Origin of the sequence: Martelella alba, from assembly GCF_005217455.1 — a bacterium.
Classification (GTDB): Bacteria; Pseudomonadota; Gammaproteobacteria; order Enterobacterales; family Enterobacteriaceae; genus Acerihabitans.
In genome coordinates, this window is record NZ_SZPQ01000040.1 from 1 (window position 1) to 41,070 (window position 41,070).

Sequence of the window (41,070 nt, forward strand, 5' to 3'; positions counted from 1 at the left end):
CGAGCCCAGCCAACCATCTAAAATCGTCGTTGTTTGTCGTAATAGCAGTGCATGACTCGGCCGGGTCCTAGACCCGGCCACCTGAAACGATTGTCACTCAATATTCAAGGAAGGCGGCATGCTCGGCGAATTGCCGCTTTTGCCAGCAAAAAGAGTGGAAGAATACCTTAGCCGCACCAAGCGATAAAACTCACGCTGCGGCTGCGACCCACAAAGGCGGGCGAAAATAAGTCGTTTAAATGTGTAATGGGAATTCTCACACGTATTGCTTTTTGAAGAATTCATTCCGACCCCGACGAATAAGCATTAAGAAAAAATCAAGAGCATGGACTCCCATGCATATATCCGCTAAATTCTTTCATCAAGTCAGAGAAAACCACTTTACCCCTTGTTACCAATAAAAAAATCAAGCGTCAACACTTTTGTTGAATTTTCAGCAACAAGATCGCGCGCTTTTTTTTCGTCATACTTCGAGTTGCCCCTTGTTGGCTGCGCCCGCTCGCCCCAGTCACATCATCGCCTTAGTTCCTGAGGGCCCCGCTCGCTTGCCGCCGAAAAAACAACCGCGATAGCGGGACCCTTCACTCGCCGCCGCCGGTGCTCCATTTCGGTTAATAATAGCTTTGCCGCGATTTCATTGCACCCATTTGGTGCATCACCCCTATGGCCTTCCCACCTGGCCTTGCCACGAGTTTCCATAAAGCGGCCGCTGGCGCGCTTTATGCATGGAGCTGATATCCGTTCAGCTAAGTCAGCAAAGGTATGCCGATGATAAGAATCAATCTTGCCGGGTCGCCGTTTTTTGATGAAATGCTTAAGGCTGACGGAACGCACCGCAGCCATTACAACGCTTATTGGCAATGGCTACAGCAGGCCGATCAGCAGGCCATTCAGCAAAAAAAGGAAGAAGCCGAATTATTGTTCCACCGGGTGGGCATCACGTTCAATGTCTATGGCGAGGAAGGCGGTACCGAACGGCTGATTCCGTTTGACAGCGTACCGAGGATCATTCCAGCCAAGGAATGGCAGTGGATGGATCGAGGTATCCGTCAGCGGGTCAAGGCGCTGAACGCGTTTCTTTACGATATTTACCACGACCAGCATATTCTCAAAGCGGGGATCGTGCCCACTGAGCAGGTGCTGGCTAATGATCAATATCAGCCCTGTATGCAGGGGGTGGATCTTTACAACGATATTTATGCCCATATCGTGGGTACCGATATGGTCCGCAATAGCGATGGCCACTATTACGTACTGGAGGACAATCTACGCACGCCGTCCGGCGTCTCCTATATGCTGGAGAACCGTAAAATGATGATGCGGCTTTATCCGGATTTATTCGCTAGCCAACATATCGCGCCTGTTGAACGCTATCCCTTCTATTTATTGCAAATTCTGCGGGAAAGTTCGCCGGAGGAAGATCCCACCGTAGTGGTCATGACGCCGGGCCGTTTTAATAGCGCCTATTTCGAGCACAGCTTCCTGGCGCAGCAAATGGGTGTCGAACTGGTTGAAGCCGCGGATCTGTTTGTCAAACAGGGGGCGGTTTATATGCGTACCACCGAAGGTCCTTGCAAGGTGGATGTCATCTATCGCCGCATTGACGACGCGTTTATCGATCCGCTAGCATTTCGCGCCGACTCCACCCTGGGCGTCCCTGGCCTGCTTTCGGTATACCGCGCCGGTGGCGTGATCCTGGCCAATGCCATAGGCACCGGCGTGGCGGACGATAAATCCATTTATCCCTATGTGCCGGAGATGATCCGCTTTTACCTGTCGGAAGACCCCATCCTGGGCAACATTCCCACCTGGCAATGCCGCGATCCGAAAGCATTGTCTTATGTGTTGGCCAATCTGGAGAAGTTGGTGGTCAAGGAAGTCCATGGCGCGGGCGGATACGGCATGCTGGTGGGGCCTAAAGCGTCTAAGGCGCAACTGGCGGATTTCCGCCAACGGCTGATCGCCATGCCGCACAACTACATCGCCCAGGAAACGCTGGCGCTGTCAACCTGTCCGACGTTTGTGGAAGAAGGACTGGCGCCCCGCCACATCGATTTACGCCCCTTCGCCCTGACCGGCGAGGAAATACGGCTTGTGCCGGGCGGATTGACCCGCGTGGCGCTTAACGCCGGCTCGCTGGTGGTGAACTCCTCTCAGGGCGGCGGCACCAAGGATACCTGGATAATGGAGGATGACGAATGCTAAGCAGAACCGCCAGCGAATTGTATTGGATGTCCCGTTATCTGGAACGGGCTGAAAGCATCGCCCGCGTGCTGGATGTGACCTATAAATTGTCGCTGATGCCCATTCGCAGCCAGCAGAACGATGATTTGACCTTGCCTTTAAACCTCACCGGAACCCATAGGCTGTTTGAGGAACATTATCCCCGCCTGGGCATGTCCGGTTTGCTCAATTTTTTTTCACTCGACGACCGTAATCCCAGCAGCATCTACAGTTGTTTTCAGATGGCCTGGAATAATGCCCATTCGGTACGCGGCAGTCTGTCATCGGAGGTGTGGGAAAGCATCAATGCCTCCTGGATTGAAATGAAAATGATGCGCAGTAAAGGCGTGGCGAAAATCGGCACCGACGCGTTCTTCGATTGGGCCAAAGAACGGGCGCATCTGTTCCGGGGCGCGATGTTCGGTACATTGTTGCGTAATGACGCCCTGTGTTTCATTCGCCTTGGCACCTTGATCGAACGGGCATACGCCACAGCGCAATTGCTGGTGCTTAAAGACCAGCAATTGGACGGCGATCCCGACCCGGTACGGGAATATTACCGGCTGGACACGTTGCTACGCGCCGTGAGCGCCCGCGAGGCTTACCACAGCCTTTACCAGAATCCCATCAGCCGCGAAACGGTGGCCGAATTGCTGGTGCTGCGCAACGATATGCCCCGCTCGCTGCGTGCCTGTGTCGGCGACGTCGTGCAACAGCTTGAGCGGATAGGCGGTCAACGGGCCAACATTCCGCGCCGGCTGGCGCACACCCTGAACGTCGAGCTGCGATTCAGTACGCTGGAAGAAGTCCTTGAACAGGGCCTGCAAAATTACATGATGCAGTTTCAGGGAAAAATCAATGCCCTGGCGGACAGTATCAACCACACCTATCTGGAGGCGCTATGAAATTGGCCGTCGATCACCTGACCCATTACCGCTATGATCATGAAGTCAAGTTCAGTACGCAATACTTGCGCCTGACGCCACAGAGCACGACGCGCCAGCGAATTGTCGAGTGGACGCTAAGCCTGCCGGAACAGTCGACCGAAGGCACCGATGCGTTTGGTAATATCCTGCATGTGCTGACCCTCGACCGCCCGCATGAAATGATCGCCATTCGCGCCAGGGGGCTGGCGGAAATCGCCGATGACGGCGAAAATATCAACGAGGAGTGCGGTCCGCTGTCGCCTCTGGTATTCTTACGCTTCACCGCGCTGACCCAGCCCGATGAAGCCATACGGACATTTGCGGCCCGGATTTACCGCGAGCAGGCCGCGCTTGAGAGCCTGCAGGAACTGATGGCGGAAGTCCGGTTGCGGATGCCTTATACGCCGGGAGCCACCGGGGTGCAGGATACCGCCGCTAAAGTGTTCGCCGACCGGCACGGGGTCTGCCAGGATCATACCCATGTTTTCCTGGCGTGTTGCCGTAGTCTGCATATCCCCGCGCGCTATGTCAGCGGGTATATTTACAGCAGTGATACCCGGCACGTGGCGATGCATGCCTGGGCGGAAGTGTGGTTGAGCGAGCGGTGGCGAAGTTTCGACATCACCAACAATACCTGCAATCCTGGCCAGCACTTGAAACTGGCGGTGGGTTTCGATTACCTGGACGCCTGTCCGGTGCGGGGTTCGCGCATCGGCGGCGGTTATGAAGAAATGTACTCCGAAGCCATCGTGGAGCAACCCGAGGGACGGCAGGCCGTTAGCCAGCAGCAACAATGATTTTTTTAAGGATGTTTAGATGACTTACTGTGTGGCGATGCGCCTGTCGGGCGGACTGGTTTTCGCTTCCGACTCCCGTACCAACGCCGGGGTGGATCACATTTCCACTTTTCGCAAGCTGCATGTTTTGCATCAGGACAGTGAGCGGACGCTGGTGCTGCAAAGCGCCGGCAATCTGGCGACCACCCAGAGCATTTTGAATCTGTTGCGTTACCGGGCCCGGGATCCGGAGCGGGCTAATTTGTTGAACGCGGCGTCGATGTACGATGCCGCCTGCCTGGTGGGCGAAACAGTTCGCGAAGTGATTCATCGCGACAGCACCGCCCAGCAGAACGGCAGTACGACCGATTTCCGCTGCAATATACTGCTGGGTGGTCAGATAACCGGCGAGCCGCCGCGGTTGTTCCATATCTATCCCGAGGGCAACTTTATCGAAGCCACCGAGGATACGCCTTATTTTCAGATCGGCGAAAGCAAATACGGCAAACCCATCATTGATCGGGTACTGACCTATGAGACATCGCTTGAACAAGCCATGTGCTGTGCCCTGATCTCCATCGACTCCACGCTACGCAGCAACCTGTCGGTGGGCCTGCCGCTGGACGTGATGATTTACCGGCGCGACAGTTTCGCCAGCGATGAACAATACCGCATCACCGAGCAAAACCCCTACTTCGCGACTATCCGCAAAGCCTGGGCCGAAGGGCTGTTGAACACGTTCCTGGGCATGCCGCCGCTGGACCTGGCGGAAGCGGAAGAATAGTCCCGCCCCGGCGCCGACGGCCAATGAGCGCAAAAGCCGACAGACACCGTATATGCCGGTCTTGCATCAAGTTGCCTTTTTGTCGGCTGCCCCCGCCCGCCCCTGTTCTGTCATTGCCAGCCGTAACGGCGCACATACCAGCCTTTCATTCCTTGCACCAGCAGCATATATGAGGCCAGGATCGCCGTCAGCCATAGGAAATAGGCCGGCGGCAGCGCCTGCAGATGCAGAAATCCCGCCACGGGCGTGAAGGTCATGCCAACGGTCAGCACGATAACCACCAATGCCGTCAGGCCCAGCGGCCAGGACGGCCGGCTCTGCAGGAACGGGATTTTACGTGTTCTGAGCATATGCACGATCAGGGTTTGCGAAAGCACGCCCACCACAAACCAGCCGGTCTGAAACAGAGTCTGTTTTTCCGGCGTATCAGCTTTAAAGACAAACCACATCAGGCAAAACGTCAGGATATCGAATATCGAGCTTATCGGCCCGAAATAGACCATAAAGCGCCCGAGGTCTTCCGTGCGCCAGCGCTGGGGGCGGCATAATTGATCCTCATCGACCCGGTCGAACGGCACGGCGATTTGCGAGACGTCGTAGATCAGGTTTTGCACCAACAGATGCAACGGCAGCATTGGCAGAAACGGCAAAAATGCGCTGGCCACCAGCACGCTGAACACATTGCCGAAATTTGAACTGGCGGTCAGCCGAATATATTTCAGCATGTTCACGAAGGTACGGCGGCCTTCCACCACTCCTCGCTCCAACACCATCAGGCTCTTCTCCAACAGGATGATGTCCGCCGCTTCCTTGGCGATATCCACCGCCGTATCCACCGAGATGCCAATATCGGACGCCCGCAGCGCCGGCGCATCGTTAATGCCGTCGCCCATAAAACCGACGACATGGCCCTCGTCGCGCAGGATGCCCACTACCCGCGCTTTTTGCAGCGGCGTCAGTTTGGCGAATACGGTGGTTTGCCGGGCCGCCGTCGCCAGGGTCCGATCATCCATTTGTTCGATATCGCCGCCGGTCAGCACGCGATTAACGTCCAGCCCCACATCCCGGCACACTTTGGCGGCCACGCGCTCATTGTCGCCAGTCAGGATTTTCACGGCCACCCCATGGTTTCTCAGCGCGTCCAACGCCGGACCGGTGCTTTCTTTCGGCGGATCGAGAAACGCGATATAGCCTTCCAGGATCAGGTCCGATTCGTCCGCCCGGCCGAACTCGCTGCGTTGCGCGGGCATTTCGCGGCTGGCCACCGCCACCACCCTGAGGCCCTGACGGGTCAAATCGCCGGTGACCTCATGGATATCCCGCAACAGCGGCGCGGTCAACGGCACGATTTCCTCCTCATGGCGGACACGGCCGCACACGCCGAGCATTTCCTCCAGCGCGCCCTTGCAAATCAGGTGGGGAATACCGTCATCGCCGGCCACGACCACCGACATGCGGCGGCGGGCGAAATCAAAGGGAACTTCGTCAATCTTGCGCCAGCGTGCCGACGCCAAATCGGGATAATCGGCCGCTACGCTGTCCAGCACCGCGGTATCCAGCAAATTTTTCAGTCCGGTTTGATGATAGCTGTTGAGCCAGGCGTTTTGCAGCACCCGATCGCTGCGCCGACCAAACACATCGGTATGGCATTCCAGCACAATTTTATCTTGGGTCAGCGTGCCGGTTTTATCGGTGCAAAGAATATCCATGGCCCCAAAATTCTGAATGGCGTCCAGCCTTTTGACGATGACTTTCTGGCGGGATAACTGTACCGCGCCTTTGGCCAACGAGGACGTCACAATCATCGGCAACATTTCCGGCGTCAGACCCACCGCCACCGACAGGGAAAACAGAGCCGCTTCCCACCAATCTCCTTTGGTGAAACCATTAACCAGCAGCACGACCGGCGTCATCGCCATCATAAACCGGATCAACAACCAGCTCACCCGACTGATGCCCGCCTGAAAAGCGTTGGGCGGCGCCGACTGGCGGGTGGCATGGCCGGCAAGCTGGCCGAACCAGGTGTTGTCGCCGGTACTCATCACCAGCGCCAGCGCGGTGCCACTGACCACATTGGTGCCCATAAAACACAGATTGGCGCATTCGAGCGGGTTATTGCCCGCCTCGGCCTGGACATAGGCGCTTTTTTCCACCGGCAGGGATTCCCCGGTCAGCGAAGCCTGGCCGATAAACAGGTCTTTCGCCTGCAAAATTCTCAGATCCGCCGGTATCATGTCGCCGGCCGCCAATTTGACGATATCCCCCGGCACCAATTGATCCAGGGGGATTTCCCGATAACGGCTTTCACCGCTGCGATCATCGGCGCGCAATACCGTGGCGGTATTGCTCACTAACGCTTTGAGGGTATCGGCGGCTTTGTTGGAACGCGATTCCTGCACGAAATACAGTAAGGTGGCGATGGCCACCATCAGGGCGATGACCGCCGCGCCGGTGCCATCATCGGTACCGTATGAGACGATGCCCAACACCGTCAGCAGCAGATTAAACGGGTTGCGATAGCATTGCCAGAGATGGCGCCACCAGGGCAGCGGCTGTTCGCCGGCGATGCGGTTATCGCCATGCCGTTGGCGGGCCGTATCGGCTTCGCGGTCGGTCAATCCCTCCGGATGGCTGGCGAACCGCTGATAAAGCCGCGGTTCATCTTGCCCCGCGCATTCCAGGCACAACCGGGTCAATGCCGCGGGTATGGCGCGGCTCTGGTTTTTCGGCAGTCCTTCCAGCATAACGTCCCGCTGGAACAGACGACGGGGTAAACGACGGAAGAGCTGAGTGAACAGCCGCCGGGTGACGTGTAATACCATGCTGTCTTCCTCGCCCGCGTGACGTCGACCACGATCGGGCAATGCAAGTTTTCAGCAGAAAGCGACGCTTCTGCCTACCGTTAATCACCCGGTAAGGCAGTCGCGAAAAGGCGGGGATATACCTTACCGGATGGGCGAATGATCTTCAGATTTAGGTGCGGGGTCCATAAAGGTTGAACACCTCCGGTAAAGGGAAAATATCTGTGATAACAACATATACTCGTGATGCTTCACGTCGCCGCTGGTTGGCCGCGATGCAACGTGCATTTTTCCGAGTACAGAATCTGTTAGGGGGACGACGGCGTCATCCGATGGGCACGCTCTCGGCAACCGTGTAGCCGGCATGATCGTTAAGCGAGCCTACTATTAAGCGCTGCGCAGTATACAGGATAAATGTTAAATAAAACATAAACGATTCGCCGTTTATCGCACAAAGTTCATTGCATGCTATTTCGGCCCACGAAAATTGCGCTGGCCCGGAGCGTCTATCACGCGCATACTGCCGGCGTTAAAAAACGGGAGCGCCGGGCCGGGCAGCCTCCATATCCTGTCATTACGCTGAAAAATCGAGCTGGTTAACTCTTCGGCCGGAGGTCGGTTTTTTTGAGCGAAGTCAAGTTTCCTGCCGACACTCTGGACCATACTCTATATCTAGTGTCAGACGTACTATTATTAAACTAGATATTGTGGTCATTCTTCCGCCCCCAGGTTTTAGTCTCCGGCCGCATCCCGCCGGAACACCGCCGGCGCCGGGATGGCCCTTACCCCATTCTGGCGTACAAGGAGTCGCATCGTGAAACCGGTAGTGATCAAACGGGACGGTTGTCAGGTCAATTTCGACCAAACACGTATTTGTCAGGCGGTCATGCATGCCGCGCAGGCCGCCGGCGTAAAAGATGACGATTATTGCGCAACCATCGCCGCGCTGGTGGCTCAGCAAATGAACGGCCGATCCCACGTGGATATTCGCGATATCCAGGATGCCGTGGAAAATCAATTAATGGCCGGCCCCTACAAGCAACTGGCTCGTTTGTATATTGAATACCGCCATGATCGCGATGTGGCCCGCGAAAAACGCGGCCGGTTGAATCAGGAAATCCGCGGACTGGTGGAACAGAGCAATGTGGCCCTGCTCAATGAAAATGCCAATAAGGACAGCAAGGTCATTCCCACCCAGCGGGATCTGTTGGCCGGTATCGTGGCCAAACACTACGCGCGGCAGCACATCCTACCGCGCGATGTGGTCCTGGCCCATGAACGGGGGGAAATTCACTATCACGACCTGGATTATTCACCGTTCTTCCCGATGTTCAATTGTATGCTTATCGATCTGGAAGGTATGCTGACCAAGGGCTTTAAAATGGGCAACGCGGAGATCGAGCCGCCCCGCTCGATTTCAACGGCCACCGCCGTAACGGCGCAGATTATCGCCCAAGTGGCCAGCCACATCTACGGCGGCACCACCATCAACCGTATTGACGAAATACTGGCGCCCTATGTCGCCGCCAGCTACGACAAGCACCGCAACACCGCCGCGCAATGGAAAATAGCCGATGCGGAAGATTACGCCCTGGCCCGTACCGAAAAAGAGTGTTACGACGCTTTCCAGTCGCTGGAATATGAAGTCAATACCCTGCATACCGCCAACGGCCAGACGCCATTCGTCACCTTCGGCTTTGGTCTGGGCACCAGCCGCGAATCACGGATGATACAGCAGTCTATCCTGCGCAATCGTATCGCCGGTCTGGGTAAGAATCGTAAAACCGCCGTGTTCCCCAAGTTGGTGTTTGCCATCCGCGACGGCGTAAACCACAAATTCAGCGATCCGAATTACGATATCAAACAGTTGGCGCTGGAATGCGCCAGCAAACGGATGTATCCGGATATTCTCAATTACGATCAGGTGGTGAAAGTCACCGGGTCGTTTAAAACCCCCATGGGATGCCGCAGTTTCCTCGGCGTCTATGAAGAAAACGGCAAGCAAATTCACGACGGGCGTAACAATCTGGGAGTAATAAGCCTGAATTTGCCGCGTATCGCCCTTGAGGCCAAACGGGATGAATCCCGCTTCTGGGCGTTGCTGGACGAGCGTCTGGCGCTGGCCAAGAAAGCCTTGATGACCCGCATTGCCCGCCTTGACGGCGTCAAGGCGCGCGTGGCGCCAATCCTGTATATGGAAGGCGCCTGCGGCGTGCGTCTGAAGGCCGACGATGACATCGCTGATATTTTCAAGAATGGCCGCGCTTCGATTTCGCTGGGTTATATCGGCGTTCATGAAACCATCAACGCGCTGTACGGTACCGAGACCCATGTGTTCGACAACGCCCAGTTGCGCGGCAAGGCGGTGGCGATCGTCGCCCGCCTGCGCGCCGCCACCGACCAATGGAAAAAGGAAACCGGCTATGGCTTCAGCCTGTATAGCACGCCGAGCGAAAATCTTTGCGATCGCTTCTGCCGCCTTGATACCGCCGAGTTCGGCATCGTTGAAGGCGTAACCGATAAGGGGTATTACACCAACAGTTTTCATCTGGATGTGGAAAAACAGGTCAATCCCTACGATAAACTGGACTTCGAAGCGCCCTATCCGCCCTTGTCCAACGGCGGTTTTATCTGCTATGGCGAATACCCCAATTTGCAACACAATCTGAAGGCGCTGGAAGATGTCTGGGATTATAGCTATACCCGCATTCCTTACTATGGCACCAATACGCCTATCGATGAGTGTTACGAATGCGGCTATACCGGCGAGTTTTCCTGTACCAGCAAAGGCTTTACCTGTCCGAAATGCGGTAACCATGATCCGGCCAAGGTCTCGGTAACACGGCGGGTTTGCGGCTATCTCGGCAGCCCGGACGCCCGGCCGTTTAACGCCGGGAAACAAGAAGAGGTCAAGCGGCGGGTGAAACATATGCCAAGTGGGCCGTTGGGCTAAACGCCATGAATTACCATCAATACTATCCGGTGGATGTCGTCAACGGTCCCGGTACCCGCTGTACGCTGTTCGTGGCCGGCTGCGAACATCAATGTCCGGGCTGTTACAATAAAAGTACCTGGCGGCTCGATTCCGGCGTGCCGTTCACCGAGGCCATGGAAAATCATATCATTCAGGATTTACGGGACAGCCGGATCCCGCGGCAGGGCCTGTCGCTTTCCGGCGGCGATCCTTTGCATCCGCGTAATGTTCCGGCGGTGCTGCATTTGGTACGGCGGGTGCGCGACGAATGCCCTGGCAAGGATATCTGGGTCTGGACCGGTTATACCCTGGCTAGTCTCAACGAGGCTCAAAAGCAGGTGGCGGATGAGATAAACGTCCTGGTGGATGGCAAGTTCGTACAGGAACTGCGCGATCCGGCCCTGCTCTGGCGAGGAAGCGCCAATCAAGTCATCCATTATTTGCGCTAAAGGGGATGTTTGCCGGCGCCGGGGGCTATCCCTCCGCGCGCCGTTTTTGCGTGCCCGAAACAGGTTGAGTGATCGAGATATTTTCCTCTTTGTCAATTAACGCAAATTCTATGGACATCCCGTCGGTGTCGCTTGAATAATTGATGCATATCAATAACACCTAAGCGCTTTTCGCGTTCACTACGGCCATTGACAGCAGTATACAGCCGGCGGCATTACCCGTCGTGGCGGTTGCCAACCGTCTGCAACACCGGTACCGGCCAGTTTCAAAAGGAAATCATGTCGTATTCCGCATCAGTCACAAAATTCATGGACAAGTTCCGCTGTCGTCGGCGGCGGGTTTTTGCCCTGATTTTGCTGGCCTTTTGGCTGTTGTTGAATTCGCAATTGGCGCTGGCGGGCCATCAATGCTCCATGCCCGTTACCGCCCTGCCGGCCACGCTGGAACATACCGAGCGGATGCTGCATGACGATGCCCCTGACCAACAGGCCGGTCAGCCGGGATTACTTTGCGACAAACACTGTGTGCCGGATTGCGTCCATAAAGATAACCAACACGCGCCTTTCTCCGTTTTGCCCAGTCCTACCGAGTTACGGCTAGCCGACTGGCGGGAAACACCCCAAACCCTTAGCGCCGACTGGCTAACGCCACCCATTGCGGGGCCGCCGGCAGAAATTCGTTTCTGCCGGTTCAGAGAATAAACCCGGACATAACGCCGATGGTTGTCCGCGCCCCCGTGTCGCGGACGGTATTTGACTTATGTTTAGGATTCCTCCATGAAACCCGTATTGATGTGTATTTTAACGACGTTAACGTTTGTCGCCGCCCCGGCGTTCGCCGATGATATGGCCGGCATGGACATGCATACTATGCCCGGCATGGGCCAGGGGACATCCGTCGCGGATATGTCCGCCGATACCGCTACCGATTACCATTCCCAGGGTACCATCCTTCGCTTGGGCGACGGCAAAATCGCCATCGCCCATTCGGCGATCCCGGCGCTGAACTGGCCGGCCATGACCATGACATTCGCCATCCCCGCCCAACTTGCCCAGTTGGGATTAACACCAGGCGACCAGGTGGAATTCAGTTTCCGCCAGACTGAACAGGGTTATCAACTGACCCGCATCCAGCCCATGCAACCTTAAGCGAGGACCATCATGCAATCACCATGCTCTCATCGGGCGTGGTTGGTCCTCATGCTGCTCACTTCCGCGTCGACGTTTGGCGCGGAACTGAACCTGGATGAGGCGCTAACCCGCGCCGAGCAGTATTCATCGGCACTGTCCGCCAATCGCCACGAACGGCAGGCTCTGACCAACGAAGCCGATTCCGCCGCGCAGTTACCTGATCCGAAGCTGGAGTTCGGTGTGGAAAACCTGCCGTTGGGCGGCGACAATGCCCATCGATTGACCCGCGAAGATATGACCATGCAGCGTATCGGGATTCAGCAACGTTACGTCAGTCGTACCAAACGGCAGCGTAAAGCCGAAACTTTCCAGGCGCAGGCCGCCGTTTCGGCGGCCGACTTCCAGACATTGCGCGCCCGGTTACAGCGGGATACCGCCCAGGCGTGGCTGGATTTAACCCTGGCCCGTCAAGGCGCCGATCAAGCACGGGGGCTGTTGGCGGAAAGCGAACGGCAAATCGCGGTGCAACAGGCGGCGGTGGCGGGCGGAGGCAGCCCCGCATCGGTTCTGGACGGTCGTCTGGTGCTGATCGATATGCGTAATGCGGTATCCGATGCCGATCGGGACGTCACCGTGGCGCAGGCGAGACTGATGCGGCTGACCGGCGATGCCCAGGTCGATACAACCGGCGCAATGCCGCGTTTTGAACGACTGCCCGCCGAGCCGCAGGTACTGATGCAAGGCGTCGAACAGCATCCGGAGGTTTTGCAGGCCCGCCGCGAATCGGAAATGGCTCAGGCCCGTTCCGCCCAGTCGGCGGTGGCGGCCATACCCGATGTCGGAGTGGAAGTGTATTACGGGAAACGCGCCGACCGGCTTGATGATATGGCCGGCATTATGTTTACCGTGGATCTGCCGCTATTCCAGTCCCAACGTCAGGATAAAGATCATGCCGCCGACCAGGCGCGGGTCTTCGCCGCCAACGACCAACTGGCATCGACCGTGCGGGATCACACAGAACAGCTCAATGTGCTCATTGCGCAATATCAGGCCGCCCAGTCGCGCTGGCAACGGCAGGGAAACGACGTACTGCCGCTACAACAGCAGCGTTTACGATTGACCCAGGCGCAGTACCGCGCCGGCAGCGCCACCTTGGCCGAGATGCTCGGCGCCCGGCGCGCCCTGCTGGAAAGCGGGCTGGAAGAAAATCGCGCCGCTCGTGATCTGGCGCGGAACTGGGCCGCCATTCGTTACCTTATCCCGCAGGAGACCAGGCCATGAGCGCTTTTCGTATGAGCCGTTTCACGCAATGGATATTGAGCCTGGCGGTTCTCTTGACCGCATTCGGCGCGGGCTACCTATTACGCCAGACGCGGCCGTTGGCCGCCGCTTCGGCCCAGCCGCCGACCCTGGCCGCCGGCGCGGGCGGAGAGAGAAAAATACTTTACTGGTACGATCCGATGTCGCCGGGGCAACGGTTCGACAAACCGGGGAAATCGCCGTTTATGGATATGCCTTTGAAACCACGCTATGCCGATGAGGCCGCGGAGGAAGGGGGCGTCACGGTCAGCGCCCGGCAGCAGCAGAACCTGGGAGTTCGGCTGGCGAAAGCCGAACAGCGGACGGTGCGCACACCGCTGGATGCCTTCGGTACGGTCAGCATTGATGATCGCGGCATACAAATCATCCCCGCCAGAGCCGATGGGCTAGTGGAAAAACTTTATGTCAACGCCGAACAGCAGCAGGTGGTTAAAGGCCAGCCGCTGGCCCGGTTATGGATCCCGACGTGGAGCGCCGCGCAGCAGGAATATCTGGCGGTACGCCGGTTAGGCGATCCGGAATTGACCCGCGCGGCGCGTCAGCGTCTGCAATTGCTGTTTATGCCGGACGATATTATCCGTTCCGTTGAGAAAACCGGGCTACCGCAAACCCGTATCGATATCCGCGCGCCGCAACAGGGTTTCATCAGTAAACTGGATGTGCGGGAAGGCAGCCAGGTCACCACGTCGCAGGCTATGTTTGAACTGTCCTCGTTGGACCCGGTCTGGGTGGTGGCGGATTATCCCGAATCGCAGGCCGGCGCCATCACGCCGGGCAGCGATATCGTCGCTGTGACGGCCCGCTGGCCGGGTAGTACGTTTCACGGCCGCGTCAGTGAAGTTCTGCCGGTAGTGGATAACGCCACACGCACTTACCGGGCGCGTATTGCCGTCGAAAACCGGGATAACCGGCTTCAGCCCGGTATGTATCTGAATGTTCGCCTGGCGCGCGACGCCGGCGGCGAGAGTGTGGTGGCCATACCTCAGGATGCGCTGATCCAGACCGGTAGCCGTAATACGGTATTGCTGGCGGAAGGCGACGGCCATTTCCGGCCGGTGAACGTGGTCGCCGGACGTGAGTTCGACGATTGGGTGGAAATACGCCAGGGTTTGCATGCCGGCGAACAGGTCGTGGTTTCCGGTCAGTTCCTGATCGATTCCGAAGCCAGCCTGCGCAGCGCGTTACCACAAATGGCGGGAAATCCCTCTTCTCCAGCGAAAAGCCCGTCGCCGAAAACCGGCGATGCCATGGCCGATATGCCGGGCATGGCGCCGATGCCTGAATTCAATGACGCCCCGGCGTCGGCCAAGTCCCGGACGGCCCAGCCCCAGGGGCGGGAATATGCCACCGAAGGCGTGATTGATGCCATCAGCGGCCATTTAGTGACGATGTCCCATCATGCCGTGCCGGACTTGGGCTGGCCACCGATGACCATGGACTTTGCCTTGCCCGCCTCCGGTTTGCCCAGCGGCCTCGCAGTGGGAAGCAACGTGACGTTTCGTTTTGTTCTTGACGATGGCGGCGCCCGCATTACTCAACTGGCGCCGGTGAGGAGCGAACAATGATTGCGTTTATTATTCGTTGGTCGCTACGTAACCGGTTGCTGATATTGATGGGCGCGCTGCTGCTCACGGCCTGGGGGATTTGGGCATTGCAACGGATGCCGGTGGACGCGCTGCCGGATCTTTCCGATGTGCAGGTGATAATTCGCGTGAATTACCCAGGTAAAGCGCCGCAGGTGGTGGAGGACCAGGTGACTTACCCGCTGACCACCACCATGTTGTCGGTGCCGGGCGCCACAACGGTTCGCGGCTTTTCCATGTTCGGCGATGCCTACGTCTATATTTTGTTCGAGGAAGGTACCGACCCTTATTGGGCGCGCTCGCGGGTGTTGGAATATTTGAGTCAGGCGCAATCCAGCCTGCCGCCTGAAGCCAGGGCCAGCCTGGGCCCGGATGCCACCGGCGTCGGCTGGGTGTATGAATATGCCTTGGTGGACAAAACCGGGCGCCGCAGTCTGGCCGATTTGCGCGCATTGCAGGACTGGGTCTTGCGGTTCGAACTGAAAACCGTCCCCAATGTCTCGGAAGTGGCCAGCGTCGGCGGCATGGTGCGTCAGTACCAGATCGTATTAAAGCCCGACCGTATGCGCGCGCTGAACGTCACCCACCAACAAGTCATCGATGCCGTCAGACAGGCTAACCAGGAAGGCGGCGGGTCGGTGCTGGAAATGAATGAAGCCGAGTATATGGTCCGAACCTCCGGTTACCTGAGATCCGCGCAGGATTTCGAGCATATCGTCATTACCTCCCGCGGCGGCGTGCCGATACTGCTGTCCGATGTGGCCGATTTGCGCCTGGGGCCGGAGATGCGGCGCGGCGTGGCGGAACTGAACGGCCAGGGAGAGGTGGCTGGCGGCATTATCGTGATGCGCTATGGCAAAAATGCCCTGGACACCATTAACGGCGTCAAAAGCAAGCTTAATGAAATCCGTCGCAGCCTGCCGCAGGGTGTGGAGATCGTGCCGGTTTACGACCGTTCCACCTTGATTAAACAGGCTATCGAAACGCTTTCCCACAAACTGGTGGAAGAGTTTATCGTGGTCACGCTGGTCTGCAGCTTGTTTCTATTCCACTTCCGATCGGCGCTGGTGGCGATTATCACTTTGCCGCTGGGCATACTTGGCGCGTTTATCGTCATGCATTACCAGGGAGTCAACGCCAATATCATGTCGCTGGGCGGGATTGCCATCGCTATCGGCGCGATGGTGGATGCGGCGATCGTGATGATCGAAAACATGCACAAGGTACTGGAAAAGTGGCGGCACGGGCACCCGGGGCAAACCCCGGCTGGCGCGGACTATTGGCGGATATCCGCCCGCGCGTCGACCGAGGTCGGGCCGGCGCTGTTTTGCAGCCTGCTTATTATCACCTTGTCATTTATCCCGGTGTTTTCGCTGGAAGCGCAGGAAGGCAGGATGTTCGGCCCCCTGGCGTTTACCAAAACCTATGCCATGGCGATCTCCGCCGGATTGGGCATCACACTGGTACCGGTATTGATGGGGTATTTCATCCGCGGCCGTATTCCGGACGAAAACGCCAATCCCATCAACCGGGGGCTCATCGGTTTGTATCGGCCGTTGCTGGAAAAAGTGCTGCAATACCCCAAATCGACGCTGGGATTGTCGCTGGCGCTGCTACTGGCGACCACTTATCCCTTAAGCCGTCTCGGTACCGAGTTTATGCCGTCCCTCGACGAGGGCGATCTGTTGTATATGCCGTCGACGCTACCCGGCATCTCGGCCAACGAAGCCGCCCGTCTGTTGCAGCAAACCGATCGACTTATCAAGACGGTGCCGGAAGTGGCGACGGTGTTCGGTAAGGCGGGACGCGCCGAAACCGCCACGGATCCGGCCACGCTGACCATGTTTGAAACCGCGATTCATTTTAAGCCGAAAGATCAATGGCGTCCGGGCATGACCACCGACAAACTCATTCAGGAGTTGGATCGGACCGTGTCTTTGCCCGGTGTCGCCAATGTCTGGGTACCGCCTATACGTAACCGGCTGGATATGCTGGCCACCGGCATCAAAAGCCCGGTGGGCATCAAAGTCAACGGTAACAATATCAATGACATCGAAACAGCCGCCCAGCAAATAGAACGGGTGGTCAAGTCCGTCCCCGGCGTGACGTCGGCGCTGGCGGAAAGGTTGAATGGCGGGCGCTATATCGATGTGGACATCGACAGGGTAAAAGCCGCCCGTTATGGCGTATCGGTGGCGGAACTGCAATCCATCGTGGCATCCGTGGTCGGCGGCGACAATATCGGCGAAACCATTGAGGGCCGGGAACGCTACCCCATCAATGTGCGCTATCCCCGTGAAGTCAGGGATTCAGTACAAAAGCTCAGGGATCTGCCGGTCATCACCGCCGGCGGCGCCCAGGTGGCGTTATCCGATTTGGCGAATATCCGGGTATCGGATGGCCCGCCGATGCTCAAGAGCGAAAACGCCCGTCTGTCCGATTGGATTTACGTGGACCTGCGCGGGCGCGACCTGAAATCGGCCGTGGATGCCATGCAGAGGGCGGTGGCGCGGCAAGTCACATTACCGGACGGTGTTTCCGTCAGTTGGTCGGGACAGTTCGAATACCTGGAACGCGCCAGCGCCAAACTGAAAATCGTGCTGCCCTTTACGCTGGCGATCATTTTTGTCCTGCTGTATATCACCTTCGCCCGGGTGCGGGATGCGCTGCTGATCATGGGAACCTTGCCGTTTGCCTTGATAGGCGGCGTTTGGCTGCTTTATCTGCTGCACTACAACCTTTCGGTGGCCGCCGCGGTGGGATTTATCGCCCTGGCGGGGGTCGCGGCGGAATTCGGCGTCATCATGGTGTTATACCTCAACCACGCGATGGAAAAATACCGGATCGCCGGCCAGCCTTTGACGGAATCGCAAATGCTGGCCGCTATCCGCGAAGGCGCCGTACTGCGGGTGCGGCCCAAAGTGATGACGGTAGCGACCATTATGGCCGGCCTGCTGCCCATCATGTGGGGCGGCGGGGTCGGTTCGGAGGTCATGCAGCGCATCGCCGCGCCCATGATCGGCGGCATGGTCAGCGCGCCGCTACTCTCGATGTTGGTAATACCGGCGCTTTACCGGCTGTTGCATCGCCACGGTTGACGACATCCCCCTTTTGAGGGGGGTGTTTGTATCATTGCCCGGCCCTCTCTGGGACCTGTCCCCGTTAGGGCCGCGGCTAAGCGCCGCACGCGTTGCCTATGACAACGAGGATTGCGGCGTTTTTACCGTTAACGCGGTTTTCTCGAAAGCTTGCGCCTTTTCATGGTCAAACTGGTTTTCCCACTTGGCGATAACCAGTACCGCCAGGGCGTTGCCCACCACATTCAGCGCCGTGCGCGCCATATCCAGCAGGCGATCCACGCCGGCGATAAATGCCAGTCCCTCAAGGGGTATCCCCACGCTGCCCAGCGTCGCCAGCAATACCACGAACGACACGCCCGGCACGCCGGCGATGCCCTTGGACGTCACCATCAGGGTCAGTACCAGGAGGATTTCCTGGCCAATGGACAGATCAATACCATAGAGCTGGGCGATAAAGATGGCCGCTATGCTTTGATAAAGGGTGGAGCCATCCAGATTGAAGGAATACCCGGTGGGTACCACAAAGCTGGTTACTGTTCGGGACGCGCCATAAGCTTCCATTTTTTCCATGATACGCGGCAGCACGCTTTCCGAACTGGCGGTAGAGTAAGCCAGAATCAGTTCTTCTTTGAGAATGCGCAGCAATACCCAAATCCGTAATCCGCATAACCTGGCCGTGGTTCCCAGTACCACAAACGCAAAGAAGATGATTGCCGCATACACCAGCAGCACCAGCCGGGCCAACGGCAAAAGCGAGGCGAAACCGAAATTGGCCACCGTCGCCGCGATCAGGGCGAAAACCCCGACGGGGGCATAACGCATGATCATATGGGTCACGTTAAACATTGTGGACGCCACCGCTTTGAATACGTTAAGCAGCGGCGTGCGGGTTTCGTCCGGCAGCGCGGCGAGACCAAGGCCGAATAACACGGAGAAGAAAATAATCGGCAGCATATCGCCATGGACCATGGCGGTAAAAATATTCGACGGTACCAATGACAAGATGGTGCCGATCAAACCGTGCCCCTCGCCCTGCACCTGTTCGGCGGTTCGCTCATAGCGCGAAATATCCGTCGCCGCCAACGTTGACATATCAATGCCATGTCCCGGCTGAAAAACATTGGCGAACGTAATGCCCGCCACTATAGCAAGGGTGGTGATCACCTCGAAATAAACCAGCGTCTTAAGACCCAGCCTGCCTAATTTCTTGGCGTCACCGACGCCAGCAATGCCCACTACCAGCGTGGAAATCACAATAGGCACAACGATCATCTTGATCAAACGGATAAAAATCTCCCCCGCCGGAGAGAGCAGATTGGCGATGAACCACTCTCTGCTTTCCGCCTGATTGTGCAGTATCGCCCCGACAGCGATTCCCAATATGAGGGCCGCCAGGATTTGCCAGGCGAGACTAGACATTAACTTTTTCATAACAATTTACTTTCCCCAGAATGTTCCCCGCCAGGCCGGATGCTCTTGAAGTACCGCTTTGTTCTCGCTTATCTGCGCCAACCGACCGTATCGCCGCGGGGAGAGTTGCCAATCCACGTCCTGAACAGGACGCCATTCTGTATCATCTGGAAAAGCCGCAGGCAAGCACTGATTTATGGCGACTTCGCCCTTGTTTTACGGCAATACCGGGAATTAAATCGGTAATACAATTCAATATATTGTTATAGAAGAATTTATTTTTGTCACATCGCTAATTTTCCTAACGCATCCCTTGATGAAATTATCGGCTTTTATTTTTGCTGCGCGACCTGATCAATCAGTGATGCCGTTCACCAAATCAGCGAATAAGTATGATAAATATCCCTGTTGAGACCGAAAAAAAACGTAGTGAAATGACATTACTGAGCGGAATTATTAAATCCACAACAAATATGCGTGATCGACCGCTCAAAAAGAAAACAAAGCTGCCGCGGCTGGTTTAATTAACTTAAGTTTGACATATCATTAACATCTACAGGAGGAAACCATGAGCCAACCGCATATTTATCCGATCCCGCCCGACATCGCGCAGCATGCCCTTATCACTGCAGAACAATACCGGCAGCTTTACCGCAGGTCGGTGGCGGAACCCGAGGCGTTTTGGGGCGAGCATGGCAAAATTATCGATTGGATAACCCCTTATACCCAGGTAAAAAATACCTCATTCGACCCCGGTCATATCCGTATCCGCTGGTTTGAAGACGGGACGTTGAACGTTGCCGCCAATTGCCTGGATCGCCATCTGGCGGAGCGCGGCGACCAGACGGCCATCATCTGGGAGGGGGATGACGCCGCCGAAGGCCGGATACTGACTTATCGCGAGCTGTACCGGGAGGTTTGCCGGTTTGCCAATGTACTTAGGTCGCAGGGTGTGGCCAAAGGGGATGTGGTGGCGCTGTATATGCCGATGGTGCCGGAAGCGGCAATCGCCATGCTGGCCTGCGCCCGTATCGGCGCCATCCACTCGGTGATTTTCGGCGGGTTTTCCCCCGAGGCGATAGCCGGTCGAATCGTCGATTCCAGCGCCAAAATCATGATTACCGCCGACGAGGGCATTCGGGCGGGCCGGAAAATTCCCTTGAAAAAGAACATCGACGACGCCCTGAAAAACCCGGCGGTAAAAACCCTACAACGGGTTATTGTCCTCAAACGCACCGGTAAGCCGGTGGATTGGCAACCGGAGCGGGATCTATGGTGGCACGACGCCATGGACGTCGCGGACGAGAACTGTCCGCCGGTCGCCATGAACGCCGAAGACCCGCTGTTTATTCTTTATACTTCCGGCTCCACCGGTAAACCGAAAGGCGTATTGCATACCAGCGGCGGTTATCTGGTTTATGCCGCCATGACCTTCAAATATGTCTTCGATTACCATCCCGGCGATATTTACTGGTGTACCGCCGATGTCGGCTGGATAACCGGACACAGCTATCTGTTGTATGGACCCCTGGCCTGCGGCGCCATTACCCTGATGTTCGAAGGGGTGCCCAATTGGCCCGATGCCAGGCGCATGGCGCAGGTGGTGGACAAACACCGGGTCAATATCCTTTATACCGCGCCGACGGCCATTCGCGCCTTGATGGCCGAGGGAGACAAAGCCATTGAAGGCACCCGCCGCGATTCTTTGCGCATCATGGGGTCGGTGGGCGAGCCCATCAATCCGGAAGCCTGGGAGTGGTATTACCACAAAATCGGCAATAGCGCCTGTCCGATTATGGATACCTGGTGGCAAACCGAAACCGGCGGTTTCATGATCACGCCATTACCGGGCGCAACGCCGCTGAAAGCCGGTTCGGCCACCCTGCCGTTTTTCGGCGTACAGCCGGCGCTGGTGGACAACGAGGGCAATCTTCGGCAAGGCGCCGCCGAAGGAAACCTGGTGATGGTCGATTCCTGGCCGGGCCAGGCCCGAACGCTATTTGGCGATCATGAGCGCTTCGAACAAACTTATTTCTCAACATTTAAAGGCATGTATTTCAGCGGCGATGGCGCCCGGCGTGATGAAGACGACTATTTCTGGATAACCGGCCGGGTGGACGATGTACTCAATGTCTCCGGACACCGTCTTGGCACCGCGGAAATCGAATCGGCGCTGGTTTCCCACCCTAAAATCGCCGAAGCGGCGGTGGTGGGAATTCCCCATAACATTAAAGGGCAGGCGATCTACGCTTACATCACGCTGAATCATGGGGAGCAACCGACACCTGAACTTTACAATGAAGTGCGTGGCTGGGTTCGCAAAGAAATCGGCTCCATTGCCACGCCGGATATCCTGCACTGGACGGATTCATTGCCCAAAACCCGCTCGGGCAAAATTATGCGGCGCATTTTGCGCAAAATCGCCGCTGGCGATACCGGGAATTTCGGCGATACCTCCACGTTGGCGGATCCCGGCGTAGTAGAAAAGTTACTCGAAGAAAAACAATCCATGAATGTACCTTCCTGACACTTTTGCCGCCCGCGGGCGGCATCGCCAATCTTTACCTCGACCCCATACCGGAGATGCCAAGATGAATGATGTCATTTATCAGAGGATAGAGAATAACCCCCACTTCAGGCAGTTGGTGGCGAAACGGCAACATTTCGCCACCTTACTTTCGGTTATCATGCTGGTGCTGTATTTCGGTTTGATTCTATTAATTGCCTTTGCGCCGGGCTGGCTGGGTACGCCTGTTTATGAGGGTACCAGCGTGACCCGGGGTATACCGCTGGGTATCGGTCTGATCATTGTGTCGTTTATCCTGACCGCTATTTACGTGGCGCGCGCCAACGGCGAATTCGACCGTCTGACCAAGCAATTACTGAGCGAGGTACGCTACAATGGCTAACCTTGGCAAAATCGCGGTTGCACTACTGTTGTCGGCGCCGATACTGGCGCAGGCGGCGCCGCAAAGCTCCCGTCCCCTCAATGTCGAGGCCATCGTCCTGTTCGTCCTGTTTGTGGCGCTGACCCTGTACATCACCTATTGGGCGTCGCAACGCACGCGCTCTCGCAAGGACTATTATACCGCCGGCGGTAATATCACCGGCCTGCAAAACGGACTGGCCATCTCCGGCGATTTCATGTCGGCGGCCTCTTTCCTCGGTATTTCCGCGTTGGTTTATACCTCGGGTTACGATGGTTTGATCTATTCGTTGGGATTTCTGGTGGGTTGGCCGATCATTTTATTTCTGATCGCCGAACGGCTACGTAACCTTGGCCGTTATACCTTCGCCGATGTGGCGTCTTATCGGTTGCGGCAAAAGCCTATCCGGTCGCTATCGGCCTGCGGCTCCCTGGTGGTGGTCGCGTTGTATCTCATCGCCCAGATGGTGGGGGCCGGCAAGCTAATCCAATTGCTGTTCGGGCTCAATTATCATGTGGCGGTGGTGCTGGTGGGTATCCTGATGGTTTTGTATGTCTTGTTCGGCGGCATGCTGGCCACCACATGGGTGCAAATCATCAAAGCGGTATTGCTATTGGCCGGCGCCAGTTTCATGGCGCTGATGGTCTTGAAAGCCGTGAATTTCAGTTTTGACGACCTGTTTTCCCAGGCGATGAAAGTCCATGCCAAAGGCCCGGCCATTATGCGTCCCGGCGGTTTGGTCTCTGATCCCGTGTCGGCGCTGTCGCTGGGCCTGGCGTTGATGTTCGGCACAGCCGGGCTGCCTCATATCCTGATGCGGTTTTTTACCGTGCAGGATGCCAAAGAAGCCCGTAAGAGTGTCTTGTACGCCACCGGTTTTATGGGCTATTTCTACTTTCTGACTTTCATCATCGGCTTCGGCGCCATTGTGTTGGTGAGCGCCAATCCAGCCTTCAAAGACGGTACCGGCGCTTTAATTGGCGGCGCCAATATGGCGGCAATCCACCTGGCGAACGCGGTGGGCGGCAATTTCTTTCTGGGATTCATCTCAGCGGTGGCGTTCGCCACTATACTGGCGGTGGTGGCCGGTTTGACGCTGGCCGGCGCATCGGCGGTGTCGCATGATCTGTATGCCAGCGTGATCAAGCAAGGCAAGGCCAGCGAACGGGATGAACTGAAGGTTTCCAAAGTCACTGTCATGGTCCTGGGCCTGGTGGCCATCGGTCTGGGTGTCTTATTTGAAAAGCAGAATATCGCCTTTATGGTGGGACTGGCCTTTTCCATTGCCGCCAGTTGTAATTTCCCCATCATCCTGCTTTCCATGTATTGGTCGAAACTGACGACCCGGGGCGCCATGATCGGCGGCTGGTTGGGGCTTTTGACCGCGGTAACGCTGATGATTCTCGGACCGACCATTTGGGTGCAGGTGCTGGGCCATGCCAAACCGATTTATCCTTATGAATACCCGGCGCTGTTTTCCATGCTGATTTCATTTATCGGTATTTGGTTCTTCTCAATAACGGACAATTCGGCGCAAGGCAGTCAGGAGCGGTCGTTGTTCTTCGCCCAATTCATCCGATCGCAGACCGGTATTCGCGAAGCGCAAAATCCGCCGCCGCAAGCCGATCCCATCGCGACGATCCGTTCAACGGTACAGTAAGTCCACCGCTGTCCGTCCCCAGGATGGACGGCGGGAATCACAGCCTAACCGATGCCGGCCAGGGGCCGGTCCGCTGGCGAACGCTTATTGCCAAGGGATGCGCCGGCCGATCTGCGGCGAAAGCCGCCGCAACGCCCCTAAGCCGCCTTCATCGTTACCACAGGATCCGGCCTATTATCGGCGCAATCAATACGGTCAGCACACCGGCCAGCATCATCACCAAACTGGCCACCACCCCCTCTTGCTGGCCCATTTCATAAGCACGCGCCGTGCCCGCCCCATGCGAAGATGCCCCTAAGCCCGCGCCTTTGGCGATTTTGACCCGAATCGATAACCGCAAAAATACGATGTCGCCTACCGCCATACCGAACACCCCGGTTACCACGGTGAATAACGCCACCAGATCAGGCTGGCCGCCCACCTGGCTTGCCGCCGCCAGCGCGAACGGCGTCGTGATGGAGCGGACCGACAGACTGCGCTGGATCACTTCGGGCAAGGCCAGCAGGCGCGCCAGCCAGACCGAACTCAACACCGCCATACTGGTGGCGGCCAGCACGCCGGCGTGAAAATCAGAGGCGCCAGCGGCAGATAGTGAAACCGGCGATACAGAAATTTATTCGTGAAATACAAGAGCAACGTCACAAACAAACACATTATGCCGAGGATAAAATTAGCCATGATGGGGTTTTTTACGCGCCTGTTGTAATTCGAAACGATAAATCCGGTCCACCACCAGACCGGTTGTGCCCATGACCAGCACCGTACTCACGGCGATCACCGCAAAAATCCGCCAGCCGTCCACCATAAGCAACTGGGTGTAGTTCACCACCGCCACCACCGCCGGCACAAAAAACAGCAACATTTCCGCCAACAGCCAGCGCGCGCCTTCGCGCACCCAACGTACCGGTAAAATCCCGCTGAAGATCAACACCAGCATCATAAACATCCCCACCACATTGGCGGGCAGCGGCAAATGGTAACGACTGACCAATTGCTGGGCGATGATGAACAAACAGACGTACAAAACCAATTGAATAAGCAACGGAATATTGATTAAGCGAAACGGTACGGCCCTACCCGCGGGGGATAACATGGACTTTCTCCATAAAATAACGTGGGGATAGTATAGGCGGAGCGACAAATTTGCTTAAAATGAATTAAAATTATGTTAATCATTACTGAAAGGAATGGTAATGGATATTCGCACGCTGCGGTATTTCGTGGAAGTGGTCAAACGGCAAAGTTTCACCCGCGCAGCGGAATCGCTGTTCGTTACCCAGCCCACCATCAGCAATTGCCTGAAACAATTGGAAGACGAACTGGATCGCCCTTTACTGATCCGTGAGGGGCGTCAGTTGCTGCTCACCGACAGCGGCCAGGCCGTCTACCATCATGGTCTGGCCATCCTGGATGCGTTCCACCAGCTTGAAGCGGAGCTGGAGGACATCGGCTCATTGAAAAAAGGCCGGTTAAGACTGGGGATCCCGCCGATGGTGGGTACTCAGGTCGCGGATTTGATTAGCGAATTTCGTCGGCACTATCCGGGTATCGAACTCCAGATAGCCGAGTTCGGCGGTTTGACCGTCCAACAAGCCGTACTCACCGGCGAATTGGATGTGGCCCTTACCGCCCTAACCAACGAAACCGACACCAGCTTGAATATACAGCCGCTGTTCAGTCATCCGCTTTATGCCGTAACGCCGCGCGAGGATCCCTGGCTGCGTCGCGCCGCCGTGTCGCTGGCGGAAATCGCTGAATGGCCGGTGCTGATTTATAACGAAGGCTTCGCTTTGCACCGGCATTTGCTTAAAGCTTTCCAGGCCGAGGGGTTATCGCCGCAGATTGCGGTGCGCAGCGGGCAGTGGGACTTTCTGGCCTCCATGGTGCAAGCCGGTATCGGTATTGCGATATTGCCGGAGCCTATCTGCCAGCGGTTGGATAAAGACCGGCTGATGTGGCTGCCGGTGGCGCCGCGGATGATGTGGCAATTAGGGCTACTGTGGCGTCAGGGCGTATACCTGCCCCATAGCGCCCAGGCCTGGATTGCCGCCTGCCGCCGGCACTGGCCCCGGCACGATGAGCCTGTCGCGGGGAATTGAGCGTCGTTATTCGTGTTCCACCAGCAGCGCTTCCAGCAAGTCCAGATCGTGCAATAATTTGAGAAGCGTTTCGTTGCTGATCTTTTGCTGGGCGCGCAAGTGGTAATATTCACCTCGCTCGGCGCGTAAGGCGTTCAAGCGCATGCGCCGCTCTAAATTCTCTATAAGCAGCGCATTACCCAGCCCGTTGTTTCCATCAATGCGCCGGCGCAGATTCCCCATCACCCTGGCGCTGACTTCACCGATGATCTGGTCGTCAATATTTTCATGCGGGTCGCTCGCCAGGCGTTCCTGCATCTTCCTGAGGCTTTCAATGGCCACTTCGGCGGCGGCGGCGCGCGCCATCCGTTCCTCCTTGCGATGCAACGCCTTGTCGGCCACCACGATGCCGCGCAGCAGCAACGGTAAAGCAATCACACCGCAAATGAGGGAAAACAGAATCACGCCGGCGGCGATGAACACCAACTGGTAACGGGCCGGGAAGGCGGAGCCGTCAGTGAGAAACAGGGGAATGGACAAAACGCCGGCCAGGGTAATGGCGCCGCGCACGCCGGCAAACGAGGCAATAAGAATTTCCCGCATGCTGTAGTCGCCGAAAACCATCGGTCTTTTATGCAAAAAGCGCTGGCTGAGTTTTTTCATTAATATCAGCCAGCCAAAACGCACCGCGATAAGGGCCGCGTATATCACCAGGATATCGGTAAACAGCATCCAGGTTTCGATGGTGGGGTCCAACTCGGCCTGGGTAATGGAGGTTTCCAGAATTTCCGGCAATTGCAGGCCGAGCATAATGAATACCATACCATTGAACACGAATTCCAGCATGGCCCAGACACTGTTGGCGCGCAGCCGCATAGTGAGCGGCGCATGGCGGATAATGCCTGACTGGCCGATGGTCATCCCGGAAGCCACCGACGCCAGAATCCCCGAAACGCCCAGGTGTTCCGCGATAAGATAGGCGGCGAAGGGCAGTAATAGCAATAGTACGGTTTGAGTGGCGGGGTCATCGCCGCTCCACCGATTGATAAGCCGAAGGGACTTACTGTAGATCCAGGTCACGCCGATGCCGGCCAACAACCCGCCGGCGGCAATTTTTACGAATTCCAGCGTCGCGCCGCCTACCGTAAATACCATGGTGCCCATGGCCACCGCGATGGAAAATTTCAATGACACCAGGCCGGAAGCATCGTTCATCAGAGCTTCCCCCTGTAAGATATCCATCAGCTTTTTAGGAATTCGGCCCTCGCCGACGATACCGGCCAGCGCCACCGCGTCCGTGGGCGACAAAACCGCCGCCAGCGCCAGCGCCGCCACCAGCGGGATACCCGGCACCATCCAGTAGATGAGGTAGCCCACCCCCACCACGGTAATCAACACCAGCACCAGGGCCAACGCCACAATTTCCCCGCCATGCCGCAGGAACTCCCTGGCGGGAGTTTTCCAGCCATCGGAAAACAGCAAGGGCGGGATGAACATCACCAAAAACAATTCAGGGTTGAAATCCACATGTAAACCGAAACGCGGCCAGGCGAGCAAGGCGCCCAAGACTATCTGCATCAGCGGTAACGGAATCTGGAACGGGAGGATACGGGTAATGACGCCCGATAACGAGACAATCAGGGTTAGCAGCAGGATGGTAAAAAATATTTCCATGCTTTCCTTAGTGGGTATGCGTCCGGCGACGTTTTGCGAACCGGGCTGGAGAAAGTCAGGGCGAAAACGCGAGTCTCATTAGCATATAGGGCCGCCGGCACGATGCAAGCGGCGAAGGGAATTTTATGCTGGCGCGCAGCGGCTATCGCGATAGCGAGGGGACGGCGATACCGTTCCCGACGGACTTTCGGGGCGAGACGCGGAGCCACGCCAGACCCGGTCCGATCGCCGTCGGACAGCCACCCCGCGCGAGGCTCTTGGGCGGCGCCTGTGAACGCCTCCCATGACCGGCCTTATTCGCCCTTCCGACATCCGTATCGACGAAGCCGTGTCTTGACCGTTTGCCAAGCGTATCCTTGCCGGCGAACCAGCCGCACGCAGGGGGCTGCTTTTGCAGAATGACAGAAATCGCTCGATTTTGATTTCAGGTAAGAACCTGAAAAAATGAAGCCGGGGAAATCCATTTCGTTACATGACTTCCTGGCCCGCGTTCGCCGCTACGGGTACGGGCGCCGCCGGAGCCGACACGGAACGACATGCGTCAGATAGCCCAGCCGCCGGCATAAAAAAGCACCAGCGCCACGGCGATAACCACCGTCCCCGCATTGAGCCGGCGCCATTCGCCGGCAAAGATCCGACCTATCACCAACGTGCCGAATCCCAGCATGATCCCGGTGACGATATTGCACGTCAGCACAATAAAGGTGGCGCAAAGCAGCCCGGACATGGCATCGACAAAATCGGTGAAATCCAGTTTGGCGACGTTGCTGAGCATCAGCAACCCCACATACATCAGCGCCGGCGCGGTGGCATAGGCCGGTACCAGATATGACAAAGGCGAAAGAAACAGCATTGCCAAAAACAACACGCCAACCACCGTGGCGGTCAATCCGGTTTTACCTCCCGCGGCGGTACCGGCGGCGGATTCGATATAAACAGCGGCGGGCGACGCGCCCACCAGCGAGGAAAAGATACTGCTCAATGAATCCGCGGTCAGCGCCTTGCCGCCATGGATAATTTGCCCCTCTTTGTCCAGCAGGTCGGCTTGTCCCGCCACCGCCCGGATGGTGCCGGTCGCGTCAAAGACCGCCGTCATAACCAACGCCAGCACGCTAGGCAAGACCGCTGTTTGCAACGCGCCCTTGAGATCCAGATCCAGAATCAGCGAATGGCCCTGGGCGTCGGACAACGTCGGCAGGGCGAACAGCCCGCGATAGCTCACGTGCGGGTCGAAAATCAGGCCCAACAGAGAAATGGCGATAATGACCAGCAGAATGCCTCCCGGCACCCGCAGCTTTTCCAGGCCGAAAATGGCCGCCAGCCCGACCAGCGACATGACGACCGGGAAGGAGGCGAAGTCGCCCAGGGCCACCGGCAACCCGTCGAGGGGGTTCTTTACCACCAGGCCGATACCGTTGGCGGCGATAATCAGCAAGAACAGGCCGATACCGATGCCCGTCCCGTGGGCGACGCCCATCGGCAGATTATGCAAAATCCAGGAACGAATACCCGTGGCGGAGATCAGGGTAAAAAGAATACCCATAAGGAAAATCGCCCCCAGCGCCACGGGGACGCTGATATGCTGGCCCAGCACCAGACTGAAGGCGGTAAAGGCGGTCAGGGAGATGGCGCAGCCGATGGCCATAGGCAGATTAGCCCATAACCCCATCAGTAAGGAGCCGAACGCCGCCACCAGACAGGTGGCGACGAAGACCGCCGCCGGCGGAAAACCGGCCTTGCCAAGCATGCCGGGAACCACGATGACCGAATAAACCATTGCCAAAAACGTCGTCAGGCCCGCCAGAATTTCCTGTCGAACGGTGCTGCCGCGCGCGGATATCCGAAACCAGCGATCGAGCGATGAAAGTGACCGGGCCTGGGAATCGGCCGATTGGATGGAGCTGGACATAACAAATCCCCTAAAACCAAACGTCATCGTTATTTTGGTACGGTCTTGCGACCGTCTTGGAAGATACTCTCCCGCGGCCGGTTTTTTCGCCAGCGAAACGGACGATGCGCGGCGGGCTCATGGAATACCGGCGCCGGGAAAGCGAGGACGGGGATTATCCTGCGATGGGAAGGAGAAAGCCAACGCAATGATGCATTAAATACCGCTCTTTTGACGCAGATGGGGTGAAAGGCGTTGTGACCGTTTTCCTTCCCACGCCTTGGCTCGCTAATCGGCCGGGGGAAAAATCGCCGGCGCGGGCCGGCGAACAGAGTAATCGTACACCGCCCCGGCTTCAGTTGGAGCGATAATGGGATGACGGATAATACCCTTAGAAATCCACCGTCATGGACAGCTTCAATGACCGCGGATCGCCCTGGGTTAAATAACCGTCGCCGGCCGAAGCCCAATAGCGTTCATTGGTGACATTTTCAACATTGGCACGCCACACGATATTATGCCGCGGCAACTGCATATCATAACGCACGCCAAGGTCAAGGCGGGTCCAACCCTTAACTTTCAAGTCGTTTGCCTGATCAGCATACTGCGAACCAGTGCGAATAACCCTGCCGGTGGCCGTCACGCCGGACAAGCCGGGGATATCATATTCTCCGCCAAAAACCAGCTGATAACGGGGTACGCCGATGGCATCGTTGCCATCATAGGCGCCGTCCTGGGTTTTGGTCAGTTCCGGATCCATCCAGGCCGCGCTGGCGTTTAACCTTACACCGTAAAGCGGTTCGCCAAACACGTTCAATTCGACGCCGCGATTGCGCTCCTCGCCATAATTACCATATTCATACTGCGCTTCCTCGTCGACGGTGCCGAGGTAATGATAGGAAGCCACCGGTTTTTTGATTTCGAACACCGCCAGCGTACCGGCGATACGGCCGAAATCCGCTTTTACGCCGACTTCATTTTGTTTTGATGTCTCAATGCCTGTCACCTGCCCGCCGTTGACGACAGTACCGCCGGCATAAGAGGTACCGGCGGTTTCGCCGGATTGAAGCGCCTCAATGTGGTTAGCGTAAAACGAGATATGGTCCCAAGGTTTGACAACCAGGCCGAACGCCGGCGTCACTTTCATTTGTTCGAATTTGGCGGATTGCGCGCCGTCATAGTCGTAATTGGTGACATTTACCGATTGGCGACGAAGTCCGGCGATAAACTGCAACCTATCATCGAGCACGGATAACGTATCGGCCAAAGAGACGCCACTATTATAAGTGCGGCTGGTGACACGCGGGTCGCCCATATGTCCGCCGGTGTAAGCCACATCATCGGGTTCCGGCACATAAACCGGATCGTAGATATTGGTGGCAATGCTGCTGGAAGACATGGCGTAGGACGTGCGCGTCCGGGTATAGATGCTGGAATAGCCCAGATTGATGCTGTGCCGGACAAAGCCGGTGTCGAATTTGCCGCGGATCCCCGCCTGACTGGAGAAGCTATCGGAGAAATACGGCACCCGCATTTGTCCCATGGTGGCATCGCCATCGTCGTCATACACGGTGGGGGAGGAATAGGATCCATACTCATGGGTATGGTTGCCGCCGATGGCGCCATACACCGTCCAGTCATTGGCAATATCATATTCGCCGCGCAGCGCGCCGAACTGGCTTTCGGTATTGGTAAACGCCCATTTCTGGCCGTAATTGGTGGTGGCCGACGGCGCTTTCAGAATACTGTCCATCCCGCTGGTGTAAACCACGGATCGCGCGCCGTGGATGGTTTGTTTCTCCGCGCCGGCGTCCAGCGAGGCCCGGAAACGGTCGCCACGGTAATCCAGGCCAATGGACCCCAGTGTGAGCCGGCGTTTTTGATTATCGACGGCGGTCTCGCCTTCCCTATGCACGCCGTTGACGCGCACCCCCCATTGATTGTTATCGCCAAAGCGGCGCGCGATATCAAAAGAACCGCCCACCTGCGATTTCGATGTGTAATCCAGGGATACCCGATTTAAAGGCGTATCGCCGGCGCGTTTCGGTTCGATATTGACTGTCCCGCCGACCCCGGTACCGCCCGGGGGAACCCCATTCAGGAAGGCGCTGGCGCCTTTAAGAATTTCAACCCGTTCCGCCAAATCGGTGGAAACGAATTGACGCGGCAATACCCCGTATAGCCCGCCGAACGAGATGTCTTCACTGTATAATTCGAAGCCGCGGATTTTGAAAATCTCCTCGGTGTTGCCGTAACCGTAGCCGGTTTGTACCGACGCGTCATTACGTAACACATCCGTGACCGAACGGGTCTGCTGATCCTGCATCGCCTTGGCCGTATAACCGACGATATTGAAAGGCACATTCAGCGCGTTTTGTTCCCCCAACAGGCCAAGACGACCGCCATTGGCGATCGGGCCGTCCAGGAATGCCGGTACCAATTGATCGCCGCCGGGACGGAATGTCGCCTCCGGCGAGGCCACCACGGTCAGGGTTTCCCCTTGGGCTTGAACGGTCTTGGCGGAATCGGTTTTGACGGCGGAGGAAGAATCGGAGGAGGTCGCGGTGGTCGTTGCGGCGTCGGCCGCTATCGCCGGCAATAAGGCGCCGGCGCACCAGGCGCCGATGAACAGCGCCAACAAGCGTGGAGACGCCGCCGGCAGACCGGAAGTTGAAAGAACGATACGCATGGATAAACCTTCAAAACAATAATGAGAATGATTCTTATAGGAAGAATGATTATGCAGCAGTTCTCATCATTTGCAAGAAAATGTTTGCGTGACTAATCGAACCGATGGCTTAAATTGCCCCTCCTCGGCAGGCCCCGTTTCAAGCCGCCTGCCGCCGCAGCAGGTAGATAAAATAAGGCGCGCCAAAAAACGTCGCCAATAAACCAGCGGGTATTTGGTAAGGATAAATCACCATACGGCCGCACCAGTCCGCCGCGATCATGAGCATGGCCCCGATCAGGCAGGCGGCCCATGTCTGCGGCATAGCCCGGCGAAACCCCAGCAATCGCGCCATATGAGGGGCCATCAAACCGACAAAGCTCAGCGGTCCCACATTCAGGGTGGCCGTGGCGATAAGCCCCGCCGCCAATAACAAAATCGCCATGCGGGCCGGTTTAAGCGCCACGCCCAGCGCCTGAGCCGTTGCGCCGCCCAGCGGCAACATGGTCAACCAGCGGCGCAAAACCGGGACCAGGGCCAGCAGGACAATAGCGATGCCGACGGTGGTCAACGCCTGTTCGCCCTGTACTTTGTAGGTGGATCCGGATAACCAGGTCAAAAGGGATGACATGCGCGGATCGCCGCTGACCAGGAGAATCGTCAACACAGTGGAAAACAGCGTACTCAAAGCGATGCCCACCAGCAACAGACGACCGCTGGCGAAACCGCCGCGCTGCGACAAGATCAGGATCAGCAATAAGGTGGCGGCCGCCCCCAGTACGCCCGCAGGCAATAGCCAGCCGTAGGCGTCATCCGGCACCAAAAACAATGGCAGCACAATACCCAATGCGGCACCGGAGCTGATCCCCAGGACCTCGGGGCTGGCCATCGGGTTGCCGGTCATTTTCTGGATCAGGGTTCCCGCAGCCGCCAGCATAGCGCCGGCGATACCGGCCGCCAGTACGCGCGGCCAGCGAAATTGCCACATTTCCATCAACGACAGATACCAGCCGGCGCTATCCTTGCCGACAGTCAGCGCCAGACCCGACAGAATAAACAACGCCGCGCATCCCGCCAATGCGCCGTACCAGGACCCGTGTCGTTCCCGCCCACGCGACAGGGTCTCCTCCATCCGACTGACGCGATTATCCCGCAATCTGGGCAACAGCCAGAGCAGCAAGGGCGCGCCCAACAGAGCCGTCGCGGCGCCGGTGGGAATTTCCAGCCAGTGGCGGGCCAGCAGGATCATACTCTGATCGCTTAACAACAATAACAGCGCGCCCAAAACACAAGATAACGCCAATCGCGGTAATAGCCGCCGCGCGCCTAGCATTCGCGCCAATAGCGGCGCAAACAAACCGATGAAACCGATAATACCGGCGGCGGTCACCAGATAGGCGCTCAGCGCGATGGCGATGGCCAGACCGCCAAGCCGGGCCGCGATCAGGCCCAAACCGAGATGACGGGCCACGCCGTCATCCAGTCCCAGCAGCGTTAACGGCCGCAACATTAGCAGTACCGCGAGCAATCCCACCGCCAGACGGGGCCATAAAAAACGGACACTATTCCAATCCTGCTGATTGAGCATGCCGCTACTCCAAAGAAAAATACTCTGAAGCTGTTCATAGTTGAACAATGCCAGCAGACTGCGGGCCGCGCCGCAGTAGAGGCCCAATACCAGTCCGGCCAGTATCAGCGTCACCGGCGAAAGCCGTCGGCCCCAGGATACGCCGAAGACCAGGCCGCCTATGGCTAATGCGCCTATCATGGTCGCCAATTGGCGGCCGGCTTCGCCGCCGGGCACACCCCATAAAGTGGCGACGGTTAGCCCAAGTTGCGCGCCCGCCGAGACCCCAAGCGTGGTCGGTTCGGCCAGGGGATTACGCAAAATTTGCTGGAACAGCAGTCCCGCCAGGCCCAGGCCAGCACCCACCAATAGCGCCAATACGGCGCGTGGCAACAGACTATAGTGAAACAGCAGTTGCGGAATATTGTCGACCTGGGGCTGCCGAATGGCCTGCCGCCAAAGGCGCATTGGCAGTTGTTCAGTCATATTCCAGCCGGTCAATAGCAACGCCGCCAAGACCAGGACGGCAATGAATGATGCGCAAAGCCAGAGGTTACGATTCACGCGTCGGCTCCAAATAGGCTTCCAGGTGCCGGCAAAAACGCATGGCGGCGAGGGTGGCGCCGTAGAACCAAATGGCCGGCACAACCCGCCATTGTTTCTCGCGTACAAACGGCAAGATCCGCCAAAGGGGGGAATGGACGGCCTCATTAAGCGGATCCCGCTCGCCACGGTGAAAACAAAACGCCCGTACGTCCCGCATTTGCGCCAGTCGTTCGATACCCACCACTGTACTGCCCCAGGAGTTAACTTCGCCTTGCCAGGCGTTTTCAACGCCGACCTCGTCCATCACCTCTTGCAATAGGCTGCGTTTGCCGATCACCAGAACATGTCCGCTGTCGATAAAAGAAAAGAGCAACAACGGCTTGCCGGGCGTTTTGCTTAAACGTTGCCGAGTCTGCGCCACCTGTCGGTCCACCTCGTGTAAATGTCGTTTTGCCCGGTCGGCCAGACCCAGGTAGTCGCCCAACGTCAGCACATCCCGCCGGGCCTGGGTGAACGGCAATCCTTGCGGGTTGCCAAAGGGAAACGATAACGCGGGCGCCAGCATATTCATGGTGCCGGGGTCGGGGCCGTATCCCCTGGACAGCAGGATAAGCGAAGGGTGCAATCGTTTGATCGCCTCAAGGTTGGGTTCGTTGCGCAACCCCACGTCCACCACCGATGGGGCCAGAACCGGCTCCTCCACCCATCGGCGATAGTTGGGTATGTCGGCCACAGCCAGCGGCATGACGCCCAACGCCAGGAGCAATTCCGCCGGCCGCCATTCCAGGGCAATGATACGGTTTATGTCAGGAGGCCGGGCGGCGTCCGCCAGCTTCCAACGGCACCAGGGCGCAAGCAGCAGCCCCTTGATCAGGTTCCGGCGATACACATCATGAGTGCACATAAATTAAAATATAAATAGTTATCATTGCGATTTTTATGGCCTATTATGCGCATTCGGAGAATGACTGCAAGCCAGCAGTCCGTTAGCCGTTTTTCTCCTGGAATAAATCAAGCGAGGAGAGACATGAAATCTGTCGAGGGCTACAATGCTCCAGCCGCCAAAATAACCGAGGATTTTTTGCTGGCGCCGCCCGTCGGAACAGAAGTCCACAGCGCGGCATTGTTATGCAGCCCGGATACGGCGTTGCCGCTACTGGCGCCTCTCATGGCGTTATATCAAGGCGAAGATCGCGCCGCGGTGGTTTCCATGTGGTCGCAATGGTACTTCGCGTTATTATTGGCTCCCTGGATCCGGGTGAACATGCTGTATAACTGGCAGTTACCCATCCTCCCCAGGGATATCGGCTTTACCTTGAGCAAAGACGCGGTGCCGGAACAGTTTATCCTGGCGCATGCCGGCCGGCCCGCGCCGTGCGAAAACGGCCAGGTGCGCTTTGCGGAATTGTTGACAATCCACCTGTCGCCGGTTTGCCAAACTTTCGCGACGCTGTCTGGCATCAAGCCCGGTCTGTTCTGGAATAACGCCGGCATTCGCCTTGCCCACGGCTTGAGCATGGCCCGCGAAGCGGGCGCGGATACCGCGTCGGCCGACGGTTTTTTGCAAACGCACACCCTTTCCGACGGTTCGGTAAACCCTGTCTATCGGCCGATGCGGGTCATTTCATCCCCGTCCGGCCCGCCGACCATCATCCGCCGTCGCTGTTGCCTGCGTTATAAAATTTCCGGCTTGGAATATTGCCCGAGCTGCCCGCTACTTGAAGCGGACAGACGCAAGGCCGAACGAAGCCGCTGACGCTGGCGCCAACATTCCGGCCCCGTGAATCGTCACGCTACAGTAAGGTACCGCCCGACGCTTCAATGCGCTGGCCATTTATCCACTGGCTTGCGTCGGCGAGCAGTGCCGCCGCCGCCCCGCCGATATCATCCGGCAAACCCGCCCGCCCCAACGCGGTGATAGAGGCTATTTGCTGATTCAGCGCCTTGTTGTCGCGAACCATGCCATCACTGAAATCGGTTTCTATTGCCCCGGGCGCCAGCGTGTTAACGCTGATGCGGCGCTCACCAAGTTCTTTGGCCAAATAACGGGTGAACACCTCTATGCCGCCCTTCATAATGGCGTATGCCGACGATCCCGGGAAAGTGAAACGGGCTAATCCGGAGGAAATATTGAGAATCCGGCCTTGATCGGCGATCAGTGGCAACAGCGTTTGCGTGAGGAAATAAGGCCCTTTGAGATGTACGTTGTACATTAAGTCGAATTGTTCCATGGTGGTCTGCGCGAAAGGGGCGTGCAAACCGACCCCGGCATTGTTTGCCAGGTAATCAAACTGATCGCGCTGAAAATCATGGGCAAGTGTCCGCCCCAACTTGACGGCGAACTCGGCGAAGCCGGCGCTATCGCCCACATCCAGTTGCAGCATGGCCGCCTTGCCGCCTTCCCGCATGATATCGTCGGCAAGGGATCGGGCTTCATCCGCCCGATGCCGATAGGTGCCAATAATATCAACGCCCTGCCGGACCAAATGCCGCGCCATGCTTTTGCCCAGTCCACGGCTGGCGCCGGTGATCACTGCAATTTTATGACTCATCGCCACACCTCTCGTAATTCGTTTCAGGATGAATAGATACCTTAATCAGCTTATTGGCCGATCACGCATAGATAAATCACTGTAAATCGGAAATACTGTCCGGTATGAGCGAACAATTGAGGTTTTCTTGATGGTCGATAAACTCGAATTGCTGCGAAGTTTTGTGCGGGTAAGCGAATTGTCCAGTTTCACACGAGCCGGTGAAAGTCTTAGTCTGCCGAAATCCACCGTTTCCGAGCATGTCCAATCGCTGGAAGCGCTGGTCGGCGCGCGGCTGCTGCATCGCACCACGCGCCGGGTACGGGCAACACAAGACGGTATTGCGCTATATGAGCGCTGCAAGGACTTGCTGGCCAATATGGATGAATTGGAAGGCATGTTCCGTCAGGACGGACGGGTTCTGTCAGGAAAATTGCGCGTCGATATGCCGGCGAGTATCGCCCGGATGCAGGTCCTACCCCGTCTTGGCGAATTTTTACGGCGCTATCCCCATGTGCAGATTGAAATCAGCTGTACCGATCGCCGAGTGGACATGGTCCGAGAAGGGTTCGACTGCGTGCTGAGGGTGGGTGAGTTGGCCGACGCGTCGCATGTGGCTCGCCGGCTGGGCCACCTGCCGATGGTAAACTGCGCCAGTCCGGCCTATCTGGCAGCCTACGGCACGCCGCGTACCCTTGATGAGCTGGACGGGCATTATCTGGTGCACTATGTCCCGGTATTGGGCACCCGCGCCGAAGGATTTGCCTATTGGCATCAGGGCAAAGCCTACAATAAGGAAATGCCCGCCATGGTGGCCGTGAACAACGTCGATGCCTATGAGGCCGCCTGCCTCGGCGGCCTGGGAATTATCCAGGCGCCGATGCTCGGCAATAGACACTTTATTGATGGCGGCCAGTTGGTGCCGATTCTGGAGGACTACCTACCTTCCCCCATGGAAGTTTCGCTGATTTACGCCCACCGCCGCTACCTGCCGCAACGTACCCGAGTCTTTATGGACTGGCTGGCGGAAATATTGCAACCCAGCCTTATGACAGGATGATCCGAAAGCATAAAGTTTTTAGTAAAAATAACTTTTATCACGACTAAAAACTTTACTTTCCTCCCCTAGCGATTGTAGCCCCCCCTGAAAACAGGGCCAGGCTCAACTTATATTTCAACGTGCTCAGGATTTGCCATGTACAGAAGGAACATCAGGGTCTGTCAAAAAGAGAGCCTTCGCGCGGAACAAAGATCTTCTCATACAACCGGGTCGCGTCCTCGTCCGTCATGCCTGAAGCATAGTCGCGAGCCTGTCCACCACTTTGTGTAAATGCCTTTTCTCAGAAGTGACCGTCCAAGCGGTCACCGAACTCGATAATAAAGCGGCTCATTGCCATACGCCAGTCCCGCAATGGCATCGTCCATTTCTGTGAGGCTGCCTGGATTGCCAGCCACACCACCTTCCTCACTGAATCGTCCGTCAGGAACACCTTGCGTTTTTTGATCGCATGCCGGATCACGCTGTTCAGCGACTCGATGGCGTTCGTTATGTAAATGACTTTGCGGATGTCTGCTGGGTAAGCGAAGAACGTTGCCAGATTAGCCCAGTTTGCCTGCCAATTTCGGCTTATCCGTGGATAGCGGCTGTTCCAGGCACTGGCGAACGCTTCCTGCGCCTGCAAGCCTGCTTCTTCTGTGGGGGCTTGGTAGATGGCTTTCAGGTCGCGGACGACTTCCCTTATAGTCCTTCCGGGAGACGAACCGCCGGACGTCAGCCCCTTTTCAGGTCGGTAAAAAAAACCGTATATCAGTCATTACAACCGATCATTCGCTTCTTCCGGCGTCCCGTTCCCGCACAACCATGGCTCACTCTCACGAGATCGCTACCTTGCGGAGTTGCACGGGGTTACCACGTTCCGTTCCTGTGACTCAGGGTGACAGGTCCCCCGTTAACACCGGCGATACCACACTCACGATGCCCTATCTGTGAGGGAACATACCTGATCGCTTGCCCTTTTCGAGGTTCAAACCCGTTACCGGGTAAGGATAAGTCAGGCTTGCAATAGGCACTCCACCAGCCTATGATTAACTCAATAAATCAATCTAACCACTTGATTTACAGAGTAAAATGGCGAATCTAGAACGGTTCTAATTACCTGATAGTGGAAAAAAAACAAAAAATATAATAATTTCATATTGTTATATGATATTTTATTAACTATGTGAAGTTTATAGTAAAAAATAGCCTTTATTACGACTAAAAACTTTACTTTCCTCTCTTGGTTGTTGCTCACCGCAATCATTCCAATTTTCTGGAATTAGTCTAAAAGAGAATCAGAGCAACTCTTTGCCTATTGGCAGCCTGAAGTCAACTCTGTTGTGAAGATTAACCTCAGAAATGCCCTCAATAAGATTTTCAAGGGAATATTTAACCAGTTCCGCTGGGCCAATAATGATACAGCCATTTTTGACTTCAATATCAATAGCATCGCCGATACTGAAGCCAACTTTTTCCATAATTGCTTCTGGTATTTTGAATACCGGGCTATCTCCGCATTTCTCAATAATTATCTGGATCATTAGAGCTCCCCCGCTAGTACCATCATACATCATTTCTATAACTATGATTATATATCAACAAGTTACATTACATTATTTCAAACCATTTAGTAAGTATCATTGCACTAATCAGTATTAGTAAAAATAATTCAACTATCTTTTATTAATAGATAATTGATACATCCCGCTACAGCACATCGTCCGCATCAAATAGTATCTAATTGATTAGAAATGATTTTAAGTTAAAACAGATGAAAAAAGTCAGATGTGCTGTAGTGGGAAAATGATTTTTAATGGAGTGGCTTGCAGTGCCGAAACCTCCTGTTCGATCACCATTTAACAAATGAAAATTTACACAAACTTACAGAAAGACTCAAAAATTTGTATATATAGCGCAGTTGAGGTTAGGATAAGCAAAGCTTCCCGCCTCCGGGTTGCTACTTACCAAAAATACCAAAGCGGGGTGCTACCCCCGCTTTTTTTGTAACTGACACTTATTCAGTAACCGTGACTTTCTGGCCCAGTGACGCGCAGTATGCTGAGTTAGCAATAGAGCCTATGCTATCCCAAAAAAAGCCATAGAACCCGACAATACTGATAAGGATTGAGCCCCCCTGAAAACAGGGCCAGTGCCAACTTCTAATTCATCATGCTCACGGTTTTGCCATGTGCAGGGGGAACATCAGAGTCTGTCAAAGATTGATCCTTTGCGCGGAACAAAGATTTTCTCATACATCCGGGTCGCGTACTCGTCCGTCATACCTGAAACATAGTCGCTAATGACCCGCATTTTTTTATCGTCAGCTTTTTCAGCTTCTCTATATTTCTTGCACGTCTCTGCCGGGAGAAAACGTGTGGGGTCGCTTGCCAGCACATTGAACAGCTCTACAATCAACTTCTGGCCTTTGAACTCCAGTAGCTGAACGTTTTCGTGCCGGATAACCTTGTCCTCAACCAGACTGAAAATGGCCTCACGTAAGGCTTCGACTTCAGCAGGTAGTGCCACTTTATAGCGAAGCATTCCGCACTTGAAATCAGGATGCTGCACCTGAAGCGTGACACTTGTGATCATCAGATGAACCAGCGTTCCGATGCATTCCTTGCGAAGGTAGCTTCTGCCGAACAGCTTATCGGCTACGTCTTCAGCGGTCAGGTCAAACGAGCTACGTTGACATGCTTCAAACAGATGCGACTTGTCACTGAAGTAGTCCATCCACATGCTTTTGTCGATCATTCTCAGTGAGATCGCGTCCTCAAGATCATGGAGTGAGTAGGATATCTCATCCGCTAAGTCCATAATCGTTGTGTCCAGCGCTTTATATTTCGTTTTCCTGTGCTCAACCGGCTCGGTGGTCTTTCTTCCGGATCTGAATAACAGCGCATCATCATGATCAAAAGGTTGGAGTGCGAAGCTGACAGTATCCGCTTCGGAGTCCAGATTGAACCGCCCCGGTTTTCCGGGAGAGTATTTTAGTTGGGAACTCAGGCTGCCAGATCCTTATTCCCGATGGAAGC

At 56.3% G+C, this 41,070-nt stretch carries 29 protein-coding genes and 1 pseudogene; 17 read left to right on the forward strand and 13 right to left on the reverse strand.

Annotated elements, in window-relative coordinates:
- Window positions 1-768 precede the first annotated feature (768 nt).
- The 4 genes from FCN80_RS20730 to FCN80_RS20745 are packed head-to-tail and all read left to right on the forward strand — an operon-like array spanning window position 769 to window position 4,709.
- Window positions 769-2,205, forward strand: coding sequence for a circularly permuted type 2 ATP-grasp protein (locus FCN80_RS20730; RefSeq protein WP_136992255.1), 1,437 nt, complete (start codon window positions 769-771; stop codon window positions 2,203-2,205).
- Complete coding sequence (locus FCN80_RS20735) at window positions 2,199-3,128, forward strand: alpha-E domain-containing protein (RefSeq protein ID WP_136992256.1); 930 nt, start codon at window positions 2,199-2,201, stop codon at window positions 3,126-3,128. Before FCN80_RS20730 ends, FCN80_RS20735 begins: the two co-directional genes overlap by 7 nt.
- Window positions 3,125-3,946, forward strand: a complete 822-nt coding sequence (locus tag FCN80_RS20740; RefSeq protein ID WP_136992257.1) for a transglutaminase family protein — start codon at window positions 3,125-3,127, stop codon at window positions 3,944-3,946. Before FCN80_RS20735 ends, FCN80_RS20740 begins: the two co-directional genes overlap by 4 nt.
- A gap of 19 nt (window positions 3,947-3,965) precedes the next feature.
- Window positions 3,966-4,709, forward strand: a complete 744-nt coding sequence (locus FCN80_RS20745) for a proteasome-type protease (RefSeq protein ID WP_136992258.1) — start codon at window positions 3,966-3,968, stop codon at window positions 4,707-4,709.
- A 110-nt stretch (window positions 4,710-4,819) separates the two neighbouring features.
- Here the strand turns inward: FCN80_RS20745 and mgtA are convergent, their stop codons facing one another.
- Window positions 4,820-7,531 carry a magnesium-translocating P-type ATPase gene (gene mgtA, locus FCN80_RS20750; RefSeq protein ID WP_136992259.1) on the reverse strand — a complete coding sequence of 904 codons (2,712 nt, stop codon included), beginning with the start codon at window positions 7,529-7,531 and terminating at the stop codon, window positions 4,820-4,822.
- 793 nt (window positions 7,532-8,324) lie between these two features.
- Between mgtA and nrdD the strand changes: the two genes are divergently transcribed.
- The 7 genes from nrdD to FCN80_RS20785 all read left to right on the forward strand — a co-directional run bounded on the left by nrdD (window position 8,325) and on the right by FCN80_RS20785 (window position 18,065).
- Window positions 8,325-10,463 (forward strand): anaerobic ribonucleoside-triphosphate reductase, encoded by a 2,139-nt coding sequence (gene nrdD, locus FCN80_RS20755; RefSeq protein WP_136992260.1) that lies wholly within the window; start codon window positions 8,325-8,327, stop codon window positions 10,461-10,463.
- 5 nt (window positions 10,464-10,468) lie between these two features.
- Complete coding sequence (gene nrdG, locus FCN80_RS20760) at window positions 10,469-10,933, forward strand: anaerobic ribonucleoside-triphosphate reductase-activating protein (protein ID WP_136992261.1); 465 nt, start codon at window positions 10,469-10,471, stop codon at window positions 10,931-10,933.
- A 279-nt stretch (window positions 10,934-11,212) separates the two neighbouring features.
- On the forward strand, window positions 11,213-11,635 hold the full coding sequence (locus FCN80_RS20765; protein ID WP_136992262.1) for a hypothetical protein: 423 nt from the start codon (window positions 11,213-11,215) through the stop codon (window positions 11,633-11,635).
- Between the two features lie 75 nt (window positions 11,636-11,710).
- Window positions 11,711-12,082 carry a copper-binding protein gene (locus FCN80_RS20770; protein WP_230492826.1) on the forward strand — a complete coding sequence of 124 codons (372 nt, stop codon included), beginning with the start codon at window positions 11,711-11,713 and terminating at the stop codon, window positions 12,080-12,082.
- A 51-nt stretch (window positions 12,083-12,133) separates the two neighbouring features.
- Window positions 12,134-13,345, forward strand: a complete 1,212-nt coding sequence (locus FCN80_RS20775; RefSeq protein WP_230492827.1) for a TolC family protein — start codon at window positions 12,134-12,136, stop codon at window positions 13,343-13,345.
- Window positions 13,342-14,949 (forward strand): efflux RND transporter periplasmic adaptor subunit, encoded by a 1,608-nt coding sequence (locus FCN80_RS20780; protein ID WP_230492828.1) that lies wholly within the window; start codon window positions 13,342-13,344, stop codon window positions 14,947-14,949. The genes FCN80_RS20775 and FCN80_RS20780 overlap by 4 nt, the downstream gene beginning before the upstream one ends.
- Window positions 14,946-18,065 carry an efflux RND transporter permease subunit gene (locus FCN80_RS20785; RefSeq protein ID WP_136992264.1) on the forward strand — a complete coding sequence of 1,040 codons (3,120 nt, stop codon included), beginning with the start codon at window positions 14,946-14,948 and terminating at the stop codon, window positions 18,063-18,065. Before FCN80_RS20780 ends, FCN80_RS20785 begins: the two co-directional genes overlap by 4 nt.
- 96 nt (window positions 18,066-18,161) lie before the next feature.
- On the opposite strand, the gene gltP is transcribed toward FCN80_RS20785, so the two are convergent.
- On the reverse strand, window positions 18,162-19,478 hold the full coding sequence (gltP, locus tag FCN80_RS20790) for a glutamate/aspartate:proton symporter GltP (RefSeq protein ID WP_136992265.1): 1,317 nt from the start codon (window positions 19,476-19,478) through the stop codon (window positions 18,162-18,164).
- Window positions 19,479-20,025: 547 nt separating this feature from the next.
- Between gltP and acs the strand changes: the two genes are divergently transcribed.
- The 3 genes from acs (at window position 20,026) to FCN80_RS20805 (ending at window position 24,044) form a co-directional block, all read left to right on the forward strand.
- The gene (gene acs / locus FCN80_RS20795) at window positions 20,026-21,984 is read left to right on the forward strand and encodes an acetate--CoA ligase (protein ID WP_136992266.1); all 1,959 of its coding nucleotides are present in this window, start codon (window positions 20,026-20,028) and stop codon (window positions 21,982-21,984) included.
- A 64-nt stretch (window positions 21,985-22,048) separates the two neighbouring features.
- Window positions 22,049-22,366: a DUF485 domain-containing protein gene (locus tag FCN80_RS20800; RefSeq protein WP_136992267.1), complete on the forward strand. Its 318-nt coding sequence runs from the start codon at window positions 22,049-22,051 to the stop codon at window positions 22,364-22,366.
- A complete protein-coding gene (locus FCN80_RS20805) occupies window positions 22,359-24,044 on the forward strand; it encodes a cation acetate symporter (RefSeq protein ID WP_136992268.1) in 1,686 nt (561 codons plus the stop codon). The genes FCN80_RS20800 and FCN80_RS20805 overlap by 8 nt, the downstream gene beginning before the upstream one ends.
- Before the next feature lie 154 nt (window positions 24,045-24,198).
- On the opposite strand, the gene FCN80_RS20810 is transcribed toward FCN80_RS20805, so the two are convergent.
- Together FCN80_RS20810 and FCN80_RS20815 are read right to left on the reverse strand one after the other, a co-directional pair.
- Complete coding sequence (locus tag FCN80_RS20810; RefSeq protein ID WP_306767910.1) at window positions 24,199-24,600, reverse strand: LrgB family protein; 402 nt, start codon at window positions 24,598-24,600, stop codon at window positions 24,199-24,201.
- Window positions 24,601-24,714: 114 nt separating this feature from the next.
- Entirely contained in the window at window positions 24,715-25,137 is a 423-nt protein-coding gene (locus FCN80_RS20815; RefSeq protein WP_136992269.1) for a CidA/LrgA family protein, read from the reverse strand.
- 100 nt (window positions 25,138-25,237) lie between these two features.
- On the opposite strand from FCN80_RS20815, the gene FCN80_RS20820 reads away from it, so the two are divergent.
- A complete protein-coding gene (locus FCN80_RS20820; RefSeq protein WP_136992270.1) occupies window positions 25,238-26,143 on the forward strand; it encodes a LysR family transcriptional regulator in 906 nt (301 codons plus the stop codon).
- Between the two features lie 6 nt (window positions 26,144-26,149).
- On the opposite strand, the gene FCN80_RS20825 is transcribed toward FCN80_RS20820, so the two are convergent.
- From FCN80_RS20825 to fhuD, 5 genes are all read right to left on the reverse strand, one after another.
- Window positions 26,150-27,796 carry a Na+/H+ antiporter gene (locus FCN80_RS20825; protein WP_136992271.1) on the reverse strand — a complete coding sequence of 549 codons (1,647 nt, stop codon included), beginning with the start codon at window positions 27,794-27,796 and terminating at the stop codon, window positions 26,150-26,152.
- Window positions 27,797-28,337: 541 nt separating this feature from the next.
- A complete protein-coding gene (locus FCN80_RS20830) occupies window positions 28,338-29,705 on the reverse strand; it encodes an NCS2 family permease (protein WP_136992272.1) in 1,368 nt (455 codons plus the stop codon).
- Window positions 29,706-30,075: 370 nt separating this feature from the next.
- Window positions 30,076-32,373 (reverse strand): TonB-dependent receptor, encoded by a 2,298-nt coding sequence (locus FCN80_RS20835; RefSeq protein WP_230492830.1) that lies wholly within the window; start codon window positions 32,371-32,373, stop codon window positions 30,076-30,078.
- A gap of 139 nt (window positions 32,374-32,512) precedes the next feature.
- Entirely contained in the window at window positions 32,513-34,483 is a 1,971-nt protein-coding gene (gene fhuB / locus FCN80_RS20840; protein ID WP_230492831.1) for a Fe(3+)-hydroxamate ABC transporter permease FhuB, read from the reverse strand.
- Window positions 34,473-35,369 (reverse strand): Fe(3+)-hydroxamate ABC transporter substrate-binding protein FhuD, encoded by an 897-nt coding sequence (fhuD, locus tag FCN80_RS20845; RefSeq protein WP_230492832.1) that lies wholly within the window; start codon window positions 35,367-35,369, stop codon window positions 34,473-34,475. Before fhuD ends, fhuB begins: the two co-directional genes overlap by 11 nt.
- 123 nt (window positions 35,370-35,492) lie before the next feature.
- On the opposite strand from fhuD, the gene fhuF reads away from it, so the two are divergent.
- A complete protein-coding gene (fhuF, locus tag FCN80_RS20850; protein ID WP_170975477.1) occupies window positions 35,493-36,221 on the forward strand; it encodes a siderophore-iron reductase FhuF in 729 nt (242 codons plus the stop codon).
- Between the two features lie 37 nt (window positions 36,222-36,258).
- On the opposite strand, the gene FCN80_RS20855 is transcribed toward fhuF, so the two are convergent.
- Window positions 36,259-37,017: an SDR family NAD(P)-dependent oxidoreductase gene (locus tag FCN80_RS20855; protein ID WP_136992275.1), complete on the reverse strand. Its 759-nt coding sequence runs from the start codon at window positions 37,015-37,017 to the stop codon at window positions 36,259-36,261.
- Window positions 37,018-37,147: 130 nt separating this feature from the next.
- On the opposite strand from FCN80_RS20855, the gene FCN80_RS20860 reads away from it, so the two are divergent.
- Window positions 37,148-38,056, forward strand: coding sequence for a LysR family transcriptional regulator (locus FCN80_RS20860; protein ID WP_136992276.1), 909 nt, complete (start codon window positions 37,148-37,150; stop codon window positions 38,054-38,056).
- A 280-nt stretch (window positions 38,057-38,336) separates the two neighbouring features.
- On the opposite strand, the pseudogene FCN80_RS20865 reads toward FCN80_RS20860, so the two are convergent.
- The 3 genes and pseudogenes from FCN80_RS20865 to FCN80_RS20875 form a co-directional block, all read right to left on the reverse strand.
- Window positions 38,337-38,760 (reverse strand): annotated as a pseudogene (locus FCN80_RS20865) (transposase); the annotation flags it as partial.
- 570 nt (window positions 38,761-39,330) lie between these two features.
- On the reverse strand, window positions 39,331-39,576 hold the full coding sequence (locus FCN80_RS20870; RefSeq protein ID WP_001548021.1) for an AbrB/MazE/SpoVT family DNA-binding domain-containing protein: 246 nt from the start codon (window positions 39,574-39,576) through the stop codon (window positions 39,331-39,333).
- 661 nt (window positions 39,577-40,237) lie between these two features.
- The gene (locus FCN80_RS20875) at window positions 40,238-40,852 is read right to left on the reverse strand and encodes a hypothetical protein (RefSeq protein ID WP_230492833.1); all 615 of its coding nucleotides are present in this window, start codon (window positions 40,850-40,852) and stop codon (window positions 40,238-40,240) included.
- Window positions 40,853-41,070 lie beyond the last annotated feature (218 nt).

What these genes read in the sequence shown, in the direction of transcription:
- FCN80_RS20855 (WP_136992275.1), bottom strand. Translation starts at nt 37,017, where the DNA reads ATGAGTCATAAAATTGCAGTGATCACCGGCGCCAGCCGTGGACTGGGC.
- FCN80_RS20830 (WP_136992272.1), bottom strand. Translation starts at nt 29,705, where the DNA reads ATGTCCAGCTCCATCCAATCGGCCGATTCCCAGGCCCGGTCACTTTCA.
- FCN80_RS20735 (WP_136992256.1), top strand. Translation starts at nt 2,199, where the DNA reads ATGCTAAGCAGAACCGCCAGCGAATTGTATTGGATGTCCCGTTATCTG.
- FCN80_RS20870 (WP_001548021.1), bottom strand. Translation starts at nt 39,576, where the DNA reads ATGATCCAGATAATTATTGAGAAATGCGGAGATAGCCCGGTATTCAAA.
- gltP (WP_136992265.1), bottom strand. Translation starts at nt 19,478, where the DNA reads ATGAAAAAGTTAATGTCTAGTCTCGCCTGGCAAATCCTGGCGGCCCTC.
- FCN80_RS20785 (WP_136992264.1), top strand. Translation starts at nt 14,946, where the DNA reads ATGATTGCGTTTATTATTCGTTGGTCGCTACGTAACCGGTTGCTGATA.
- FCN80_RS20805 (WP_136992268.1), top strand. Translation starts at nt 22,359, where the DNA reads ATGGCTAACCTTGGCAAAATCGCGGTTGCACTACTGTTGTCGGCGCCG.
- FCN80_RS20820 (WP_136992270.1), top strand. Translation starts at nt 25,238, where the DNA reads ATGGATATTCGCACGCTGCGGTATTTCGTGGAAGTGGTCAAACGGCAA.
- FCN80_RS20740 (WP_136992257.1), top strand. Translation starts at nt 3,125, where the DNA reads ATGAAATTGGCCGTCGATCACCTGACCCATTACCGCTATGATCATGAA.
- FCN80_RS20745 (WP_136992258.1), top strand. Translation starts at nt 3,966, where the DNA reads ATGACTTACTGTGTGGCGATGCGCCTGTCGGGCGGACTGGTTTTCGCT.
- FCN80_RS20780 (WP_230492828.1), top strand. Translation starts at nt 13,342, where the DNA reads ATGAGCGCTTTTCGTATGAGCCGTTTCACGCAATGGATATTGAGCCTG.
- FCN80_RS20765 (WP_136992262.1), top strand. Translation starts at nt 11,213, where the DNA reads ATGTCGTATTCCGCATCAGTCACAAAATTCATGGACAAGTTCCGCTGT.
- FCN80_RS20800 (WP_136992267.1), top strand. Translation starts at nt 22,049, where the DNA reads ATGAATGATGTCATTTATCAGAGGATAGAGAATAACCCCCACTTCAGG.
- FCN80_RS20775 (WP_230492827.1), top strand. Translation starts at nt 12,134, where the DNA reads ATGCTGCTCACTTCCGCGTCGACGTTTGGCGCGGAACTGAACCTGGAT.
- FCN80_RS20860 (WP_136992276.1), top strand. Translation starts at nt 37,148, where the DNA reads ATGGTCGATAAACTCGAATTGCTGCGAAGTTTTGTGCGGGTAAGCGAA.
- FCN80_RS20770 (WP_230492826.1), top strand. Translation starts at nt 11,711, where the DNA reads ATGAAACCCGTATTGATGTGTATTTTAACGACGTTAACGTTTGTCGCC.
- FCN80_RS20815 (WP_136992269.1), bottom strand. Translation starts at nt 25,137, where the DNA reads ATGTTATCCCCCGCGGGTAGGGCCGTACCGTTTCGCTTAATCAATATT.
- FCN80_RS20875 (WP_230492833.1), bottom strand. Translation starts at nt 40,852, where the DNA reads ATGGACTTAGCGGATGAGATATCCTACTCACTCCATGATCTTGAGGAC.
- nrdG (WP_136992261.1), top strand. Translation starts at nt 10,469, where the DNA reads ATGAATTACCATCAATACTATCCGGTGGATGTCGTCAACGGTCCCGGT.
- acs (WP_136992266.1), top strand. Translation starts at nt 20,026, where the DNA reads ATGAGCCAACCGCATATTTATCCGATCCCGCCCGACATCGCGCAGCAT.
- fhuF (WP_170975477.1), top strand. Translation starts at nt 35,493, where the DNA reads ATGAAATCTGTCGAGGGCTACAATGCTCCAGCCGCCAAAATAACCGAG.
- mgtA (WP_136992259.1), bottom strand. Translation starts at nt 7,531, where the DNA reads ATGGTATTACACGTCACCCGGCGGCTGTTCACTCAGCTCTTCCGTCGT.
- FCN80_RS20835 (WP_230492830.1), bottom strand. Translation starts at nt 32,373, where the DNA reads ATGCGTATCGTTCTTTCAACTTCCGGTCTGCCGGCGGCGTCTCCACGC.
- FCN80_RS20825 (WP_136992271.1), bottom strand. Translation starts at nt 27,796, where the DNA reads ATGGAAATATTTTTTACCATCCTGCTGCTAACCCTGATTGTCTCGTTA.
- fhuD (WP_230492832.1), bottom strand. Translation starts at nt 35,369, where the DNA reads ATGTGCACTCATGATGTGTATCGCCGGAACCTGATCAAGGGGCTGCTG.
- FCN80_RS20730 (WP_136992255.1), top strand. Translation starts at nt 769, where the DNA reads ATGATAAGAATCAATCTTGCCGGGTCGCCGTTTTTTGATGAAATGCTT.